The following is a 57,671-nucleotide window of genomic DNA, read 5'->3' on the forward strand; positions in this document are numbered from 1 at the left end:
GTATTGGCCAGCAGGTAGCCGGCTAGCCCGTATAGCGCCAGGGCGGTGGCCGCATGACCGCTCGGAAACGAAAAGCTATTGACAGAGTAATAGGCGACCGTTGCCAGGGGGCGGATGCGGTGAAAGACCTGTTTTCCGTAGTAGACCGACAGGGCCATACCGGCCATGACCAACACAATGGCGATGGCTTGCCGGTAGCGGCGGCGGTAGAGGGCAATGAGCGCCATCGCGCCGGTCAGGGCGATGCTGGCGTAGGAGGAGGCCGCGTAAGTAAGTCCGTAGAGCAACTGACTGAAGAAGGGGGTGCGGTAGCGGAATAAAAACTGCGTGACGTGTCGGTCGATCTGCACCATCGGCTCTCCGTTCACCAGGTTTTCGGCCATTTCCGAAAAGAGCATGCCGTTGACGATCAGCAGACCACACAAGCCCGTCAGCGTCAGGCCCGTGAACGGTCCCCACGTCAGGCGGCGGAGTAAAAATGCATAGAGGCCGGGAAAGTGGGTACGTAACCACCGGGCGGGCCGCGATGAGGTGAGCCACCGGGCCAGGGCCTCGGCCGATTGGAAGAACGGCGCCATGCGTCAGAATTTGTAGCTGTAGCCGAGGCGGATGACCTGCGTTTCGTAATAGTCGGTGCTGCGGTAGGAGAAGCCCGCGCCCTGAATGTCGCGCCGGATCACCAGCGTATTGAACAGGTCGGTGGCATTCAGAAACACTTCGCCTTTGCCTTGCTGGAGCGACTTTTTCACGCCGACGTCGACTGAAAAACGGGCCCCGATTTTCCCCTGAGGAATCAGATCCGGAGCCAGGTACACCGCCGTCACTTGCGCCCCCCAGGCGTTAGGCAGGCGCAGCGTGTGGTTCCACTTCACGTTGCCGGACCACAGCCGTTGCAGGGGCGCGGAAAATACATTGGGGGCGGGGTACAGGTTCTGCACCGTAAAGGCGTTGATCTGGTTGCGGTAGACGTTCCCGTTGAGCGTGAACGAGTACCAGGGCGTGACGTCCTGCGCCAGCACCACCTCGGTCCCGGTGTTGTAGCTCCGCCCGGCATTCTGGAAAATGGCGTAGATCAGCCTGCTGTCGCCCACCGTACTGGCGATGCGGGTGATGGTGCCCTGCGCCATCCGGTGGTACAGCGCCGCGTAGAGCGAGCCCCCGTCCCAGTTGGTCTTGTAGCCCGCCTCCAGCGTGTTGGTAAACTGCGGCCGCAGGGCGGGGTTGCCCACTTTGATGATCTCCGCGTCGTCGTACTTGGGGAAAATGCGGATGTCCACTTCGTTGGGACGGTCCACCCGCCGGTTGTAGAACAGCGACAGGCGGTTGTTTTCGTCGAACTTGTAGGCCAGGCGCACCGTCGGGAAGGGCTGAATGTAGTGGTAGCCGTTGCTGCGGTAGGTGGGATGGTCGGGGTTGACTTCGTAGCGCAGGCCGACGTATTCCATCCGCAGGCCCAGTTCCGCCTCCAGGGTCGGGGTTTCGAACACATAGGTGCCGTACAGGGCAGGAATCGTCTCTTTGTAGGTGGCCCAGCCGCCCGCGGCCGAGTCCAGCGGTGAGTGAAGGCCCGGAAAAAACTGCATGTCGGTCGGAATCACCCGCCGCCGGAATTTGGCGCCGGTTTCCAGGCGGCCGTAGGTCAGGGGCCGCACGTAGTCGAGGGTGACGTCGGCCACGTGCTCGTCGGACAGCAGCTTGAAGGCGTCGTGTCCGGTATAGTCGGGCAGTATGTTGTCGAAGAAATACTTTTCGTTTTCCCGGTGGTAGGTGTAGTTCAGCCCCACACTGAGCGTATGCCCGGCCTCCGGAAACCGGTACACGTTGGCGGCGGTGGCCATTACGGTGGTCTTCAGTTCGTCTTCCAGAAACTGCCAGAGGCGGTAGCGTTCCGACAAATCGCCGTTGAAGAAGGGCTCGTCGCCCCGGTCCAGAATTTTTTCGCTGCTCACTAATCCCGACACGGTCAGCGTATGGTGCTGTCGCCATTGCCAGTCGACGCCCGCTTTGGTGGTCAGGAAACCGGTGTTGCGGTTGCGCTTGGTTTGCTGCTGAATCACGGTGCCGTCGTCGTAGGTGCGGGTCACAAACTCGTTTTTGTTCAGAGTCTGCGTATAGAGGTAGTCGCCCTGCACGAAGGCGTTGACCTTGTCGGTCCGGTAGTTCAGCGCCAGCGACGGGTTGATTTTCGGCGTAGCCTGGTACTGCGGCCGGATGGTCGGCAGGTTGCCACGCCGCACCCACAGCGCGCCGAGGCCCGTCGTGAGGGTGGCCGTGCCGTTCCAGCCCTTTTGTTGCTCCTTTTTCGAGATGATGTTGATGATGCCGGCATTGCCGTTGGCATCGTAGCGCGCAGAGGGGTTGTTGATGATTTCGATCGTTTCGATGGCCGAGGCGGGCAGGTTGTCCAGTCCGGTCTGGCTGTTGAAGCCCGTCAAGGCGGTTTGTTTGCCGTCGATCAGGACCATGACCTGGTTGCTCCCCCGCAGCAGCACCTGTCCGTCCTGCACGGTAACGCCCGGCAAATTTTGCATGGCCTGCAACACCGACCCGCCGCGCTGGCTCAGGTTCTGCGCGACCGTATAGGTTTTCTTTTCCAACTGCTCGCTGATGGCCTCCTGCCGTCCGGTGACCGTCACTTCCTGGAGGGTCGCCACCTGTTCCTGCAATTCGATGGTCGCGACAGTCAGAAAGTCGGAAGCGCTGCCCACGTAAAGCGGTACCTGGCGCGTCTGGTAACCCAGCAGCGAAACCTGCAGTACGTACGAGGCGGGAGGGAGGGGCGCAAGCGTGAAGCGCCCGGCGTCGTTGGTCACCGTGCCCGTCACAAAGGCCGAGTCCGGTCCGGTGACGACCACCACGTTCACGTAAGGCAGCCCCGTTTGCGCGGCGGCGTCTTTCACTTGTCCGGAAACGGTGACGGAAGTCGACTGCGCGCCGACGGAACAGGGGAGAAGCCCCCCGAAAAAACAAAGCAGAAAAAGAAAATAAGAATCACGCATGGGTATGGAATTGAAAACGGTATGTCGGCGTCAGGCTACGTCCAGGATGCGTTCGGAGCCGTCCGGTTGCCGGAAATGAACTTCGTAGTGGTGGGTGTGCCACCCGAATACTTCTTCGATGAGGTGCGGCGGTGCCATCCCCTGATGCGCCCGCACGTTTTGTTGGACTTCCGGGGGCAGGGTGGCCCGTGCGACGGTTCGTTCCAGGGCCAGGCCTTCCTGTTTTTCCAGCTCCAGGGTCCATTGCGTGGCCTGCCACTGCACCCGGGTTTCCAGCCCGCCTTCCACAGCACGAACCGCCAGGTGTAGGTGCGCTTCCTGCGCTAGCTGGCGACCAGACGCCTGTAGCATAAAAACGCCGGATACCACCATGGCCGCATACCCGATCCGTCGGAACCAAGTATCCCGGACGCGGGGCAATACCCATTGCATTCCCCAGGAGGCCCCCAGCGCTGCCAGGGCTACGGCTCCACCCAGGCGGAGGGCGTTTCCGGTCAGCAGACCCAGGTGGGCGTAGAGGCCCACCTTCACCAGATGCAGAAGCAATTCGTTGGCCGCCCGCGTGGCGACGATCTCTTCTTTCTCCATACCGTACCGCAGGTAGAAGCGGTTGAACAGCACCCCGACCGCCCCGGTCAGGCCCGACACAAACCCGGCACCAAGGCCGATCAGGCTGAGTCCCCAGGCGGGAAGCGGCGCGCCGCTCGTTTCTGAGTTGGGTTTGCGAAACAGCTGAGGAAGGTTGCTGACCAAAAAAAGCCCCATGAGCAGCTCCAGGTACTGCGGGTTGACGTAGCCCAGTAGCCACGCCCCGGCCGCCACGGCTGGCACCGCCGCGGGCACAAACCAACGGACCACGTCCCAGCGAATCGCCCGGAAAAAGGTCACGAGCCGGGAGACGGAACTGACCGCCGTCCCAAGCGACAAAGCCGCCGGCACCTGGGCGGTGGGCAGAAATCCGCCCAACAGCGGAATCAACAGCAGCCCGGCCCCGCCCCCGGAAATCGCGCTCAGCGAGAAGGCGACCAAAGCTGCCGCAAACAAAATACCCGTTGAAGAAATCATCGTCGTATGAAAAAAAGGCCGCCAGGAAGAACCTCACCGGCAGAAGTAGCCTCCTGGCCGCACCTTCTACGCTCTAATATAGATTAGTCTTGGTCCTGATCGTCTTCTTCCTGAAGCTGCGACACAACGGTGCCGTCGGGCCGGAAGGTGACTTCCAGGGTGGTTTCGCCGTGTTCCAGTTCGGTTTCGAAGATGCGCGTGCCGTCGGCTTGCTCTACCGCTTCGGCTTCTTCGACCTCATACTCCCCGAATTGAGTGGCGAGCGTACGCCGTATGGCATCGGGCAATGCTTCTGGGTCGAGTTCCATTTCCGTCTCCAGCCACTGGCCCTCGGGCGAGAAATTGGCGGAGTACGCTTCCCCGTGCTGCTTGAACTCCGCTTCCCATTCCTGGGGATTTTCCTGTTCCCACCGCACGGAGGTAGCTTCGGGGAATTTGGTTTCAAACGCCTGCTTGACGGCATCGGGAACACGGGTCGAGGCCGCGGAGGTGCAACTGAGCAGCGGCAGGCTGAGCAACGCGGCCCAGGAAAGCAATCGGAAGGTGTGCATGGTGAGTTGGGTCTAGGAGGGTACAAAAAACAGCGTGCCCCTTGCTGCGAGGAACGCCTCGGCATACACAAACCTAGAAGACGACTTTAAAGAAAACTTTAAGAAACAAACCAGGGAGGGGAGGCTCCGCCCGCCGGCGGGCGAGTCGACTCAATAATGCGGATTCAGAAACTGCTTGCGGTAATGAAAAGGCGTTTCCTGCGTCACGCGCTTGAACTGGCGGTTGAAGTTGGAGAGCGTCGGAAAGCCACACTCGTAGGCGATTTGCGTAATGCTGAGGTGTTCCTGCGCCAGGAGCTTGCAGGCGTACCCGATCCGGATCTCGCTGACAAACGCCGAAAACGTTTTGTTGGCGTGCGCTTTGAAATACCGGCAGAAGGCCGAGTCGCTCATGCTGGCCAGCGCCGCGGCCTCGCTGAGGCGAACTTCCCCCTTGAAATGGTCCATCACGTAGGTGTGCACCCGGTTCATCCGGTCGGCGTCGGTCGGGTTGTAAGCATGCGAGTAGCCCAGGCTGGCCACCGGCCGCCATTCGGACGAAGTCGCCAGGACGTGCAGCGCCTGCAAAAGCGCCAGCACCCGGTCGAAGCCTTCCAGCGTGAGCATCCGTTGCATGGCCGCCGTCAGGTAGGTGCGGGTGGCGCCCACCACTTCCACGCCCCGGTGGGCCTGGTGAAAAAGCTGCCGCAGCGCGTGCATTTCCTGTTTTTCGAGAAACGCTTCTCCCAGAAAATGCTCCCCGAAGTAGATGACTAGGCCGTGCGTTCCCGGCGAATCTTCCTGGAAATAGAGGTCGTCACTGCGCCAGAGGTGCGGCAGGTTGGGACCGGTGAAAAGCACTTCGCCCTCCTCGAAATGGGCGATCGAGTCACCGATGAAGCGCGTGCCGGACCCCTTCAGCACCAGAAACAGCTGGTATTCGGGGTGAAAGTGCCAGTTGGGGTCGAAATACGGATCGCGCAGCTCCCGGATCACAAACGCCTGATCGGCCGAAATGGGGATTTTCTGGATGGCGGCTTTCATGCCACTAGGCTAAAATTTCTGAAATCAGCGATAATATACATCGTACAGGTCAAAATACAGTCAAAAATCGGCAACATCCAAGAAGAATTCCTACCGGGAAAGCGACAACTTACCCGAGATTCGCTTACTTGTTTTTACGACCTATGTACTTCCACCATTTCCTTCGCCCGGCCTTTGGCGTCAGGTGCCTTTTTTTTCTGCTGTTGGGGGGCGCGATGCTCACCTGCCAGGCGCCCAAACAGGCCTCCCACGGCAGTGATGGGCCGCGGCCCTTGTCGCTTCTGTTTCTGGGCCACCACAGCGAGCACCATCACGCCGAAGCGTACATGCCCATGCTGGCTTCTTCGCTCATCAAGCAGGGCATTCAACTGACCTATACGGCAGATCCTGACGACCTGAACGACGAAAATCTGGCCCGGTACGACGGCCTGATCGTCTACGCCAACCACGACTCCATCACCACTTCGCAGGAAAAAGCTTTGCTCGACTTTGTGGCCGGAGGCAAAGGCTTTATTCCCATCCACTGCGCCAGCTTCTGTTTCCGCAATTCTCCATCGTATGTCGCGTTGGTCGGTGCGCAGTTTCAGCGGCACGACACGGGCACGTTTGTCGCCGACATCGTGGAGGCGGCCCATCCGGCCCTGCAAGGGGTAGAGGAATTTGAAACGTGGGACGAAACCTACGTACACCACATGTTCAGCGACGACCGTACGGTGCTGATGGAGCGGGTGGAGGGCGACCACCACGAGCCGTGGACGTGGGTAAAAACGCACGGCAAAGGGCGCGTCTTTTATACCGCCTACGGCCACGACGAACGCACCTGGGGGCACCCCATGTTTCAACAACTCATCCTGTCGGGGATTGTGTGGGCCGTTGGAGACGAGGCCCGCGCCCGCTGGCAACCCTACGCTGACTCCCTGCCGACCCTGACGTATTCGCCTGCCGAAAACATCCCCAACTACGAAAAGCGCGATCCGGCGCCGCAGTTGCAAGCCCCGCTTTCGCCCGAAGCTTCGAAGAAGTTGACGCAGGTGCCGCCCGGATTTTCGCTGGAACTGTTTGCCGCCGAGCCCGACATCGTCAACCCCATCGCCATGGCCTGGGACGCCCGCGGCCGGTTGTGGGTGATCGAGACGGTCGACTACCCGAACGACAAGCGGGACGGCGACGTCGGCGACGACCGGATCAAGATTTGTGAGGACACCGACGGCGACGGCCGGGCCGACCGCTTCACGGTGTTTGCCGAGGGCCTGAACGTGCCCACCAGTCTGGTCTTTGCCCACGGCGGCGTGGTGGTGGCGCAGGCCCCGCACTTTTTGTTTCTGCAGGATACCGACGGCGACGATCGCGCCGACGTGCGGGAGGTCCTTATGGACGGATGGGGCACGTTCGACACGCACGCCGGTCCTTCGAACCTGCGCTATGGTTTCGACAATCAGATCTGGGGAACCGTGGGCTACGCCGGGTTTGAAGGCACCGTGGCGGGAAAGGCGCGACAGTTCCGGCAAGGGGTCTACCGCTTTGCGCTGTCCGGCGAAACGCCGCAGGTATCGTCCTTCGAACTGGTGACCCGCACCAGCAACAACACGTGGGGGCTGGGTTTCAACGAGAACTTCGAAGTATTTGCCTCCACGGCCAACAACACCCACAGCGTTTACGTCGGCATCCCGGATCGTTATTACGGGGAGGATCAGGCCCTGAGCACACCGACCACCCGCGAATCGGGACGACGGCCGGAGCGCGCCCCGATCCTGGGCAGCCGGAAAATCGACGGGCACTACGCCATGCACCCCCTGACGCAGCTCGTGAGGCAGGTCGACGTGTTCGGTGGCTTTACGGCGGCGGCCGGACACAGCTTTTACACCGCCCGTACCTTTCCATCCGACTACTGGAACCAATCGGCGTTTGTCTGCGAACCCACCGGCCACGTGCTGCACCGGGCTCGCATCGAACCGGACGGCGCCGGGTTTCAGGAACAAGACGGCTGGAACATGCTGGCCAGCGCCGACGAATGGTTCGCGCCGGTAGCGGCCGAAGTCGGTCCCGACGGACAACTGTGGGTGCTGGACTGGTACAACTTCATCATCCAGCATAACCCGACCCCCACGCCCGAACGCGGCGGCTTTCAGGCCGAAAACGGCAAGGGCAATGCGTACGTCAACCCGTTGCGCGACCAGACGCACGGGCGCATCTGGCGGTTGGTCTACGAGGCGGGAACGCCCTCCGACATGCCGCAGCTACATCAGGACGATGCCGACGGACTGGTAGCGGCCCTGGAAAATGAGAACTTGTTCTGGCGCCTGACGGCCCAGCGTCTGCTGGTGGAGCGGGGCAAAACCGACGTAGTCGCCAACTTGTCCGCGCTGGTAGAAAAGGCTTCGCCGGATGCGCTGGGCCTGGCCCCCGCGGCCATCCACGCGCTCTGGACCCTCCACGGACTGGGGGCGCTTCAGGGTGACCAATCCGACGCCCTGCAAGTTGCGGTCAAAGCCCTGCGGCATCCTTCGGCCGGCGTTCGCAAAGCCGCCCTGCAGGTGCTGCCGCTAACGGAAGCCGCCACGCAAGCGGTGCTGGACGCGCGCCTGACCGACGATCCCGATCCGATTGTCCGGCGGGAAGCCGCGCTGGCCTTGTCCCGGCGCAGTGAGTCGCCGCAGGTCGCCGCCACGCTGCGCCAACTGCCCGATTCTGCCGCGACCGACGACTACTGGCTCAAGCAGGCGTACGCCCTTGCCCACCGGGGTGGGGCGGGCACTGAAGTAACGGCCGACGCCTCGGTGGGCACTGCCCCGCAGGCCGACGCACAGGTGATCCGCATCAAGGTGCTGAAGGGTGAGATGAAATACGACCTTCAGCACTTTGAAGTGGAAGCCGGGAAGCCGGTGGAGCTGGTGTTCGAGAATCCGGATTTTATGCAGCACAACCTGCTGGTGCTCCAGCCCGGCTCTCTGCAAAAAGTCGGTGAGGCCGCAGACAAGCTGGCCGCCGATCCGAACGGCGCCGCGCAGAACTACGTCCCTCAGCTTCCCGAAGTGCTGCACGCCACGCCGCTGGTCGATCCGCAGCAAACCGTCACCTTGCGGTTCACCGCGCCGGCAAAAACGGGTACGTACCCGTACGTCTGCACCTTCCCCGGCCACTGGCGCATCATGCAGGGCGACATGCAGGTCGTCACGACGCTTTCTTCCCACCCTTAACGAAAAAATCAATGGCCATTACTTTTGGCGTAAGCACCTGGCTCTGGACCTCGCCCTTTGCTACAGAAACCGTGTCCCTGTTTTCCAAGATCAAGGCCATGGGCTACGATGCCGTGGAAATTCCGGTGGAAGATCCCACTCTGATCGACGCCGCCCGGGTGAAAGAAGCCCTTGAAGCACACGGGCTGAAGGCACTGGTGTGTGGCGCTTTCGGTCCGACCCGCGACCTGACCCACGACGATCCGGCCGTACACGAAACCTGTTTGCGGTACCTCGACGACTGCTTTGCGCTGTGCCAGACCTGGGGTGCACCTTTCCTAGCCGGACCCGCTTATTCGGCGGTGGGCAAAGCGCGGATGGTCCCTGCCGAACAGAAAAAGCGGGAGTGGGACCGGGCCGTCACCAACCTGCAACGGGCCTGCGCGCGTGCTGCGCAACACGGCGTGTCGCTGGCGCTGGAGCCGCTCAACCGTTTTGAGTCCGACCTGATCAACACGGCCGACGACGTCATGCGGCTGGTCGGCGACATCAACCACCCCGCCGCGGGAGTAGCCCTCGACGGCTTTCACATGAACATCGAAGAGCCCGACATCGAACAGGCCATCCGGCGGGCGGGCGACCGGCTGCTGCACGTGCAGGTCTCCGAAAATTACCGGGGTACGCCCGGCACCGGGCAAACGCGGTGGGACGCGTACCAGCGTGGCCTGCGGGCCGTGGGGTACCAGGGCGTAATTTCCATCGAGAGCTTTACGCCCAAGGTGCAGGAACTGGCCGGAGCCGTCTGCATCTGGCGGAACCTGGTGCCGGACCAGGACGACTTTGCGGCCGACGGACTTACTTTCTTGAAACAAACCTTTTCCTTTGTATGAACCAATCCATCAACATCGCCATTGTGGGGCTCGGCTTTGGGGCCGAATTCATCCCCATCTACCAGCAGCATCCCCACGCCCACATGTACGCCATCTGCCAGCGTAACGCCGAGAAGCTCCACGCCATCGGCGATGCGTTCGGCATCGAAAAGCGCTACACGGATTTTAACCAGCTGCTGGAAGATCCCGACGTGGATGCCGTCCACATCAACACGCCCATCCAGAATCACGCCGCGCAGTCGCTGGCGGCCCTGCGGGCGGGGAAACACGTGGCCTGTACCGTGCCCATGGCCACGACCGTCGAAGAGTGCCGGCAGATTGTGGAAGCCGTGGCCGAAACGGGCCTGACCTACATGATGATGGAGACGGTGATCTACAGCCGGGAATTTCTCTTTGTCAAAGAACTGTACCAGAAAGGAGAACTGGGAAGGATTCAGTTTTTGCGTGCCTCCCACCAGCAGGAAATGGCCGGCTGGCCGGGCTACTGGGAAGGCTTGCCGCCGATGCACTACGCGACCCACTGCGTGGGACCGGTGCTGGCGCTGCCAGGTGCGCAGGCGGAGTACGTCTCCTGCTTTGGTTCGGGGCGCATCGACGAACACCTGATTCCCAAGTACGGCTCTCCTTTTGCCATCGAGTCCTGCCACATCAAGTTCAAAGACTCCGACCTGGCGGCCGAAGTGACGCGCTCCCTGTTCAACACGGCCCGGCAGTACCGCGAGAGCTTCGACGTCTACGGCTCGAAGAAGTCGTTCGAGTGGACGCTGATCGAAGGGGAGGAAAACGTGATCCACACCGGCGAACAGCCGTCCCGCGTGCACGCCCCCGACTATGCCCACCTGTTGCCCAAAGAGATCCAGTCGTTTACCCAGCATGGCGTCTACAACGCCGACGAAAACCAGCACCTTTCGTTCATCCAGGGGGCCGGGCACGGCGGCTCGCATCCGCACCTTGTCCACGAGTTTGTGGCGGCGCTCCGGGAAAAACGGGAACCTTACCCGAACGCGCGCCAATCCGCGAACATCACGTGCGTGGGCATTCTGGCCCACGAGTCGGCCTTGAAGGGGGGCGAGCGAATTCCGCTGCCGGAGTTTACCCTCCAGGAAACGCCGGCGGTCGACGCGCGTCCGTCCTGAGCTGAGGAGTACAACTAGTAAAACCAAGGTGCATGCTGCGGATGTTCACGCAGCATGCACCTTTTGCGTTTACTGCACCGCGCGTGCGGCGCTGGCAAGTACGCCTGAGAGGAGCGGGTCCGCAATGGCCGCACCGAATCGATTATTTGAGCATCCCAACCTGCCTGAACGCATTTTTTACCTTCTTTCTTGACGAACTCGGCAGGGGTAAACACCCGGCTCCGGGACACGGGAAATACGCGTTGTTTTAAAGATTTAGCCGCCTAATCGGCGCTCTTTATTTCAATCGCTTTCAGCCCGAATGCACGACAAGGTGCGCTTAAGTTTCCCATAAAAATATATCGGGAGATGCAATCGGTTGCATAATCAAGAAAAACCTTCTACTTTTCGTGCCGATTGATGTTCAACCTGAAATGATGAAAAAGGCCTGGTCGCTGAAACTCACCTCGTTCTGGCGCTGACCTTCCTTTATGATTCTAATTTTTCCTGGTACTACCGCGCGGGTCCGCAGCGTCCGCAGGAACCACTGAACTTGCTTCGCCATCCGTAGAGCGGTGCGGCAGTCAGCCATCATCCGGCCTGGTATAGGCTCCGGAGTTCTCCTGCAGCGCCCAGGGTCGCGACACTTCGCACGACACGCTTCTTTCACCTTCCGGAGCGCGCTGTGCAGAGGATCGTCACCCCGGCCTGATCCGCGATGCACGCGTTAGCGGTCCTGATGTTGAATTGCTCACGGAGTTCGGGCATCGGGACGAGCCAACGCATCCCACTGAACCTTACCTATCAGTTCAAACAACATACAAACTCAAACCAATGAAAACAGTCTCTACACTACGTTTCATTATGGCGAGCTGGCGGTGGTCCAAACACTGCCGAAGTGCCCTAATGCTGACTTTGCTCTCCACCACGCTGGCCTATGCCCAGGTGAGTGTACGCGGTAAAATCACCGACAAAACCGGCGAAGGCATTCCCGGGGTCAACGTGCTGGAACAAGGCACCACCAATGGAACCATCACCGACGTAGAAGGCGTCTTCAACCTGAGCGTCCAGAACAATGCTACGCTGGTGTTGAGCGCCGTCGGGTACTTGTCGCAGGAAGTTCCTCTGTCCGGCCGCACGACCCTCGACGTCACGCTCGAAGAAGACGTAAAAGCCCTGGAAGAAGTCGTGGTGGTCGGCTACGGCACGCAGCGCCGCGAAGCGGTCACGGGTTCGGTGGCCTCCATCGACGGAAGTGCGTTGCGCGAGATTCCGACCGGCAACATCACGAATGCCTTGCAGGGACGCCTGCCGGGGGTGCAGTTCACGCAGACTTCTACCCGGCCCGGCGCAACGATGCAGATTCGCATCCGCGGTACGCGCTCGCTGACGGCCAGCAACGATCCGCTGGTGGTTTTGGACGGTATTCCGTTCGCCGGTTCGATCAGCGACATCGACCCGAACAGCATCAAGAGCATCGACATCCTGAAAGACGCTTCGGCTACGGCCATTTACGGCTCGCGTGGCGCCAACGGCGTTATTCTGGTGACCACCCAGCGGGGCCAGAAGGGCCAGCCCGCCCGCATCTCCTACAACGCTTTTTACGGCGTCAAGAACGTGTTTGGCAAGTACCCCATGATGGACGGACCGCAGTTTGCCCGCATGCGTGCGGAAGCCATCCGGACGGCCACGGAATTGGGGCGCGGCGCTACGTATCCTAATTCGTCGGACGAATTCGACAACATCAACACCGACTGGCAGGACCTGCTGTACCGGACGGGAACAACCATGAGCCATGACGTAAGCCTTTCCAAAGGCTCGGAAGGTGGCAATTACCAGGTGGGGCTTGGTTACTTCAAAGACCAGAGTCCGCTGCCGACTAACCAATACAGCCGGATTTCGATGCGCGCGGCCGTAGACCAGGACGCGGGCCGGTACTTCCGCTTCGGACTGACGTCGAACAACAACTACGGCCTGACGGAAGGCAACCAGGTCGGGGTGGGCGATGCCCTGGCGTCTTCTCCGTTGTCCAGCCCTTACGACGCGGACGGCAACCTGAAACGTGCCACCTTTGCTTCGCAGGACGTCTACAGAGTCTGGACGCGCGACCTGATCGAACAGGTGCAGGACAAGTGGCTGAGCGAAACCAAAACGTTTGGTTCGTACAACAACCTTTACGGCGAATTCAAAATTCCCGGCGTGGAAGGACTGAAATACCGCCTCAACCTGGGGTTGAACTTCCGCGCCACCGAAGGAGGAAGCTTTACGGGCATTGGCGTGACCAGCCCGACCAACCCGGATGCGCCTTCGTCTGCGTCGATCAACCACTCGCGGACCACGAGCTGGGTGGCGGAGAACATCCTGTCGTACGACCGCATTTTTGCCGATAAGCACGAAGTAAACGCCATTGCGTTGTTCTCTTCCCAGCAAGAGAAGTACAACAGTTCGGCCATTACGGTGCTGGACTTCCCGGCCGACCATTTTCAGTACTACAACCTGGGCTACGGCGAAGGCGAAGTGACCATCAATCCTAACGACCAGGCCTATTCGGTGTGGGGACTGGTGTCGTGGATGGGACGGATCATGTACGGGTACGACAACCGCTACCTGTTGAGCGCCACGCTGCGGTCCGACGGCTCTTCGCGCCTGGCACCCGGGCACAAGTGGCACACGTATCCGGCCGTGTCGGTCGGCTGGAACATCGCCGAAGAAGCGTTCATGCAGAACCTGCCGGTCCTCGACCAGCTGAAGCTGCGGGTGGGCTACGGCGAAACCTCCAACCAGGCCATTGCGCCGTACACTACCCTCGGCCGCCTGGGTACGCGCTTCTACAACTTCGGTGACAACGGCGACGACAGCTACGCCACCGGGTACATCATTTCCGAGCTTCCCAACAGCGAACTGGGGTGGGAGTACACCCAAACCTGGAACGTGGGACTGGACTTCGGGTTGTTTGCCGGCCGGTTGAACGGTACGGTCGAGTACTACCGGCAGCACACCAAAGACCTGCTGCTGGGCGTGGATTTGCCCCCCACGGCGGGCGTAAACAGCTACACTGCCAACGTGGGTGAAACCGAAAACAAAGGGGTAGAATTGTCGCTGAACGGCGTCATCCTCAACAACGTGAACGGGTTTACGTGGGAAGCCGGTGTCAACTTCTACGCCAACCGCAACAAGCTGCTGAGCCTGGCTTCCGGTCAGGAAGAGAACGAAGGGAACTGGTGGTTTGTGGGCTCGCCGATCAACGTCGTCTACGACTACAAACGCGTCGGGCTGTGGCAGGAAGGCGATCCGCACCTGGATGTGCTGGAGCCCGGCGGCAACGTGGGGATGATCAAGGTGGAATACACTGGCGAATACGACGAGAACGGCGTTCCGGTGCGGCCCATCGGCGCCGACGACCGTCAGGTTCAGAAGTTCGACCCCAACTTCGTGGGTGGTTTTAACACCCGCCTGGCCTACAAAGGCTTCGACCTGACCCTGATCGGGGCCTTCCAGAACGGCGGCACGCTCATTTCTTCCCTCTACGGCAGTTCGAGCTACCTCAACCTGCTGAGCGGGCGTCACAACAACGTCAACGTCAATTACTGGACGCCGGAAAACCGCGATGCCGACTACCCCCGCCCCGGCGGTGCTACCTCGGGCGACAACCCGAAATACGCCAGCACACTCGCTTATTTCGATGCCTCCTACCTGAAAGTTCGCACCATCACCCTGGGGTACAATTTCAGCCGCGCCAGCTGGATGAACAACGTGGGCATCGATCAGTTGCGCCTCTACGTAACGGCCCAGAATCCGTTCGTGATGTTCTCGCCCTACAACCGTGAGTCGGGCATGGACCCCGAAACCAACTCGTTCGGCAACCAGAACCAGGCGGTCACCACTGCCATTCAGAGCCGCCTGCCCGTGGTTGCCGTCAACGCGCCATCGACCCGCAACTACCTGATTGGACTTAAGCTGACGTTCTAACCTACTCTAGTCATGAAAAACTTTCGATATTTATCCCTTATTGCCCTTGTCGCTCTGCTTCTTCCTACCGGGTGTAACGACCTGCTGGAAGAGACCACCCGCGAACGCTTCGAACCCGGTTTCTTCGCTACCGAAGAAGGGGTGGTGGGCGGCCTGACGGGTCTGTACGCCAACCTGCGCCGCATTTACGGCCAGCCGTATTATTACAACGCCACCGAAACCGGCACGGACGAGTACACCTACGGCTCGCAGGCCGACGGAAACTTTCAGGCTGCGGATTTGTCCGGCCTAGGCATCCCCGACGCGTCGAACAGCCGTTTCGATGTGTTGTGGAATGCATCCTACGCCGCAATCAACTCGGCCAGCGGCATCATCACCAACGGTACGGCCGCCGGCATGCAGCCCTCGCTGATTGCCGAAGCGCGCTTTTTCCGTGCCTTCGGGTACTTCCTGATGGTGCAGACCTTCGGGGGAGTGCCCCTGGACCTAGGCGGCGGCGTGCTGGAGTTCAACACCACGCCCAACCTCCGCTCCGAGCGCAACACCGTGCCCGAAGTGTACACCATCGGCGTGTTCCCTGATCTGGTCCAGGCGGTCGACGAGCTGCCCGACGATCCTCGGGTGATCGGCGGTGTAACCAAAAACGTGGCCCGTCTCATTCTGGCGAAAGCGTACCTGACGTACGGGTGGTGGCTGGAAAATCCCAACAACCTGCCGACCTATCCGGAAACTTCGCGCACCGATCCCGACGGACACGACGCCCAATGGTACTTCCAACAGGCGTACGACGTGGCCACCGCCGCCATCGAAAACCCGGGACCTTATGCGTTGCAGCCTACCTTCTACGACGTGAACGTGGCGCAGAACGACCGCAACAATGAGATCATGCTGTGGGCCGATCATACGGAATACAGCCAGCGCTACAGCGAGAGTAACGTCACCGGCTGGGACGGCGGCGATGCCCAGAACCAGGCGGTGTGGATGGTGACCTGGTACTTCCATACCATCAAAGCCAGTTCGGCGCAGGATGCGTGGAGTCCGGTAGATGCCATGTTCAGAACGGTGCAGGCGGGTCAGTCCTACAGCCGCATGTGGTCGCGCATGGCGCCTTCCATCGGCGTGTTCACCAACACGTTTGCCGACAAAACCACCGATTCGCGGTTCAACGGCACTTTCACCACCACCTACCGCGGCACCTGGTTCTACAACCCCAGCCGTCCGGAAACCACGCTCTACGGCGCGAACTTTATGCCGGTCGGTCCCAACGAACCGATCCTGACTTTCCTGCCCACCGATCCGGGCGGAATCGACTACACCAACACCACGTTCAACAGCGGAACGCAGGCGGGGTACCTGCCCGGTCGGGCCGACTACGTGGTGCCGCTGAACAAGATTTCCCGGGCCATCTTTCCGGGCCTCTGGAAACTGGGCGTCTACCGCCAGGGCAACGATTACAACGACGACAAAGTCGCCAGCTCGCGTCCTTACAACATCCTGAAGTTCTCTGAATTCTACTTCGTCGCGGCCGAGGCGGCCGTGAAGGGCGCGACCGGCCCGCGCTCTGCGCGCGATCTGATCAACGTGATTCGTGCCCGCGCCGGCATGTGGCGTTTCGACGTGGCGGCCAACCAGGCGCGTGTGGAGGACAACAGCGCCGCGATGGTGGCGGCGACCCCGGCTACGGTCGACATCAACTACATTCTGGACGAGCGTTCCCGCGAGTACTTCGGGGAAGGCTACCGCTGGTTCGACCTGGCGCGCACCCAGAAGTGGGAAGAATACGCTGGTACGTACCAGATCTCTCCGAAGGCAGGCGAAGAGCCGGTGACCGTCGAGCGCGAGATCGAACCGTACCTGTACCTGCGTCCCATTCCCATCGGGCAACTGGACCGCATGGACGGCGATGATGCTTACAAGAGCAACTACCAGAACCCCGGGTACAATTAAGCACTAGCAACAACCACCTTCTCGGAATAGAGAAGCAATCATCGGAAAGAGGTAGTCCGAAGGGTGACGCCCTCCCGGACAACCTCTTTCTTTTTTTACGTCGCCTGGCACTGTCGGCGCGGCAATCCAGTACAAGAACGTTCACTTATTTTTAACGCCCCGAGGGGGGCCGGCCAGGCCGCCTTTCCGGAAGGCGACCGCTCCTGATTCGAGAATGCAGATGACAACCCACGTTCCCATGCCCTTTCGTTCCACCGCAGCCGTGCTGCTGCTGATCTTGACCTGGGTGACGCGCGTCCAGGCCCAGCCCGACGACCGCCGCTTTGAGCACATCGCGACGCTGGCCACCGAAGCGCCTTTTTCGGAAACTTCCTATTTGACCACCCAGAAAAAACGGGGTGCCTTTGCACTGGTAGAAAACGGCTCCCCTGGTAGCATCCTGGTCAGTGCGTCCGATCACCCCGGCGTGTTGCGCACCGCCGGACTGTTTCAACAGGACCTAAGTCGGGTGGCCGGTCAGGAAGTCGAACTGGTCAAAGGCGAAACGCACACGGCCCCGCGGCTTATCATCGTCGGCACCGTAGGGAAGAGCACGCTGATCGATCAACTGGCGAAGGCGGGCAAGCTCGACGTCACGGCCCTGCAGGGCAAGTGGGAGCAGTTCCTGATCACGCCCGTGAAAAAGCCGATGCCGGGAGTCGACCAGGCGCTGGTCATTGTCGGTAGCGACAAGCGTGGGACGATCTTCGGCATGTTCGACCTCTCCGAGCACATGGGCGTTTCGCCCTGGCACTGGTGGGCCGATGCGCCCGTCAAATCGCGGCAAAACATCTATGTAAAAGCCGGAAAACACACCCTCGGCGAACCCAAGGTCAAGTACCGAGGCATTTTTCTGAACGACGAAGATCCGGCCCTGGGCGGCTGGGCCCGCGAAAAGTTCGGGGGGCTCAACCACCAGTTCTACGGAAAAGTGTTTGAGCTGATCCTGCGTCTGAAGGGCAACTACCTGTGGCCCGCTATGTGGGGCAAGTCCCTCTGGGACGACGATTCGCTGAGTGCGCCGCTGGCCGACGAAATGGGCGTGGTGCTGGCCACCTCGCACCACGAACCCCTCATGCGCTCGCACGTGGAATGGAACCGCTACGGCAAAGGGGCCTGGAATTACGAAACCAACGCGGACGTGCTGCGCCAGTTCTGGCGGGAAGGCATGGAACGCACGCAGGGGCAGGAGAAGGTCGTGACGCTCGCCATGCGTGGCGACGGCGACGAAGCGATGAGCGAAGGCACCAACATCGAACTCCTGGAACGCATTGTGGAGGATCAGCGGACCATCATCGAAGACGTAACCGGTAAGCCCGCCCGCGAAACGCCGCAGGTCTGGGCGCTTTACAAAGAGGTGCAGGATTATTACGACAAAGGCATGCGCGTGCCCGATGACGTTACCCTGTTGCTCTGCGACGACAACTGGGGACAGGTGCGGATTCTGCCGGCGGTGGATGCCGCCCCCCGCGCGGGCGGCTACGGCATGTACTACCATTTTGATTTTGTCGGCGGCCCCCGAAGCTACAAGTGGCTCAATACCGTGCAGCTCGAACGGGTGTGGGAGCAGATGCGCCTCACCTACGAATACGGCGTGAAGGAGATCTGGCTCGTGAACGTGGGCGACCTGAAACCGATGGACCTTCCCATTGATTTCTTTCTGGACTACGCCTGGAACCCCGATGCCATTACGGCCCGCGACCTGCCCGCCTATTATACCCAGTGGGCCGACCAGCAGTTTGGCGGCACCCATGCCAAAGAAATCGGGCAGATTCTGGCGCTTTACACGAAGTACAACGCCCGGCGAAAGCCGGAGCTGCTGGAACCTACTACGTACAGCCTGACCCAGTTCAACGAAGCCGAACGCGTGGTGGAGGAGTACAAGGAGCTTCTTGCCAGGGCACAGCGCATCGCCCAACAACTGCCTGCGGAAGCGCAAGATGCCTTTTATCAGTTGGTAACGTATCCGGTGGCGGCGTGTGCGAACCTGAACGAGATGTACGTGGCGGCGGGCAAAAACCGGCTGTACCGCATGCAGAACCGGGCCTCCACGAATTTCTATGCCGACAAGGTGAAGGAACTGTTCTTCAAGGATGCCGAACTTACCCGGCAGCACAACACCTTTGCCAGTGGCAAGTGGAACCACATCATGGAACAGACCCACATGGGGCACGTCAGCTGGAGCGATCCGGCCGTCAATAAGATGCCGGAAGTGTCTTACATCCAGACCAGTCCTACGGCCGGGCTGGGCTACCAGCTGGAGAGCCCCCTGCGTCCTGCCGGAGGAGGCCGCTTTGCGATGTTCAGCCGGAGCTTTACGCCGTTCGATCCGCTCAACGACCAACGCTACTACGTGGAGGTATACAACACCGGCACTGTGCCCCTTTCGTATACGGTAACGCCGAAACATGACTGGATCAACGTGTCTTCCCGCCAGGGCACGGTTCCGTACGAAGAAAAAATCTACGTGAGTGTCGACTGGAGTCGGGTGCCAGCCGGGCAAACCGAGGGCGAAATTGTGCTTGCCGGAGCAGGGCGTGAGGTGACCCTGACGGTTCCTGTCCGGCCGGCGGTGCCGCCGCAGGCCGCGGGGTTCGTGGAAAATTACGGGATTGTCAGCATCGAGGCCGCCAATTTCCAACGCAAACACGAAGCAAGTCCCGTCATGTGGGAAGTGATTCCCAACCTGGGCCTGACCGGGTCGGCCGTTACCACCCGGCCGGTCACTGCGCCCAAGCAAGCGGCCGGCAAAGACGGCTCTTACCTGGAGTATCAGGTGGTGTTGCTCGACTCGGGCACGTTTCAGCTGGACGCGTGGTTTTCGCCTACCCTGAATTTCCAAAAAGACGAAGGGTTGCTCTACGCCTTCTCGATCGACGGCGAAGCGCCGCAGGTGATGAACCTGCACGAACACGCCCAGGCGGCCGACTGGACCTATCCCGACTGGTGGAACAGTGCCGTGACCAACAACCTGATGAAGCAGACGGCCCTGCGCAAGCACCTGTCGGCCGGTGCGCATACCCTTCGCTACTACCGGGTAGACCCGGGGCTGGTCTTGCAAAAAATCGTCCTGACGAAAGAAGGCACCTCTGCCGAAAGCTACCTGGGTCCTCCGCAGTCCACGCTTCTGCCGCAGCGGGTGGGCAGGTAGCGGTCGATGAGCCGGTCGTACCGCAGCGCGGTGGCGCAGCATGAAACACCGATGGGGGCACAACGCCCCCGTCGGTGTTTTTTTTGTAGCAAAAGCTCTGTTTCGGTGTCGTGCTGTGTGCTCAAAGGCGTGGCTTTCAGGCAGACAGGCCCAACGGTCGGGAAACCAACGGCGATCAATTTCCTTCGGTTACGGCTCCTATGGGGTAGATTTTTCATCCCGCCTGCACTATAAAGATGCATTGCTGTTTTCCTGCCAGCCCGGTGTTTCGGTACGGCTCATTCCTTCACCGAAACGCAGGTGGGAAGACGGCATTCCCCGCTTCGTGTTCCACTGCATCACCTACAAAATCCCCCTTTATGAAACACCCACTACTGCGAAAAATTAGCCTGACCACGGCGCTCGTTTGCCTGGTTACCACGTTCCTTTCGGCACAAGATCAGGTAGTCATCACCGAGTTTCTGGCCAGCAACAAGGCCACCCTGGCCGACGAAGACGGTGACTACAGCGACTGGGTGGAATTGCACAACGCCGGTGAGGCGGTCGTCAACCTGGAAGGCTGGTTTCTGACCGACAAGGCCGATGAACTGATGCAGTGGGAGCTGCCGGCCGTCATGCTGCCGGCAGGAGGGTACCTGGTGGTTTTTGCCTCCGATAAGGATCGGCGCGACCCTTCCGCCGCGCTGCATACCAACTTCAAACTGTCGGCTTCCGGCGAGTTTCTGGGCCTCGTAAAACCCGACGGCGTTACCATTGCGCACGCGTACGCCCCGGAGTTTCCCAACCAGGAAGAAGACATTTCCTACGGCCTGTACGAAGGGCAACTGGTGTATTTCGACCAGCCGACGCCCGGTTCCGAAAACGGACCGGGGGGGCTGGTGCAGGTCCCGCAGTTTAGTCACACCCGTGGCTTTTACGAGGACGCCTTCCAACTGGCGCTTTCGGGGGCCGCCGAGGGCGATCAAATCTACTATACGACCGACGGGACCCGCCCCACGGCGCAGACCGGCACCCTGTACACCGCGCCCGTCCGCATTGAAACGACGACGCCCTTCAGCGCGGTAGCCACCAATGCGGCCGGACAGTCCAGTGCCGTGGTCACGCAAACGTACCTGTTCCTTGATGCGATTCTGCAACAGCCGCAGAACCCGACAGGCTACCCGGCGGAGTGGAGTCCGCTGAAGTTTGGGTCGGGGAACGCGCCGGCCGATTACGAAATGGACCCGGAAGTGGTAAACGCCGCGCCCTACGCCGACCTGTTCGACGAAGCACTGACCTCCATTCCCACCCTGTCGATTGTGACCAACGTGGGCTATTTGTTTTCTCACCAGAACAATGCCGATACGGGTGGGATTTACATCTACACCGGCAATTCCGGGGCAGGCAACGCCGGAGAGGACTGGGAACGCCCGGCTTCCATCGAATACTTCGACCCCAACACACAACAGGAATTTCAGGTCAACTGCGGCTTGCGGCTGCACGGGGGCAACAGTCGCGTGCCGGAAAACAGCCAGAAGCACTCGTTTCGGGTCTCGTTCCGAAGCCAGTACGGGCCTTCTAAACTCCACTACCCGCTGTTTGAAGAACCTACGGCTACGACCGAGTTCAACGCCCTGGTGCTTCGGGCGGGCTACAACTACTCCTGGACGAAAAACAGCGCAACGCAGCGGGAAAACGCCCAGTACCTCCAGGACCCGTTTGCGAAGGTGACGCAACGTGCGCTGGGCCACATGGCGCCCCACGACAAGTTTGTCCATCTGTATCTGAACGGGCTGTACTGGGGGCTGTACAACATCTCCGAGAAGCTGACCAACGATTTCATGGAAACTTACCTGAACGGCGAAGAGGACGACTTTGACGTGATCAAAGACCACAGCCAGATTCAGGACGGTGAATGGACGGCCTGGTCCCATCTTCTCGACCAGGCGAAAAAAGGCTTCGCAACCAACGAAAATTACCAGAAGGTACAGGGCAAAAATCCCGACGGCACTCCCAATCCGGCGCTGGAAAACTTACTGGATGTGGAGAACCTGATCGACTACATGCAGTTCAACATGTACATCGGCAACGAAGATTGGGACCACAACAACTGGTATGCCGCCCGCAACCGCCTCAGCAACGACGTCGGGTTTCGTTTTTACTCCTGGGATGCCGAGACGGCCATGACGGACGTCGCGTATAACAACGTGGACGAAAACAACGAGGACAATCCGAGCGGATTGTTCCGTCGGTTGCTGGAAAATGAAGAGTTCCGTCTTCTTTTTGCCGACCACCTCCAGCGCAACTTCTTCGGCGACGGGCCGCTGACGCCCGAAGCGGCTGCTGCGCGCTACCGGGCGCTGGCCGACGAGATCGACCTGGCCATCGTTGCCGAATCGGCGCGTTGGGGCGATTACCGGAAAGACGTACACCCCTCCGACGGGGACCGCTTCCTGTACACCCGCAACGAGCATTGGCTGCCGCGCCAGGAAGAACTGTTGGCCGACTACTTCCCGCAGCGCACCGCCGTGGTGGTGCAGCAGTTCAAGGACGCCGGCCTTTTTCCGGACATCGAGGCCCCGGCGTTTAGCCACGAGGGCGGTTCCCAGGCGCAGGCCATCGCGCTGGAGATGAGCACCAACTACGGCGACATTTACTATACTACCGACGGCAGCGATCCACGCCAGCAAATTACCTCGGCCGTTTCGGCGGGGGCGCACCAGTACACCGGGGCGGTAGCGGTGGCGTCGGCCGTTACGATAAAAGCCCGGGCCAAGTCCGGCGAGACCTGGTCGCCGCTCACGGAATCGACCTACGACTTCCCCACCGGCATCACCGCCGCCGACGCCGCGCGCCTGGCCAGCGGCAGCTTTCCCAATCCGTTTTCCGGAACCACGACCTTCTACTTTACGCTGCCTCAACGTGCGCCGGTGCGCATCGACATCTACACCCTCGACGGCCGGAAGGTAGACACCGTGCAGGCGGGCGTCCGTTCCTCGGGTTACAACGAAGTGCACTGGCAACCGACCCAAGCGGGGAGAGGACTCTTCCTCTACCGAATCCAGACCCCGGAACAGGTGTTTGTGGGCAAGGTAGTGCGGGAATAAACCCACCCGTCCGATATCAAAGGCGAGCCGTTCGGGACGCGCGGGTTGGAGCCAGAGGGAGAAAAGATCAAGATTTGGCGGCTGCCCCGCATCTTGGCAGATGGGGTGTTCTACCAGGCCGTGTGGGTGACCGCACGTGTGTCGTCCGGGCGGAGTACGCGTGCGCTTCTTGCGTGAACGCAGGCCACGATACTGCACAGCGGACGCATTTGGAAGGCTGCCCCACATGGTCAGGCCTTGAAACAATGCCTATCCTTTGATAAGGGACGTACTTACAAGAAGGCCGGATTTAGCATTCGGCCTTTTTTGTTTTTTAACAAAAAATTCTAAGTTCGTTGGAATAGTTCTCTTTTAGAACTTGACCCACCACCATGAAACAAGATGTTCAATTCCCTGAACAACCCTCTGCCTTATGGGACCAATTCCGGGCTGGCGATCCGCAAGCCTTGTCGGTCCTTTTCCTCGAACATTACGAAGCACTTTTTAACTACGGCCTGAAGCTGACCTCCGAAGAGGCGTTGGTGGAAGACGGCATCCAGGAAGTTTTTGGGGAGCTCTGGCAAAGTCGCGGCCGGCTTTCGGCTCAGGTAAGTTCCGTCCGCTTTTATCTGCTGACCAGCTTGCGCCATCGCCTCGTGCGTCATTTGCAGGTCCTGACCCGCAAAACCAACCCTTACGTCTTAGCGCAGCACTACGAACAGGATTACAGTCCTTCTACCGAAGAACAGCTGTTGCAGGAAACGACCGCGCAGCAGCAGAGCCGCCTGTTGCGAGGATCGATCGATGCGCTGCCCCGCCGCCAGCGAGAGGCCATGTTTTTGCGCTATTTTGAGGAGATGAGTTACCCGGAAATTGCCGAACTGATGCACTGCAACGTACAGTCCGTTCGGAACCTGATTCACCAGGCCCTGACGCGCCTGCGTCACGATCCTGCCCTGCAACGCCTGATTTCGACCCTGGCCGTGCTGCTCAGTGCGGCCTGTGCTGCCTGGAGCGGAGTGCTTGGCTAACGTGCCGAGGCATCGCTGGACCTGCTGGGTAACTTTTTTCAAAAAAAAATCTGCAAAACAAGTATAGCACGACAAGTTCTGTTTTTTCATAAGTAGAGCGGGACAGATACCGCCTTTGTTTGCTACGCATGAACTACCAGCACTACACGACGCAGGATTTTATGATGGACGACCGCTTTCAGCAGTGGGTCCAACATCCGACTCCCGCGAGCGATGCGTACTGGGAAGCCTGGCTGGCCAACCACCCGGAAAAGACCGAAGAGGTGGAGGAGGCACGTCGCATGCTACGGCAGCTTCATACGGAATACCGTACGGTGTCCGTCGAAAAAAAACAGCAGCAACTTGCGCGTCTGCATCGGCGGCTGGCACACAGCACCGAGGCGCCGCGCGTCCCTGCGGGCAAGCGCCGTCACCTGTGGCGCAGGATGGTGGCAGTGGCGGCGATGTTTCTGCTTCTGGTCGGGGGCAGCTGGTATTACTTTCAGCTTCAACCCCTGGTCTATACCGCTTCCGACAGCACCCAGGTCATCACCCTGCCCGACGGTTCGCAGGTAACCCTCAATGCGCACGCCAGTCTGCGTGTGCCCCGGCGGTGGTCGGCTGCCGGGCGGCACGTGTGGCTGACCGGACAAGGCTTTTTTGAGGTCGAAAAACAACAAACAACCGAGGGTCCTGTCAAGTTTACCGTCCACACCTCCGACCTCGACATTCAGGTGCTGGGGACGCGCTTCGACGTCAACCAGCAGCAGACCCACACGCAGGTCGTCCTGGAAGAAGGCAGCGTGCAACTCCGCCTGCATGCTACCGCCGACTCGCTGATTCGGATGCAACCCGGCGATTACGTACAGTACTCGCGAACGAGCCGACAGTTGGTAGAAAAAACGGTTAATCCCAAGCAGTATACGGCCTGGCTTGCCCACAAGCTCGTTTTCGACCAGATGCCGTTGCACGAGCTGGCCGGCGTGATCCAGCAGACGTATGGGCGGCCGGTCATTATCCGGGACTCCACCGCCGGACGACGCAACATCAGCGGAACGCTGCCCTCCGACGACCTGGAGGTACTTCTTGAGATTTTGCAGGAAGGCTTCGGCGTATCGATTGTGGAGAAGGAAGATACCTTGATTTTACAGTAGAGCACAGTTAACCATCTAGTTTATGACCAACTTGTACAGGACCTACCCACGGGGTTGGGTCTGGGGGATCGTGTTGTGCCTTTGCGGCGGTCCGCCCGTCTCCGCGCAGCACCTCGCGACGCTCACGACGCCGCCCACCACCCTCAGCCAGGTACAGCAGATCTCGCTGGAAAATGCCCTTCGCAGTCTGGAAAAGCGCTATCAGATTTCGATTGTCTATGAAACCGAGCTGGTGAAAGACCACCTCGTGAAGGTAGAACAGGGCGTGCAAACCTACCTCTCGGCCGAAGAAGACCTGCAGCAACTGCTGCGCGCCTTGCCGTTGCAGTTCAAAAAGGTAAAGCCCAACGTGTATCTGCTGCTGACCAAGCCCAACACCTCCGGCAATTCGGGCCTACTGGCCCCGCATCCTCCCGGATTTGTTACGCCAGACCAAACGCGGGTGGCGGCCGCACAACCCCGCCTGCATACCCGCTTGAGTACCCGGGCGGCGGTGGACGTATCCGGACACGTAGCAGATGAAGCCGGCGAGGGGATTCCCGGCGTGAACGTCCTGGAAAAAGGGACGCAAAACGGCACCATTACCGATGTAGACGGGCGTTTCTCGCTTACTATTCAGGCGGGGGCCGTGTTGGTGTTCAGTGCTGTGGGGTACGAAACCCAGGAGGTGACGGTGGCCAACCAGAGCACGCTAGACGTCACGTTAAAAGATAACGTGCAGGCGCTTTCGGAAGTGGTGGTGGTGGGCTATGGCACGCAGAAGAAAGAGAGCCTGACGGCGGCCGTAGCGCAGATCACGAACGAAGAAATCCAAACCACAACGCACAACAGCCTGGCGCAGAAGCTTCAGGGGAAGGTCGCGGGTTTGCAAATCCGCCAGAATTCAGGGCAGCCCGGCGACTTCAACAACTCCATCAACATCCGCGGGTTTGGGGAGCCTATCTACGTGATCGACGGCATTCGCCGCGAAGGGGGTGGAGAGTTTCAGCGGATCAATCCGGAAGACATCGAGAGCATTTCCATCCTGAAAGATGCCTCCGCTGCGATCTACGGCCTCGGCGCGGCGAACGGAGTAATTCTGGTGACAACCAAAAAGGGCAAGACTGAGAAACCCTCGTTCAACTACAGCACGGTGTACGGTGCCGTAACGCCCACCGACATGCCAGAAATGGCCAGCGCCGCTCAGTACGTACAGATGTACAACGATGCGCAGATTTTCAAAGTAGGGGGGCAGCCCTACTACACGCAAGAAGAACTTCAGAACTACATTAACCGTGCACCGGGCTACGAGGGCACAGACTGGTATGGGCTGACGATGAAGCGTTACGCTACCCAGATGCAACATAACCTGTCGGCTTCGGGGGGGAACGAACGGACCAATTATTTTGTGAGCTTCGGGCACGTGCGCGAAGGCGGCTTGCTGAAAAGCGAGGACATGGGGTACAAGCGCTACAACCTGCGGGCCAACCTGACCACCCAACTGACCAACCACCTGGAGGCGCAGCTGCTCCTCGCCGGGCGGTACGACGAAAAGTGGGAACCCGGCGAAAACTTCTTTAACATTTTTAAGGGGACGCGCACTACTCTTCCCACCGAGGCGGCCTACGCCAACAACAACCCGCTGTATCCGACCACCGTGCTTTCTACTCAGAATCCGGTCGCCCTGGCCGAGCGGGACCGGACCGGCTTTAACGAAAACACCACGCGCAACTTTCAGTCTTCGTTTGCCCTGACGTACGCGGTTCCCTTCCTGCCGGGTCTTTCGCTGAAAGGAGTCGCGGCCTACGACGCCAACAATTACCAGTCGAAAGGACTCCACAAACCCTACAACCTTTACCTCTACGACGCAACCGAAGATGCGTACGACCTTGTCCCGCAACGGGTCGGCACCGGCAACCTCAGCAACTACAACAGCAACAACAACCAACTGACCCTGCAGGGGTATGTGACCTACGAGCGCCAGTTTCGGCAAGCCCACCACGTAAACGCCGTGGTTGTGGTCGAACAGCAGCAGTGGAACGACCGGTGGTCAAACCTGACGCGCTATTACAGCGGCTTTTACACCAAAGACCAGATTCGGTTTGCGGACCGCCAGCGCATGGAAAACGACGGCCTGGAAAACCAGACCGCCAGCCTCTCGTACATCGGTCGCCTGAACTACGATTTCAAGGGCAAGTACCTGGCAGAGTTCGCGTTTCGTCACATGGGAACCTACGCCTACGCACCTAGCAACCGCTGGGGCTTCTTTCCGGTAGCTACGGCAGGCTGGCGCATGTCGGAGGAAAATTTCATGCAGAACCTGCCCCTTATTTCCAACCTGAAACTGCGCGGCTCCTTCGGCCTGGTGGGGCAGCCCTGGGGAGCGCCCTACCAGTACATTCCCGGGTTCGTGATCGGTAGCGGCGGCTCGTACGAATTTGAAGAAGGAGCGCTGACCACCGGCGTGAGCGCGCCGCTGATCGTCAATGAGAAGCTCAGCTGGGTGACGGCCCGGCAAACGGATATTGGCATCGACCTGGGCCTGTGGCAAAATAAACTGACCCTGGAAGCCGACGCCTATCAGCGTGTGTTGCAGGGCATTCCGGCCGGGCGCGATGTTTCGCTGCCCAACACGTTTGGCAGCACGTTGCCGGAAGAGAACCTGAACAGCAACCAGACACAGGGGTTTGAGTTTACGCTCTCGCACCGGAACGCCGTTCGGGGGTTTGTGTACAACATTTCCGGCAACTTCAACTTCGCGCGGACCCGCAACCTGCACGTAGAGCGCGGCGCGTTCACCAACAGCTGGGACCGGTACCGCAACGGGGCCGAAAACCGGTGGAACGATCTGGCATGGGGATACACCTACCTGGGCCAGTTCCAGAGCGAGGAAGAGCTCCTCTACGCGCCGATGCAGAACGGCGACCAGGGCAACATCCGCCGGGAGCTGCCCGGCGATTTCCGCTACCTGGACCTGAACAACGACGGCGTGATCGACGGGCAGGACGAAGCGCCTATCTTCTACGACCGCACGCCTAAAATGCACTACGGCCTGAACCTGAATGCCTCCTGGAAGGGGCTGGACCTCAACATCCTCTTTCAGGGCGCGGCCAAGTATACCCTCCGGTTCACGGAAGTATACGCAGAGATGTTTGCCTTCCGGGGCAACACGCCCGCCTACTTTTTCGACCGGTGGCGGAAAGCCGATCCTTATAATCCGGACAGCGAATGGATTGCCGGTACCTGGCCGGCCTCGCGCACCGTCGAAAGTGTCGGCAGAATGTACGCAGAAAGCTCCGTGTGGCGTAGAGACGCCACCTACGTGCGGCTCAAAAGTGTAGAACTGGGCTACACCCTGCCCTTCCCGTTTCTGAAGAAACTAGGCATCCAGACCTTGCGCGTCTACGCCAGTGGATTCAACCTCTACACCTTTGCGGACCCCTTCGTCAAGCCGTTCGATCCTGAAAAACTGGAGGGCCTCGGCGACCCCAACGCCCCCGGGTTCAACTCGGCAGGCTTCACCTATCCTGTGACCAAGACTTACAATTTCGGCGTAAACGTCAGCTTCTAACCCGAACTGAAATGCAATCACGACGACTCTACCTCCTCCTGATTTTTGCCCTGTTATCGACCCGTTGTGCCGATGTGCTGGACTTGCAGCCCCTGGACCGCATTACGGCCGACGATTTGTTTGGCGATCCGGAAGGAACCAAGCTTTACATGGCCAACCTCTATTACCAGTTGCCGATCGAGGACTTTACCTTCTTTCCTAAAAACGGGTTTAACTACAACGTCGGCGATCCCAACAACGGAGGCTTTGTGTCGGCCATGCTGACCGACGAAGCGGTGCACAGCGAGCGGGCCGACTTTCTGGCCAACGAAGATTTGCGCTGGTGGGACACCCAGGACGGCAAAGACCAGGGCTACCGGGTGATCCGCGACGTCAACCTGCTGTTTGAGGTAATTCCCACCCTCGACATCACGGACGAAGAGCGCGATGCTTACCTGGGCGAAGCCTCCTTTCTGCGGGCGTTTTGCTACTTCGCGCTGGTGAAACGCTACGGCGGCGTTCCCCTCATCACCACACAACAAACCTTCGAGGGCGACGTCGAGGCGCTGAAAGTGCCGCGCAGCACCGAACAGGCGACCTGGGATTTTGTACTGGCCGAGTGTGACGTGGCCATTGCCAAGCTTGGCGAAGACCTCAATCCCCGGCGGGCCACCAAGTGGACGGCCTATGCACTGAAGTCGCGGGTAGCGCTGCATGCGGCTTCTATCGCCAAATTCGGGAGCCGGGCGCCGCTGTCGGGCACGGCCGTTGAACAGGGCCTGATTGGCCTGAACGAAAGCCTGGCGGCGGGTTATTACCAAGCCTCGCTCGACGCATCGCGGGCGCTGATGGAATCCGGCAGGTTTTCGCTCTACGGCGCCACGCCCGCCACCCCCGACGAAGCCGGGGAAAACTACCGGCTGATGTTTGAAGACCCGAACCGCGTCGTTGGAACGGAAGCGATTTTTATCAAGGGACGGACGCTGGTGGGCAACGACTACGGGCATAACTACGACATCTGGTTTCAGCCGGCGCAAGTCGCCAACGGTTGGCCCCACCCGGGTCGGATGAACCCAACACTCGATCTGGTCGATGCGTACGAACGGTACGATACACCCGGCCAGAGTGCCCCCATCGTCACTACCGAAGACGGCAACACGGCCGACTATGGCGGTTTCGATGCGTCCAGAACCTATCTTACGTTCGACGATCCGCAGGCCATTTTCGAAGGCAAAGACGCCCGCCTGAAAGCAACGGTGGTGCTGCCCGGCTCGACGTGGAAAGGGTTGGACATCATCATCCAGGCCGGTTACGTTGCGCCAGACGGAACGGCCCGCCTCCTCTCCCGGGCCAAGACCGACGTCAATGGCGTTACGTACTACACGTACGGCGGCGCCACGCCCAACCTCTACTCGGGCTTCGATCCCTACGGGGGCAACAACACCAAGACGGGGTTCTCCTTCAAAAAATTCATGACCACCAATCCGATTGTGCCGGGGTGGAACCAAAGCACCACCGACTGGCTCGAATTCCGCTATGCCGAAATCCTGCTGAACTATGCCGAAGCCGTGGTAGAAAGTGGGCTGGGCGATGCGGCAATCGCACGCGACGCCCTAAACGCTGTGCGCCGACGGGCCGGTCATACCACCGCCATCGAGCTAACCTCAGCCAACGTGATGCGGGAGCGCACCGTGGAGCTCGCCTTCGAAAACAAGCGTTTGTGGGACTTGATGCGGCGCCGGGAGTACCATCTCGAGTTCAACAACCGCATGAAACACGCCCTGTTGCCCGTGCTGGACCTGCGGACCGAGACGCCCAAATACATGTTTGTCAGAGCTCAGGTCGCCAACTACGTACCGCAGACTTTCCAGAATAAGGATTATTACCGCCCCATCCAGGGCATCGGCGGCAACGGACTGGTCCAAAATCCGCAGTACTAACCTCGACCTGACCACCTATTATCGATACGAACATGAAAATCTTCTCCGTTCTGCTGCTCTTTGCGGGGCTGGCCCTTTTCACTTCCTGCGAACTCAACCAACTGGATAACTACGATCCGCCAACGGCGGGTCTGTACGGTCGGTTTATCGACGAAGCCACGGGCGAACCGGTAGAGCAGGACATCATTCGCGGTACGGTAATCGAACTCATCGAACACGGGTACGATCCGGTAACGCCTCAGTACCTCATCGTGAAAAACGACGGGAGCTACGCCAACACGCGTCTGTTTGCCAATACCTATACCGTACAACCCGTCCGGGGCAACTTCAAGGTGGTAGAGGCCCAGGAGGTCAAGATCGAGGGCCAGACCGAATTAAACTTTTTGGTAACGCCCTACATCCGCGTGAAGGAGGCCACGATTACACGCGAAGGCGACCTGGTCACGGCCACCTTCAAGCTGGAGCAGACGAGCGTAAGCAACGTGCTGAAAGTGGGACTGTACGCCCACCCCGACCCGCACGTGGGCGAGCCCATGCACCTGGAGAAAGAGGAGCAGAATGTCAGCACCGCGGTCGATCCCAATCAGGTGTTTACGCTCGAGATGGACTTGTCGACCACGCCGCTCGAAAGCGGCACCACGTACTTTTTCAGGATCGGTGCGCTGATCGATGTGCCCGAGGCGAAATACAATTACGCTCCGGCCGTCGCGGTCGACTACTAAACCGGCCCCGCGTTCTGATCACATTCCGCAACCGTGCAGCCTCCCGGCAGGAGCCTGTCATTACGAACCTTATGCAAGCATGCGAGACTTCAAACTTTACACAGTATTCTATTTGGTGGTGGCTTTGGCGGGGTGCGGGAACGAGCCCGTACCCGCGCCTACGCCCGACCCATTGCCTGTCGACTCGGTACATACGGACGATACCCTTGCCGACCCGAACGTAAAATACCCTGCGTATACCGGCCTGGTGATGGCGGGCTATCAGGGCTGGTTTGCCGCCCGGGGCGATGCCTCGAACCGCGGGTGGTACCACTATGAAAAAGGGGGCTGCGGATTTCAGCCGGGCTGCTCTACCATCGACATGTGGCCCGACATGAGCGAGTATACTGTAAAGTACGAGACCCCGTTTGCCTACGCAGACGGCTCAAGCGCCTACCTGTACAGCCCCTACGACGAAGCTTCGGTCGACCTGCACTTCAAATGGATGCAGGAGTACGGTCTGGATGGGGTGCACATGCAGCGGTTTGTGGGGGAGATCAAACCCACCAATGCACGCGGCAAGCGCCATTTTAACAAAGTGCTCGACAATGCGCTGAAGGCCGCCCGGACGTATGAACGCGCCATCAGCGTCATGTACGACCTGAGCGGTAGCTCCAGCGCCGACGTCGCCTACCTGGAAGAAGACTGGAACGAGCTGGTCTCTACCTTCAACCTCCTGGATAGCAAGGTGCATCCTACCTACCTGCGGCACAATGGCAAACCGCTGGTGACCATCTGGGGAGTAGGATTTAACGACAACCGGGCTTATAGCATTGCCGACGTCAGCGCCCTGGTCGACAAACTCCTGGCCACCCGGCAGGTCTCCATCATGCTCGGCGTGCCTTACTACTGGCGCACCTTTGGGGCCGATACGGAAAACAACCCGGCGCTACACGACCTGATTCGCAAGGTGGACCTCATCATGCCCTGGGCCGTAGGACGTTACGACAGCCATGGCTACAACCCGAACAACGTGGCAGCAGACCAGAAGTGGTGCGAGCAGCACGGCGTTGACTACGTACCGCTGGTATTTCCGGGTTTTAGCTGGGCCAACATGCACAACGATCCCAGCCTCTACAACGCGATTCCGCGGCTCGAAGGAGATTTCCTGTGGAAGCAGATCGCCGGGGCCAAGACCGAAGGCGCCAAGTCGTTGTACGTAGCGATGTTCGACGAGATTGATGAGGGAACCGCCATTTACAAAGTGAGCAACGAAAGCAACACGCCGCTCAACGGCGACGGGGGGCTGAAATTTGTGGGCGTCGAAGACGGACTGCCCACCGATCATTACCTCTGGTTGGTGGGGCAGGGCGCGCGCTGGTTCCACGGCGAATCCGGCTACGGCATCCGAAGACCCAGCCGGTAATCTTCGAACACGAAAGTCCCGGCACGATCCTTATGATTTGGTTGTGGAAGTCTGCCGTCCGCCGGTGGATGAACGGCCCCCGTTTGGCCTTGGCCCTGGTCAATACCTCTAAAACCGATGTGTACATCACTTGTTTGAACCTGCCCATGTCTATGAATTCGCTGTTACCGCTGCTGCTGGTGCTTCTGTTGCCGGCCTGTACGGGGGTGACACCACGCGTCGCCGAACTGCCCGTCGAGCGCACGGCTCCTACCGCCTACGTCAACCCGTTTATTGGCACCGGCGGGCATGGGCATACCTTTCCGGGCGCAACTCGCCCCTACGGCATGGTGCAACTGAGCCCCGATACCCGGACGTTGGGGTGGGACGCCTGCGGGGGCTATCACCATTCCGACAGCTCGATGCTGGGGTTTAGCCATACCCACCTGAGTGGGACGGGCATCGGCGACTACGGCGATGTGCTCTTCATGCCCTCTACCGGCGCGGTGAAAGTAACACCAGGTACTCCGGAGAATCCCGACGCTGGCTATCGCTCGCGGTTCAGCCATCAGGAGGAAGAGGCCTCGCCCGGCTACTACCGTGTGCGGCTGGCAGACTACGACATCCGGGCCGAACTGACCGCCACGGTGCGCGCTGGGTTTCATCGCTATACGTTTCCTGCGGAGGCGGAGCGTCACCTGATCATCGACCTGGCGCACACGATCCACGGGCATCAGAATCCGGTGAACGAGTTTCGGGTGATCAGCGATCGGGAGATCATCGGCTACAAGCAAACCCAGGGATGGGCGCAAGAACATCATGTATATTTCTACGCCCGGTTCAATACGCCGTTCTCCTATCAGCTCTTTGTGCAAGGAGAAAAAGTAAAAGACTCGGGACATGTGCGCAGCACAAACGCGCAGGCGGTTCTGACCTTTGCGGCGGCAGAGGAGCCCTTGCTGGTGCAGGTCGGGCTTTCGGCGGTCGATTCCGCGGGCGCGCGTCGAAACCTGGAATCTGAGCTTACCGACTGGGATTTTGAGGCTACCCGCGCGGCGGCGGCTACGGCCTGGGAAACGCAGTTGAGCAAGGTGGACGTGGAAGGCGGCTCTGCGGACCAGCGCACCATCTTCTACACCGCGCTGTACCACACCGCCATCAGTCCCAACGTATTTTCCGATGTGGATGGGCGGTACCGTGGCATGGACCAGCAGATTCACCAGACGGACGGCAAGCCGATGTACACCGTCTTTTCCCTGTGGGACACGTTCCGCGCGTTTCATCCGCTGCAAACCATCCTGTCACCGGCTCAGGACGAACTTTTCATCAACTCGCTGTTGGCGAAATACGAGGAGGGTGGAGTGCTGCCCAAGTGGGAGCTGGCCGCCAACTACACCGGCACCATGACAGGCGACCACGCCATTCCGGTAATATACGATGCGTACCAGAAAGGAATCCGGGGATTCGATGTGGAAACCGCCTACCGGGCGATGGTGCAGGCGGCCCTCTACGATACGTCCGGCATCCGCTTCCCCTCCGAAGCGGTGAAGGAGAAGATCAAGCCGCGGGCCAAGCATTACAACGAAATCTGGGGGTACATTCCGGCCGATCGGGAGAACGAATCGATCTCGAAAGCTTTGGAGTTTGCCTACAACGACTGGTGCATCGCTCAGATGGCCAAGGCGTTGGGGAAAACGGACGACTACGCCCGGTTCGCGGAGCGGTCCACGCGCTACCAGCGTTATTTTGACCGGGAGACCGGTTTTATGCGGGGCAAAAATGCCGACGGCCGCTGGCGTACGCCGTTCAGCCCGCGCTTTTCCAGGCACCGCCGCGACGACTACACCGAAGGCAACGCTTGGCAGTGGACCTGGTTTGTGCCGCACGACGTGCCGGGACTCATCACGTTGATGGGCGGGGCTTCGGCGTTCCAGACCAAGCTCGATTCTCTTTTTACCATCAGCTCCGAAATTGAAGGAGAAGAAAGCTCCGCCGATATCTCGGGCCTGATCGGGCAGTATGCACACGGCAACGAGCCCAGCCACCACATTGCTCACCTCTACAACTTTGTCGGGGCCTCTTGGAAAACCCAGCAGCTGACCGACAGCATCCTGACCTCGCTCTACTTCAACGATCCCAACGGGCTGTCGGGCAACGAGGACTGTGGGCAGATGTCGGCCTGGTACCTGCTCAACGCCATGGGGTTCTACTCATTTTGTCCGGGAACGGGCCAGTATTCCATTGGGCGCCCGCTGTTCGACGAAGTGCGGCTGCACCTGGAAAACGGGAAGACCTTTACCATCACCACGCAGGGCAATCGCCCCGCCCATAAATTCATCCAATCGGCGACGCTGAACGGACAACCTCTGCCGACGCCTTTCTTCACCCACGACGCCCTTCGGAACGGCGGAACGCTTGAGTTGACCATGGGGGCTACTCCGGCGCAACGGTGGAATGAGGCGGAGTTGTCACCGGTCCCCACTGCAGATTGAAAACATAACGCCATGCGAATCACATTTCTTATCGTCACCCTTTGCGGGCTTCTGCCGGCGGTCTGCCCCGCCCAGACCCGACACGGAAAAGCAGGAACGTACGCCAGCTACCAGGGGCGGGTCATGGCCGGTTACCAGGGCTGGTTTCGGGCGCCCGGAGATGGCTCCGGAAACCAGTGGGGGCATTACGGACGCGACGGAAAGTTCGATCCTGAACACAACACCATCGATTTCTGGCCCGACGTGTCGGAGTACACCACGACCTACGCAACCGACTTCAAGGAGGCCGACGGCACACCTGCCCGGGTGTTCAGTTCGCTCGACGAAAGCACGACCGATCTGCATTTCAAATGGATGGCGGACTACGGCATTGACGGCGTCTTTATGCAGCGCTTTTTTGGCGTGACGCGCCAGCACGCGCAACCCGATAAGCCCGAAGATATCATTCTGCAGCATGCCCTGGAAGCGGCCGGGAAACACGACCGTGCGCTGGCCGTGATGTACGACCTGTCAGGGCTCCGGCAGCGTGGAGAAGACTGCTCGTCCGTGATGGAAGACTGGAAAATGCTGGTAGACCGCCTGCATGTGACCCGGTACGGCAAGCGTCAGCAGTACCTGTTTCACCGCGGCAAACCCCTGGTGGTGATTTGGGGCGTCGGGTTTCCGGACCGCCCCTACAACCTGCGCGACATAGGCGTGAATCGCCTCATCGATTTCCTGAAAAACGATCCGGTCTATGGCGGCTGTTCGGTCATGCTGGGCGTGCCTACCTATTTCCGAACCCTGAACAAAGACTGTGTGCCCGATCCTTACTTGCACGAACTGATTGCCTCGGTCGACATCGTGATGCCGTGGATGGTCCAGCGTTTTACGCCCCTGTTGCACAACGACAAAGGACGCTATGCCGATCAGGTGCGCGAGGACATCGCCTGGTGCAAAGCACGGGGTGTAGACTACGTACCCGTGGTATATCCGGGCTTTAGCTGGCAGAACCTGGCGCTCTCCAGTCCCGGCCTGGCCGCCCATACGGCCTACGGCGCAATTCCCCGGCTGCGGGGCTCTTTCTTCTGGGACCAGATCCACGCCGCCCTCACGGCCGGTGCGCCGATGCTCTACGTCGCCATGTTCGACGAAGTAGACGAGGGAACGGCCATCTTCAAAGTGTCGGATCGCCCACCGAATTCGGAGAAGGCGCACTTCATGGGTAACGACGGCATGCCCAGCGACCACTACCTCTACCTGACGGGACAAGCCGCCCGAATGCTGCGCCGGGAAGTTCCCCTGACGGAGGCCATGCCCGAGCGGAGCCCACCGCGTCAGGCGCCCTGAAGCGGCCTTTGGGCGGCCCTCTGATTTGATTCCATTTACCATTCCTCAGCTCCTGAACGCATGAAAATCACCGTTAGTACACTCGGCGTGTTGCTGCTTCTCTCCGCCAGCCTGGTTGCACAAGACAGTGTCGCTACGCGGCCGGCCAACCCGTTTATCCGGCATCTGTTTACCGCCGATCCTTCGGCGCACGTTTGGGAAGACGGCCGCCTGTACGTGTACTCCTCCCACGACCTGGCGCCCCCCCGGGGAGCAGACAAAATGGATCAGTACCACGTGTTTTCTACCGACAACATGGTGGACTGGGTGGACCACGGAGAAATCCTTCGCTCGGCCGACGTGCCGTGGGGCCGGGCAGAAGGGGGCTTTATGTGGGCGCCCGATTGTGCCTATAAAAACGGCCTCTACTACTTCTACTTTCCGCATCCGAGTGGAACCGCTTGGAATTCTACCTGGAAAATCGGGGTGGCTACCAGCAGTCAGCCCGCCAGCGGTTTTACCGTACAGGGCTACCTCCCCGGTCTGGAATCGCACATTGATCCGTGTGTATTCACCGACGACGACGGGCAAGCGTACTTTTATTACGGAGGGGGTGGCGTCTGCCAGGGCGGGAAACTCCGCGACAACATGATGGAAATCGACGGGGCCATGCAACCGATGGAGGGGCTGGTCGATTTCCACGAAGCGACCTGGGTACACAAGCGAAACGGCCTCTATTACCTTTCTTATGCTGACAACCACGATACCGGGACGGAACACAACCGCCTGCGCTATGCCACGAGCAGCCGCCCCCTGGGTCCCTGGACCTACCAGGGCATTTACATGGACCCGACCGACAGCTACACCAACCACGGGTCCATTGTGGAATACAAAGGCCAGTGGTATGCGTTTTACCACACCAGTGCCCTGTCGGGCAACGATTGGCTGCGCTCGATCTGTGTAGATACGCTGGCGTACCACCCGGACGGCACCTTACAGAAAGTCATCCCGACAAAAGGGCACGGCACGCCTTACGGCGGTGTGCCCTGGCCGATACCGGGCCGGATAGAGTCCGAAGATTACGACGAAGGAGGGCAGGCCATTGCGTACAGCGACAGCGACTCGACCAACCACGGCGGGCAGTACCGACCTGACGAGTTTGTGGATGTGGAAACCTGCGGGGAGGGAGGCTACAATGTGGGCTGGCTAAGTGGCGGCGAGTGGCTCGAGTATACAGTCGACGTGGCCGCTACGGCTACTTACAGGCTGGAACTGCGGGTGGCTTCAGAAGAGGGAAGCTCGCTGCAAGTGGCCTTCAACGGGGAGAATGCCTCCGGCAAAATAGAGATTCCCATTACGGGCGGCTGGCAAACGTATACCACGCTGCAGCAGGAAGTGACCTTGCAAAAAGGCAGGCAGTACATGCTGCTGAAGATGGGCGAGGGCGCTTTCAACCTCAATTACCTTCACCTGGAAGAAGCGACGGTCACCTCGGCTCCGGCCCTTCTTCCCGATACATTGCTCCTCTACCCGAATCCTGCGGTGGGTGGGTCCGTCACCTTACACACGGAAGGGCTGGGCCGAGGCTGCCGACTACGCCTCTACGACGCATCCCATCGGTTGATTTTGGCAGACGAGGTGGTGGTTCCACGCATGGAGCTTCCGCTGCACGCCCTGTCTGCCGGCGTATACCAGGTGCACATCAGCCTTCCGGGCGGGAAAACGATCTACAAAAAGCTGATAGTACCCTAGCCGCTTTAGGTCCTTGGGCCGCTACAGGCGCATTCCACCAAGTAAACTACCACAACTTCATAACGCGATAAAACCATGAAAAAACAATTCCTTTTTTGCCTTCTGCTGCTTTTCCCGGCCAGTCTGTACGCCCAGATCACGATCAACGGGACCAGCTATGCCACCCTCTCCGAAGCCATTGGTGCATCGGTCAGCGGCGACGTCATCGAAATTGCCGGCACCGTCTCGTTAGAGGAGCAGGTGGGACTGGCCCATGCCAGCGGCATCCGCACGTTCCGGGGTACGACACCCGGCGCCCGCATTACCCTGGCCGATGGGGCGCGCTTTGTACTGGAAGCCGCCGGCGAAACCGTATTCGAAAATCTGACGCTGGTCGGGGCCGAGCTGGAGAACGAAGACTGGGGCGCTATGTTTACCCTTTTCAACGGACCGACCCTGATCCTGCGCAGCGATACGCTGCGAGGTGCTAAATCCCTGGCACACGCCGGCGCCATCCGTGTTACCAGCGGTGCAACGTTAGAAGCCTACAACACGGTGTTTATGGAGAACGAATCCAGCCAGAACGGCGGTGTGGCCTTCATCGAAACCAACAACACGACCACCATCTTTGAAGGATGCGTGTTTATGAATAATAAATGCGGCGTTTTCAATCCGGATGCGAAGGGGGGCGCGCTGTTCTACGCGCAGGGCGCAAACGAAGGCGAGCAGATCCTTGAGAACTGCGCCTTCATTCAGAACGAAAGCGAAAACCACGGTGGGGCGATTGGACTGGAGACGGTCTCGCCGCAAGTGATCAACTGTACCTTTTCAGAAAACTCGGCGTTCGACAACGGAGGCGCCATCTGGATGTGGAACGGGGCAGGAGAGTCGACCACCACGCTGGTCAACTGCACATTTGTGGGCAACACTGCCGCCAACGGGGGGGCGCTTTTCCTGAATCAGGCCGAATCACAGTACAACGTGATGAATTCCGTCTTCGTAGACAACGGCGACGCTCCTATTGCGACCGGCACTGCCCCCGCTACCATCTCAGTGCGCAACTCCTACTATGCCCCCCTGATGGAAGGGTTGACGGAGGCCACCGGCGCCACCACCAACCTGCACACCGGGGACGTACACCTGGCCGACATCGATCCGGCAGCGGGGGTGGTCTGGTACGACATTACGTCGGAGCAAAGCGTGCTGGTGGGGCTTGGAAGTGCTGCCTTGCTGAAGCCGTACAGCAAGAAAGACCAGATTGGGCGCGACAGGGACCTGAACGCCCCTTCGATTACGGCGGGTGCCATTGAGTATACCGATACACCTACGGCCCTTTCGGATCGCTACCAGTCGATCCAACACAGAATTTATCCGAATCCGACGACCGATTGCCTTGTTCTGAACGCCACGGAGCCGGGGGAGGTTGCGATCTACAGCCTAACGGGAAGGCTGATGGCCCGACAAGAGATGGTAAGGGGAGAAAATAGAATCGCGACATCTCACCTGACTCAAAGCGTCTATATCATCAAAAGTACCAGCCGTGAAGGCATTGGCTATGCGCGCTTTGTGAAGCAGTAGCGCTGCCTAAACAAGTTCTTCAGACAAACGCAGCGTGGATTGTTGAGTGACCAAAGGCCTGCCCCAACTTAATGGGAGCAGGCCTTTGGCGTATAAGCGGCTGCACGTACACGGCTGCAGCCAAGTACTACCGCTTGCTCTAGCAATTGGCATATGCATGACAGCAAAAGCATGGGTTGAACCAAAGAGTTAGGTAGCATGTGATCTTCGTTCGCGCTACAGGAGGGGATATGGGCGGTAACCAGTGATTGGTACCGAGCCTGGCAAAATCCGAGAAAAGAGTGGGAAATAGCTTACTCTTGTTCGCGTAATTCCGGCAAGCCTTAAGTAAGGTTTATGAAGAATAGCTCGATTCTACTTCTAATTTCTACCCTATCTTCACGATTGCAAACGTCGGTCATCTCTATAGTATACCGCGTATACCCTTCCTGTAACCCTATCCTAGATCTAATGGCCTACCGTTACTTCATTTGTTTTTGGGTTCTGTTTCTTATTAGTCTTTCGCTTTCAGCACAACCTGTCATTTGGGGTACCACAACTAGTGAAGCACTGGATAGGAGTAATGCGGATGGTATTCTTTTCAGGATTGATCCGCAAGGCGCTCCTCAAACCCTGTATAGTTTTCGTGGGGTCTCTGATGGAAAGACGCCGAGGCAGCTTATCAAAGGCAGCGATGGCCTCCTGTACGGCACATGTTCCGCAGGGGGGAATAACTTTGGCGGAACGTTGTTCAGCATAAGTCCGGATGGCACAGCATTCCAGGTGCTGCGTCACCTGAATTTTTCAACCGACGGCGTTTACCCCCAAGCGGGGCTCACCGAAGACAGCCATGGCTTTTTTTATGGCACCTGCTATGGAGGAGGCAGCCAACAGGCAGGAACGGTGTTTACCCTGAATGCGGACGGGAGCCAGTTCCGAGTGCTTCGGCATCTGGACGAAAATCTCGACGGCGCCCGCCCCTTTGCCGGATTACTAAAGGGTAGCAATGGGTTCTTCTACGGAACATGTTCCGGTGGCGGTAGTAAACTTGGTGGTACACTATTTAAGATAAATGAGGATGGGCAAGGATTTCAAGTAATACATCATTTGCAGTCGTCTACGGACGGAAGTGGTCCGCAAGCGGGTCTGATCGAAGGCAGGGACGGTTATCTTTACGGTACCTGTTCGAAGGGAGGGAAACACAACGGGGGGACTATTTTTAAACTCCGTACCGATGGGCAAGAATTTCAAGTGTTGCGTCACTTACAAGCCACACTGGATGGAATTCAACCTGAAGCCGAACTCATCGAGGGCCAAAATGGCTTGCTCTACGGTACCTGTTCCAAGGGGGGCAACCATGGCAATGGAACCGTATTCAGCATAAGTTCCAATGGTGATAGCTTTCAAGTATTGCACCATTTAAATCTTGTCACCGATGGTGGTTTTCCAGAAACAGCATTACAAGAAGGTAGCGATGGGTTTCTCTATGGCACCTGCTCTATAGGAGGGGATCAAGATAGAGGTACGTTGTTCAGCCTAAGTACCGAGGGCGATTTTACCAAGTTCTTAGACTTTGGAGAAGCGGGAAGTCACCCTGGCCCAATTTTGATCGGTGACCTACCAACCCCCATCGCCAAGCAGGTAATACCTCCGGTATTTTTGAAAGTTCACCCCAATCCCACCAGAGGAGGGCTAACGATAGAAGCCAAGACGAACATTCAGCAAATTCGTCTGCGCAATCCGCTGGGGCAAGTGCTGAGAGAATGGCATTATAACGATCCAAGTTATATACGAACGGTAGACCTCACCTCACAGTCTTCTGGACTGTATTTCCTGGAAGTGGATGTAGGCGGGCAGCATTGTGCTCTTCGTGTGGGTAAGCCTTAACACTATTTATTATTGAAGTCTATACATGTATAGCTGAAGTGCTTAATACTTCTTCCGCAATTGCGCTTCGATTCTTTTCTTAACGTGTATTCCGTCTGTATAATTCGGTCTGCCGATACTACCGCACAAAAGAGAAAGATTACGTTCCCTAACGGCTGTCGACTTATATATTCCATCAGCATGCGGCCGGTTAGTTAGAGGTCCTGTTGCCCTCTAGGATGTTCATTGTGCAATTTTTGTACTAGCGGCAACACCCTTTATTTTGTTCGCTTCAAGTATTGTTGGCTAACTAGTTGTGAAAGCCAATTAGACTTTATACATTACGCTATGTTTGAACATAGGTACAAGGTTCTGGATTAGCGTTAATCACATTGGAGTACAAGATAGATCATCAGAGTCCGGTTCCACTGCATTTACAAGTGGAAGAATTGTTGCGGAAGCTCATAGAGCAGCCAGAGTATAAAAATGGCGCATTTTTGCCCAAAGAGATTGAGCTCTCCAAGCTATTGGGGATCTCTCGCAACACGATCAGACAAGCGGCTAACAAGCTGGAATATGAGGGATTGATCCACCGGAAAAAGGGAGTGGGTACCAAAGTCGCCTCTAAAGAGATCAGCACCAGCCTGAGCGAATGGCACAGTTTTACACAGGAAATGAATTCGAAAGGCATTCCCTTCAAGAATCTGGAGATTGCCGTAAGTTGGGTGAAGGTCGAGAAAAAGATTGCCAATTTTTTAAACATTGATCCCGATACCAAGGTCTTAAAGCTATCCCGACTGAAAGGGACGGAAGAGCCGATGGTCTATTTCGAAAGCTTCTTTCAACCACGCATCGGCCTGACGGGAGAAGAAGACTTTAGCAGACCTTTGTACGAGATTCTAGAGTTGGATTACCATTCCGTTCCGGCGATCTCCCGAGAAGAGATTCGGGCCGGACTAGCGGGGCCTTTTGCCAACCTACTTACGATTAAGAAAGAAGACCCCATTCTGATTCGGGAGCGATTTGTGTCAGATCCGGGTCGTCGCCCTTTGGAGTACAATGTAGGGTACTACCGAAACGATATGTTTGCTTACACCATCGAAATCACCCGTTAGTATCATGAGAAGTATCGGTGTGGACATAGGAGGAAGTCATGTCTCCTCATGTATGTATGAACATTTGGACAAAACACTCTTGCCGGAAACGCATGTGACGCTCCCGGTTCATCCTCAGGCTTCCCGAGAAACGATTCTGGCTACCTGGGCCGCCGCCATCCGTCAAACGAGCGCGTCTTTGCACCTTCCTTTTCAAGGCGTAGGCATCGCCATGCCCGGCCCCTTTGATTATTACCACGGCATCGGACTGTTTCAGGGGGTTTGCAAGTACGAATCCCTCTACCAGGCGAACATCCGGGAAGAGCTGTCCGGAAGGCTCAACCTGCCTGGGCAGCGCGTTCGCTTTATCAATGATGCTACTGCATTTTCAATCGCCGAGGCCCGGGTCGGAAAGACCCGTCATTACGCACGTCACGTGGCGCTCACCTTGGGTACCGGCCTGGGAGCTTCCTTTCTGATCGATGGCACCCCCATTATTCAGGGCGAGCAAGTCCCACCAGGAGGGTACCTATACGACAAGAGGCACGGCGACGCGCTGGCCGATGATGTCTTTTCTTCCAGAGGACTGGTACAAAAATACTTCGAGCTTTCGGGCCACCGCGTAGAGGGGGTGTTGGCCATTTGCCAGCGTATCCCTACCGATCAGCCGGCGATACAGACATTTGAGTGGTTCGGTCGCGAATTAGGCCGGTTTTTAACCCCTTTTCTCACCAGATTCAGGGCTGATGTGTTGATTATTGGCGGCAACATCGCGAAAGCCCATCCCTATTTTTTAGCTACGCTGACCGCTCACTTGCCGGAGGTAGCGATTCATATTTCGACGTTCGGAGAAGACTCCGCCATGCTGGGCGCTGCGCTGCTGTTGGACGATACCTATTATGAAGCCTTAGCAACACCGTATTACGCCGCGTTGAAAACGATATAACACCTCAGGGAATGCTGACCATCGAACCCACCTCTCATCCGATACGCAAAACCTTGCCTGTGTTGATGTGCTACATCGCCATGGGTTTTGTCGACATCGTCGGCGTCTCCACGGGGTATGCCCAACGTGATTTCAACCTCTCGCCCGAACTGGCGCAACTGATCCCTTCCATGGTGTTTGTGTGGTTTTTTGTGTTGTCGGTTCCGGTCGCGGTTTTTCAGCATCACCTGGGCAAACGAAAGGCTCTAATCCTGGGGGTGATGGCCACGGCCGTGGGGATGTTTCTGCCGTTTCTGCACTACTCGTATACCACGCTACTCTTTTCGTTTCTGCTGCTGGGCGTCGGCAATACAATCATCCAGGTCGCTTCGAATCCGCTTTTGAAAGAGGTGGTTGCCACGCACAGGTTTTCCAGTTACATGAGTTTATCGCAGTTTGTCAAAGCGATCAGTTCGTTGCTGGGTCCAGTGATTGTCACCCTGATGGTGGCGCAATTTGGAAACTGGAAACTGGTGTTTTTCGTCTACGGCGTGGTATCGGTGGCGTTGGGCATGTGGCTGCTCCTTACCCCCATACCAGAGACGCAAACTGAGGTAAGCGCTTCGTTCAGATCCAGTCTCCTCCTGCTGAAAAACCCGTTGGTGCTTTTCATGACCCTTTCCATCTTTCTGATCGTGGGGCTGGATGTGGGCATGAACACGAATATCCAAAACTTACTGGTCGAGAAGTTTGGCCTCTCGCTGGAGAAAGCCTCTTTAGGAATCAGCGTGTATTTCTTTGCGTTGATGATCAGCCGCTTCGCAGGGGCGATGCTGCTCGTCAAGCTAGACAATGCAAGGTTTCTGAACTGGTCTGCGGTGCTGACTGCCCTGAGTGTCCTCTTCTTGATGTGTGCCCCCACCTCCGGCTTGGCCATGGCCAGCATCGTACTGATGGGCATTTTTTCGGGAAACCTGTTTCCGCTGGTGTTCTCGCTCACGCTCAACCGAATGCCTGCCCGAGCCAATGAAATTTCCGGCTTAATGACCATGGCGGTGGTCGGAGGCGCGGTCATCCCACCGGTGATGGGCCTTATCAACCAAGCGTTTGGCGTTTCAGCAAGCTTTGTCGTGCTGCTGATCTGTGCGCTCTATGTTTTCAGTACCACGTATTTGTTTAAAAAAACAACCTAAAGAACCCCATGCAACGCATCACAATCCTTTTGGTGGCGCTACTCGGTTTGTCAGCCTGGAAAGGCCCAGCCTGGAAAGGCCCAGCCTGGAAAGGCCCAGCCTGGAACGGCCCGCAGCAGGAAGCAACCGAAGAACCCCATTCCGTACTCGATTATGTAGACCCCAACATCGGTACAGCGCACAGCCGCTGGTTTTTCTACACCCCGGCAGCGGTACCCTTCGGCATGGCCAAATTAGGACCTTCGACCAATGGGAGTGAGGGCAACGAGCAGGGATGGGAGGCCGTAGGCTACGATGCCCGCCATACAAGTATCGAAGGGTTTGCCAATCTGCATGAGTTTCAGGTAGGAGGCTTTCTGTTCATGGCTACGACCGGCAAGCTGCAAACGGTGCCCGGGCCGCGAGCGCATCCGGAAGAAGGCTACCGCTCCAGGTTCAACAAAGAAGACGTGCAGGCCGCTCCGGGATTTTATCAGGTAGTCCTCAAGGATTACGGCATCACCGCTGCGCTGACGGCCACCAAAAGGGTCGGCTTTCAGCAGTACACGTTTCCCGCGACGGATAGTGCCTACATCCTCCTGGATGTGGGCAACCAGTTGGGGGAGAGCGGAAAAGTCAAAGATGCCTACGTGTCGTACCGGGAGGACAATACGATTGAAGGCTGGGTGATCACCTATCCCGAATACGTGAAGAAATACCAACCCGGCGGGGAGGTACGCATGTATTTCTCCGGCCTTGTGGACAAGAAACCCACGGCAGTAGGCACGTTTTCGGGTGCCACTCAGTACGAAGGCCAGACCCGTAGAACCGGACCAGGGGCCGGTCTGTACCTGAGGTTTGAGACCCAGCCGGAGGAAGCCGTTCTCCTGAAAGTAGGCTTCTCGTACACGTCGGTAGAAAATGCCCGAAAGAACCTGGAAGCCGAAGCCCAGGACCTGAGTTTCCAGCAGGCCAAACAGCGGGCGCAACAAACCTGGACGAACGAACTCTCGAAGATCCGCGTCAGCGGCTCCACCCCCGAGAACAAGACTAAATTCTATACGGGCCTTTTCCATGCTTTGCTGGGCAGAGGGCTGGCCAGTGATGTGAACGGTCAGTTTCCCCAAAACGATGGCACCATCGGCCACATCCCTTTGGACGAGACGGGCACGCCTACGTATAATTTTTACAACACGGACTCGGTCTGGGGCGCTTTCTGGAACCTGACCCAACTCTGGGCGTTGGTCTGGCCCGACTACTACAACGACTTTGTGCAAACCCAACTGGCCGTTTACAAGAATGCCGGCTGGCTGGGCGATGGCATTGCCAATTCTAAATTTGTATCCGGGGTGGGGACCAATTTTGTAGGACTCATCATGGCTTCGGCTTACCAATGCGGAATCAGAGATTACGACGTGGAGCTGGCGTTTGAGGCGGCCTATAAGAACGAAGTCACTTTTGCCCACCGCATCGAAGGCGCGGGCAAAACCGACCTGAAGGGGTTTGTGGAAAACGGGTACGTGGCCTACCTCCCGGGATGGAATACCAGCACGTCGGGTTCGGGATTCTCCGTGTCGCACACCCTGGAATACTGTTACAGCAGTTATGCGGTCGCACAGTTTGCCAAAGCCCTGGGAAAGAAAAAGGAGTACCAGACGCTGATGCAGTTATCCGAAAACTGGAAAAATCTCTATGACAAAACTGCCGACTTTGTAAAACCCAAACTGCCTTCCGGCCAGTTTATCGAAGAATTCGATCCGTACGCACCCTGGATCGGCTTTCAGGAGGGCAATGCCTGGCAATACACCTTTTATGTGCCTCACGATCCGAAAGGACTCATTGCTCACATGGGAGAAGAGAAATTTGTGCATCGGCTGGACTCCGTTTTTACCGTGTCCGAAAAAACGGAGTTCGGGGGCAAAGACATCGATGCCTTTGCGGGATTAACGTACCTCTACAACCAGGGGAACCAGCCTAACTTGCACATTCCCTGGTTGTTTAACTTCACCGATCATCCCTGGCTCACGCAGAAATGGGTGCGAGAAATTTGCAACCAATTTTATGGCACAGAAGAGATCCATGGGTACGGCTACGGTCAGGACGAAGACCAAGGGCAGCTGGGGGCATGGTACGTGATGGCCGCGATCGGCCTGTTTGATGTCAAAGGGCTGGTCGAAACAGCGCCTTCTTTTCAGTTCTCAAGTCCTCTGTTTGACCGCATTGAGATTGCGACGGGCGGCAGAGAGCCGTTGGTCATCGAGACCAGCGGTAACGCACCGGACCACCCGTATATCCAGGCGATCCAGCTCAACGGTGCCTCGTACACCGATCGGCAAATTCCCTTAAAGACTCTGAAAAAAGGCGCTCATCTAAAATTTCACCTGGGCGCTCAGCCTAATCGTGCTCTTTACTAATGCGAGGGGCAGCACCCCTCACCACCACCCCTTTGTTTCAAACCACAAACTACCATGGGAAAATAATTTTTAGTGTCTTTTAATATGTTCAAACATTTGAACTTAATTTAAATCAACCTATGCATACACTAAGACTCGTATTTCTACTCATGTTGACCGCTGCCTCACTCCGCGTGTCAGCACAAGGCCGTACCCTTTCCGGCCAGGTCACCAGCGACGACGGCCCCTTGCCGGGAGCCACTGTGCTGGAGAAAGGAACTGCCAACGGGACCATCACCGATCTGGAGGGGCACTTTCAATTAAGCCTCCTGTACGACAGCAGTCAGTTTGTGATCGTGTCGTACGTAGGCTTTGACGAGCAAGTCATCGACATCACGAACCAGCAGTCCAACCTGGAGGTCCACCTGCAGTACAACCTCACGGAATTGCAGGACGTGGTCGTTGTGGGATACGGCACTCAGAAAAAAGAAAACCTAACGGGGGCGGTCGGCCAGATCGACTCAAAAGCCATCCAGGGCAAGCCTGTGGTCAATGCGTACCAGGCCCTACAGGGCGAAACGCCTGGACTCGTGGTGCAACAAGGCACGTCAGAGCCGGGCACCAATCCACAGATCAACATCAGGGGGTTGAGCACCATCAACGGAACTACGCCCCTCATTGTCGTGGACGGGGTCATCAGTTCGCTAAACAACATCAACCCCAACAACATCGCCAGCGTGAGTGTCCTCAAGGACGCCGCGTCTGCTTCTATTTACGGCTCCCGTGCTGCCAATGGCGTGATTCTGGTGACCACCAAATCGGGCGAAGCGGGCAAACCCAAGTTTACCTACAGTACGATGGTCGGCCTCCAGCAACCCACCAACTTCCCGAAAGTGGCTGACTCGTGGGAGTATGCAACCCTGCGGAACGAGGCCCTGGTCAATTCGGGCATGGCCCCGGCATTTACGCAGCAACAGATTCTGGACTACAAGGAACATGGCCCCAATGTGTCTCACTACCGATCCTTGTTTCAGGAGTACGCCCCGCAGAGCAGCCATGACCTTTCGTTGAGCGGAGCCGATAAGGGACTCAACTACTTTATGTCGCTGGGGTATTTATCTCAAAACAGTTTGTTCAAAGGACCGGATTACGGATACAAACGCTACAATTTCCGGATCAACCTGGACAAAGAAATCAGCGATCGGTTGAAAGTAGGCGGCCGTATCTCGGCCGTTCGCAACGACATAAAAGACCATGCCTGGTTTACCGAATGGCTGATCGAACCCACCGTCAGGACGCCTCCCCTTTATAACATCGTAGATGAGAGCGGCAACTATACGCTCGTCAGTGGCAGCAACGGCAATAGCCTGGCGCGCCTGGAAACCGGCGGGGGACGCCAGAGCCAGAACGACGAAGTGCTAGGCAACGTGAGCCTGGAATACGAAGTCGTGCCCAACCTGAAACTTAAAGGCGTGTTGGGGGGAAACATTACCAGCAACCAGACCCATGAGTTCAGGAAGTCCATTCAGTATGCGTATCCCGGTGGGGGCGATAACCAGAATTCGGTGTCCGAGCAGTACAGCCGGTCGCTCTACTTGAATCCCTACGTAACGGCCAATTACGTAAAGACGATTGCTGGAAAACACCGCATAGACGCACTCGTAGGTGCTTCTACCGAACGGTATCAAACCCGCTTTTTCGGCGTCACCGGCCTGGACGTGCCCGGCAACGAATTCGGGGTCATCAACAACGCCTCCGAGATCTTGCGGAGCGGCACCACCGGCTCGGCCAACGCGTGGGCAATCAATTCCTTCTTCGGCAGGGCAGGGTATGCGTTTGCCGATAAATACCTGCTGGAAGCGAACCTGCGTTACGACGGCTCTTCACGCTTTTCTAAGGAAAATCGGTGGGGCATTTTTCCCTCAGTATCGGCGGGCTGGGTGATCAGCCAGGAATCGTTTTTCAATGCCCTGGCGAGCGTCGTCTCCTTTGCTAAAATCAGAGCCTCGTGGGGACAACTGGGCAACCAGGATATCAACGACCTGTACGGCTACCAAAGCCTGGTCGGCGTATCCAGCAACGTCTATGCCTTTGGCAACGTGGGGGTGCCGGGCGCCTACTACTCCGTATCGAACGCCAACCGGACCTGGGAAACCTCTACCATGAAGAACCTGGGCCTTGACCTCTCTTTTTTCAGAAACCAGCTAGAGTTCACGTTCGATGTGTTTGACAACCTTACCGAAAACATCCTCCTGCAACTTCCGGTACCGGCTACCTATGGGCTGGGGCAACCCTATCAAAACGCAGGGTCCGTCAGGAACCAGGGGTGGGAAGCGTCGGTCCGGGTCCAGCAGAGCACCGGCAGTGTGCAGCATGCCCTCAGCCTCAACGTTTCCGACAACCTGAACGAAGTCGTGAACCTACAGGGGCGGGAATTCATTTCCGGCTTTGATGTGCAGAACATCCTGCGAGAAGGGTATCCCCTGTACTCGTACTACGCGCTCCGTTCGGACGGCTTTTTCAATTCAGCTGACGAAATCGCGGCCCATGCGACGCCCTTGTTTGCAACAAGCGTAAAACCCGGCGATATCAAATACATTGACCGAAACAGCGACGGCCAGATTGATTACGAAAACGACCGGTTCATCATAGGCAATCCGTTTCCCCGCTACACGTTCGGGGCCACCTACCGGGCCGACTGGAAAGGGCTGGATTTCTCAATTTTTGTGCAAGGGGTAGGCAAACGGCAGCAGTGGGTTCGGGGTGAGGTGGTAGAAGCGTTTCACAACAACAACGAAGGCCCCGTATTTAAGCAGCACCTGGATCGATGGACGCCGGTAAATACCGACGCAACCTACCCCCGCCTGACCGTGGGATCGGAATCGGTGAATAATGCGGCCCGGTCCGATTTCTGGATTTACGATGCACACTACCTGCGCCTAAAAAACGTGCAGATCGGCTACACTGTGGCATCCGGGCTGCTTTCCAAAATTCACGTAAGCAACGCCAGGATTTACCTTACCGGACTCAATTTACTCACATGGAGCCCCTTCAACATCGGCCTGGATCCGGAGGTGAGCGCCAGCCTGAATGGCGGCGGGGCCGCCTCCAGCGGTCGGGTGTACCCGGTCAGCAGAGTGTATTCCACCGGCCTTGAGATCACCTTTTAATCACAAGCGACATGAAAAAAATCACCACTTATTTTCTATGGGCCACCGGAATATTCCTGGCAGGTTGTTCAAAGCTGGACTTGGCCCCGTTGGACGCGCGCAGTGAGCTGACCTATTGGCAGACCGAGGAAGACGCCCGAATCTTTCTAAACGCGATCTATGCCGATTTGATGAGTGCAGAATCCTATTTGTTTCTGAACGCTCTTTCGGACGACGCCTACACGAAGGGCATGGAAAACTACCGAAACATCGCCAATGGCAACTACGATGCCTCGAACGGCGTGGTCACCGACCAGTGGCGGGTGCGGTACGAAGGGATCAGACGAACGAACATCTTTTTGAGCCACATCAACGACGTTACTCAATTGTCTGAAGCAGATCGCCTGGCGTATGGCGCACAGGCACGATTCATCCGGGCGTGGCATTACTTCTTTCTGTCGGAGTTATTCGGAGACGTCCCCCTGGTCACCGATGAGATCAGCATTGAAGAATCGCTGGTGCTGGAGAGAATGCCGCAACGCGAGGTGATCCGCTTTGTCTATGACGAGCTGGCGCTGGCCATCAGCCATCTTCCCGAAAGCTACCCTGCCGAGCAGCGCGGGCGCATCACGCGCGACGCCGCGACCGCAGTGGCCTCACGCATACATCTGTACCAGGGCGAGTATGAGGTGGCTTCTTCGCTGGCGACCCAGGTTTTGGGCCGCTATTCCCTGTACCCGGACTACGGTACACTTTTTAAGATGCCCCATGAGGCGAACGACGAGGTGCTGTTGAGCCTGCAGTACGTGCCCGTGGATCGGGAGCACAACCTCCAATACTCGCTGATCCCGCCAAGCCAGGGAGGATATGCTAATTTTTCGCCGCTTCAGGAGCTGGTCGACAGTTACCCGACCCTCAATGGCCTGCCCATCGACGATCCCGCCTCGGGATATGACCCGAATGCCCCGTATCAAAACCGCGACCCCCGGCTGTCGGCGACTGTTATCCACGACAACTATCTGTGGACTACCTTCGACGGGACGCAGGTGACCCTCCGCACGGTGCCCGGTGCCGAACCCGACGGGCTCAACTTTTCTTCCAACGCAACACCGACCGGCTACTACGTCGCTAAGTATTATGACCCCGAAGCCCGAAACCTGGTCAACTCCGGGTTGGACCTCATTCTGGTACGTTACGCCGAAGTGCTGCTCAACTATGCCGAAGCGAAGATCGAGCTGGGAACCTTCACCGAACAAGACTGGAACCTGACGATCGGGGCCATTCGTGAACGCGCCGGCCTGACCGCGCAGGCACTGGATTTCCCCGGCACCGATCAGGCCACCCTCCGGCGTATCGTCCGAAACGAACGAAGGGTAGAACTGGCATTCGAAGCGGGACACCGCTTCTTTGACATCCGCCGGTGGAACACTGCCGAAGAAGTGCTCAACGGCTGGGCACACGGGATGCAAACCAACGCTTCGTCTGAAGACGGCGGGTACCATCGGGTGGATTTCAGAACCTTCGATCCTGCGAAGCACTACCTGTGGCCCATTCCGCAAAGCGAAAGAGACCTCAACGACAACCTATCACAAAACCCCAACTGGTAATGAAACTTATAAAAAGACCTTTTGTCGTCTGGCTGGCCCTGCTCGTTGTCTGCGCCACCGCCTGTCAGCAAGACCCGTATACTTTGGAAACCGACATTGTACAACTTGGGTCGCTGGAGGCCCCCAGCAGCAACAGTGCCATCTTGATCAATCCTGAAAAGGACAGCAGCGTGACCTTCAGCTGGTCCTCAGCCCAGGCGGCCGACGGGGGGCTGGTGCTCTACAGGGTGCTGTTTGATGTCGAGGGAGGCGATTTTAGTCATCCGATCTATGCGCTTCCTGCCGACAACAAAGGCGGCAGGAACGCCCTTACCCTGAGTCCGGTCTACCTGAACATCATCGCTTCCAAAGCGGGCATCAAACAGCTCGAAACCGGAAAAGTGAGCTGGACCGTCGAGGCGTCCAGTGGCTACCACCTCACGCGCTATACCGAGTCGATGGATCTGGTCCTGACCCGTCCGGAAGGGCTCGCCGAATTTCCGCGCTTCATGTACATTTTTGGCGAGGCTACCGAAGCCGAACAACTTACCGAGGGCGTGGCCTTCAAAGAAATCAGCCCGGAGCTGCCCACCGACGAAATCAAGCCCGGCGTGTTTGAATCCATTACCCTGCTCAAGGCCGGAGACTACTTCATTGCCGATGCCAATCACCCCGATTCGACGGTCCACTATTACTACCTGAACGAAGAGGGCAAACTCAGAAGCGGCCAACAGCCTACTGCATTTACGTTGCCCGAAGGGGTCTATCGGGTGCGGATGAACCTTTCGTTGGCCACCGTCACCTTCGAAGCCATGTCTGCCATCGAGTTGTACATCCTGGCGAACCAGACCACCAAAGCCACCTTGACCTACGTAGGCGACCATACGTTTCGATCCACCGAAGGCTACTTCGATTTCCTGACGACGGGTGCGCCGGAGGCTCCCGATTGGCTGGGCTGGGAAGAAGAACGATACCGGTTCAGAGTGACGATCGGAGGGCAGGAATCGTACCTGGGCAGCTACCACAATGCAGACATGAACGGGTCGCTGGTAGAAGGTCAGCAGGTGTATAACGTACGACCCGACGGGCAGGAGCCTGCCAGTTACTATTTTACCTACTTTTTGGGCCCGGACGCAGAGTACTGGCAAGGTGCCTGGAAATTTGCGGACTCCTACAACGGTGCGCCTTTTACGGTTAGCGTGGTGTTTGATCCCAAAGCCGACCATTACTATCACGAATTTAAACGGAACTAAGGCGATGATCAAGGCTAACTTGCTGAGCGTGGGACTTACCGCGCTCCTGTACCTGTGCGGATGCAAAGAACCGGTGGACGATCAGATCAGTGTAGCGGTGAACCCAGACTCGACTCCCGTTACGGGCCCGACGCACAAAGAGAAAGCCAGGGAAGTTTACGATTTTATCCAGGCGCACTACCGGATCGGGAACCTCTACAAGGAAAATGTACCCGAACAAGCCGGAGACAACAACTATTGTTACCTCTGGCCTTACGTCGGCATGCTGACGGCCGGCAATGTGTTGTATGCACTGTACGACAATCGCGCGCTACTCGATAAAGAATTCGAGGGACTGGAGGCGTTCTACGACGATCGCGACTCGTTACCCGCCTACCAGGCCTACCCCGTAGCGGAGACCTCGTCGGACCATTTTTACGACGACAACGGGATTGTTGCCATGGAGCTGATCGAGGCGTACCGGTTGACAAAGTCGCAGAAATTTCTGGACAGGGCGATGGCCATCACCCGCTTCATCATGTCAGGAGAAGATGACCGGATGGGAGGGGGGCTCTACTGGTTAGAATCCGTGGCGCAGCACTGCACCGCCGGCCCCAATTGCATGAAGGCGGCCAACACCAGCGCCTATGCCAGTTACGTCACCAGCGAATTGTACAAAGAGACCCGCGAGGGCAAGTACCTTTCGTTTTCGAAACGGGTCTACCACTGGCTCTACACTACCTTGCGCGACCCCTCTGACAACCTTTACTGGAACGACATCAACATCGGCACCGGTCAGGTGAATCCTACCAAATGGACTTACAATGCGGCGATGATGATCATGGCGGGCGTCAATTTGTACGAGATTACGCAGGAAGCGAAGTACCTGGAACACGCCATTGCTACCGCGCGGTCTGCTCATGCTAAATTTACCCGGGTCACTCGCGATCGTCTGTTTTACCAGACGAACGACCCCTGGTTTAATGTAGAATTGATGAGTGCCTTCATCAAACTAGCTGCCTACGACGCCACCGCCAAACAGTACGTAGACGTATTTATTCACAATGCTGATTACGCCTGGGAACATGCCCGCACCTCCGACGGACATTTTTACGAGGATTGGTCGGGAAATGCGCCAGGGCGGTACTACTGGCTGTTGCATCAGGCCTGCCTGATTGAAGCGTACGGCCGGGCGGCGATCTTTAAGGGAGAGAACTAAAAAACGAAATGATACAAGAATCGATGTCTAAACTCATCCCGGTAGCGCTACGGGAAACTTCACAACACGAGCTACCCGTTTCGAAAGCAACCTCTCCCGCTACGTACGACATATACCCTACGCATCCGCTCGGAGACGGTCTGATTTTCGAGGGCTACGATACACTGGCCGCGGCCCTGGCTTCGTACCACTGCATCCGGATCGAGGGTTACGTGGGCATCCGCTTCGACCAGGTAAAAGATCGCCTGACAGCCGCTTTTACCAAGCAGGGGGTGGTGCCCACCTGGGTTCAGGTAGAAAGGGCGCTGAAGCCGGAAGTGTGCATTGATGCCCTCATCGCGCCCTACCTGGGTGGTGATGATCCGATCTTCGGCAGGGTTGCCCACGCCTTGGCACTGCAGGACTTTTTTGAGCAGGACCAACTAGACTCCCTGGCGGCTGATCGCGCCGACGGACCCGTGATCTATTACGGGATCGGCGCTTCGTTAGTGCCGGTGGAGGGTAAGCTTGTTTTTTTTGAAATCAGCAAAAACGAAATCCAGTTTCGGTCCAGAGCGGGTGCGGTACGGAACCTGGGCGCTTCGCAGGCGGATGATCCCAAAACGATGTACAAGCGTTTTTACTTTGTCGACTGGATCGTCCTGAACAAGCACAAGAACGCGCTCAAAAATGATATAGACTTCCTGGTGGACGGCCAGCGCACCGAAGAAATCACGTGGATGCGAGGCGATGCCTGGCGCGAAAGCATTAAACGTATCGTCACTTCTCCCATCCGAGTACGGCCCTGGTTTGAACCCGGTGCCTGGGGAGGTCAATGGATTAAAAACAACATCGAAGGTCTGGAAGAGGACGTAGTGAACTATGCCTGGTCTTTTGAACTGATTGTGCCGGAGAACGGCATCCTTCTGGAAAGCGCAGGGCTGATGCTGGAGCATTCGTTTGATTTCCTCATGTTTCATGCAGGTGATGCGATATTAGGGAAGGATTTTAGCACGTACCGGTATGAATTTCCGATTCGGTTTGATTTCCTAGACACCTTCGATGGGGGGAACCTTTCGGTGCAATGCCATCCACACCAGGCGTACATCCACCAGCACTTCGGGGAAAAGATTACCCAGGAAGAAACGTATTACATTCTTGACTGCAAGGACGAAGCTGAGGTATATCTTGGGTTTCAGGAAGGCATTACGCCGGCTGTGTTCAAAGAGGCATTGGAAACCAGCCAGCGGGAAAAACAGGAACTCGACATCAAGCAGTTTATCCAGACGTTTAAGTCACACAAGCACGATTTGTTTCTGATTCCCCCCGGGACGATCCACAGTTCCGGGAAAGACAACCTGGTCTTGGAGATAAGTGCTACGCCTTACATCTACACCTTCAAAATGTACGACTGGTTACGGCTCGACCTGGAGGGCAATCCCCGACCGCTCAACATTGAAAGGGGCATGGAGAATCTGGTCTTTGAGCGATCGGGCACCCGTGTGGCGTCGGAGCTAATCGCCAAGCCCCACCTTGTCGAACGTACTCCGGAGTGGGAATTGCAACATCTGGCTACGCATCCGGCACATCTGTATGACGTGCATCGGTTTTATCTGAAAACAGAAGTACAGGTACGCACCCACAACCAAGCACACGTCCTGAGCCTGGTGGAAGGCCAGAAAATCGCCGTAGTGACTAAGAATGGTACTACCACCTTTTCGTATGCAGAAACCTTTATCATTCCAGCGGCTACGGAAGTGTATACTCTTAAAAACTTATCCAAGGATCCTGTTCTTGTCGTCAAGGCATTTAGTAAGTAACGTGCACGCGGGGTTTAATCAGAGCTTAAACCCCGCGTGCACGTGCTTTTACTACGGTTTGACCAGCTTTTGCGTAGGCTGCCCTTCCGACTGCAGGTAGTAGACCCCGGTAGGTAAGAACGCTACTGGCAAGACGGCTTGGTCGGTCATGCGCCATTCGCCTACGACTACACCCAGGGTGTTGTACAAGCGGACGGTATGGGTCCCTTCCCAGGCGATGTTCAGGTGGGTGGCAACGGGGTTGGGGTAGACCTGCCAGGAGGCAACGTTTGCCGCCGGACGGGTCGTGCCCGCCTTCCGGCTACTCTGGCAGTTGGACGCCGTAACGCCATAGCCGGAAGGCGCACTGCTTTGGGTGGAGAGGTAGAGCTTGTCCAGGTTGGTATTGGGTTCGCGGTACCCGATGTCGAGGGTGTTCACGCCCGCTGCCAGGGCAAAGGCCCCGCCGTCTTTCGGGTACCAGGTATAGCCGGTACCCGTAGGCGACTGCTCCCAGAGCATCCATTCCCCGCCGTTGATGCGCACCCAAAACGAATTACGGTTGGTGGTCATGGCCCGGATGCGCCCGAACAGGTAGTACTGACCTGCCTGGTCCAGGATGAACTGAAAGCGGAGGCGATCGGCCACCTGATCGGAAGGTGTGTACAAAGCGCTCCCTTGCCGGGTCATTATGCTGCCGTTCGACGCCAGCGAGCTGGCTACTTCCGTCCACTGGGTGCCCCCCTGCGCGCACTCGGCTTCCAGCCACACGTCTTCGGAGGCGACGGGTGGCGGCGGCGGTGGGGTACTGCAATTGAGGGCGATACCACCCAGGCCGGTGGGGGCTTCCGTTTCCGAAGTCACGACCAGCTTGTCGAGGTAGGTGCGGGGCTCGCGGTATTCCACATCGATTGTATTCGTGCCGGCCGGTAAAGCAACCGCGCCTTGTTTGATTTCGGTCCAGAAGAAGGCGCTGCTCACAGGCACCCCCCACTGCATCCAGTTCTCGTTGTTGATGCGTACCCAAAACGAATTATGGCTGGAACTGATGGCCTTCACCCGCCCGAAGATGTGGTAGGTGCCCGTCGTCTCAATTTCTACCGTGAACCGTACCCGGTTGGCTGCCTGGCCACTCGGCGCACTGCCGTATCGATTCAGCATCGTAACATACTGGCTTTCAGATGCATCGACGGCGTTGCCAGGCTGCCAATGGTTGCCGACTTGGGCACACTCGGCTTCCAGCCAATACTGCTTGGTGACCGGCGGCGGGGGCGGTGGGGTACTGCAGTTGAGGGCCGTTTCTCCCAGCCCAGCGGGGGGCGTAGCCGAAGGGGTGATCACCAGCTTGTCCAGATAAGTACTGGGTTCGCGGTATTCCACATCGATCGTATTCGTGCCAGCCGGTAAGGCAATCGCGCCTTGTTTGATTTCGGTCCAGAA

Annotated in this window: 33 protein-coding genes (2 of these 33 cut by a window edge); 27 read left to right on the top strand and 6 right to left on the bottom strand. The window is 57.9% G+C overall.

Annotated features, from left to right (window positions below):
* The 5 genes from BLR44_RS25845 to BLR44_RS25865 all read right to left on the bottom strand — a co-directional run.
* A protein-coding gene (locus BLR44_RS25845; RefSeq protein WP_089687878.1) for a phosphatase PAP2 family protein crosses the window boundary here: on the bottom strand, positions 1–578 show its 5' portion. Its footprint begins 196 nt before the window's first position; only the first 578 of its 774 coding nucleotides appear in the window; its start codon is at positions 576–578; the stop codon falls past the left edge of the window.
* A gap of 3 nt (positions 579–581) precedes the next feature.
* Positions 582–2,999, bottom strand: a complete 2,418-nt coding sequence (locus tag BLR44_RS25850; RefSeq protein WP_089687881.1) for a TonB-dependent receptor — start codon at positions 2,997–2,999, stop codon at positions 582–584.
* A 30-nt stretch (positions 3,000–3,029) separates the two neighbouring features.
* A complete protein-coding gene (locus BLR44_RS25855; protein ID WP_089687884.1) occupies positions 3,030–4,064 on the bottom strand; it encodes a sulfite exporter TauE/SafE family protein in 1,035 nt (344 codons plus the stop codon).
* 83 nt (positions 4,065–4,147) lie between these two features.
* Complete coding sequence (locus tag BLR44_RS25860; protein WP_089687887.1) at positions 4,148–4,615, bottom strand: PepSY-like domain-containing protein; 468 nt, start codon at positions 4,613–4,615, stop codon at positions 4,148–4,150.
* Between the two features lie 150 nt (positions 4,616–4,765).
* The gene (locus BLR44_RS25865; RefSeq protein WP_089687890.1) at positions 4,766–5,638 is read right to left on the bottom strand and encodes an AraC family transcriptional regulator; all 873 of its coding nucleotides are present in this window, start codon (positions 5,636–5,638) and stop codon (positions 4,766–4,768) included.
* A 143-nt stretch (positions 5,639–5,781) separates the two neighbouring features.
* Between BLR44_RS25865 and BLR44_RS25870 the strand changes: the two genes are divergently transcribed.
* The 27 genes from BLR44_RS25870 to BLR44_RS26005 all read left to right on the top strand — a co-directional run bounded on the left by BLR44_RS25870 (position 5,782) and on the right by BLR44_RS26005 (position 56,252).
* A complete protein-coding gene (locus tag BLR44_RS25870; protein ID WP_089687893.1) occupies positions 5,782–8,835 on the top strand; it encodes a PVC-type heme-binding CxxCH protein in 3,054 nt (1,017 codons plus the stop codon).
* Positions 8,836–8,846: 11 nt separating this feature from the next.
* Complete coding sequence (locus tag BLR44_RS25875) at positions 8,847–9,704, top strand: sugar phosphate isomerase/epimerase family protein (protein ID WP_089687894.1); 858 nt, start codon at positions 8,847–8,849, stop codon at positions 9,702–9,704.
* Positions 9,701–10,840 carry a Gfo/Idh/MocA family oxidoreductase gene (locus tag BLR44_RS25880; protein ID WP_089687899.1) on the top strand — a complete coding sequence of 380 codons (1,140 nt, stop codon included), beginning with the start codon at positions 9,701–9,703 and terminating at the stop codon, positions 10,838–10,840. The genes BLR44_RS25875 and BLR44_RS25880 overlap by 4 nt, the downstream gene beginning before the upstream one ends.
* A gap of 885 nt (positions 10,841–11,725) precedes the next feature.
* Complete coding sequence (locus BLR44_RS25890; RefSeq protein WP_245706176.1) at positions 11,726–14,788, top strand: SusC/RagA family TonB-linked outer membrane protein; 3,063 nt, start codon at positions 11,726–11,728, stop codon at positions 14,786–14,788.
* Between the two features lie 12 nt (positions 14,789–14,800).
* A complete protein-coding gene (locus tag BLR44_RS25895; protein ID WP_089687908.1) occupies positions 14,801–16,735 on the top strand; it encodes a RagB/SusD family nutrient uptake outer membrane protein in 1,935 nt (644 codons plus the stop codon).
* Positions 16,736–16,973: 238 nt separating this feature from the next.
* Positions 16,974–19,925 carry a glycosyl hydrolase 115 family protein gene (locus tag BLR44_RS25900; protein WP_089687911.1) on the top strand — a complete coding sequence of 984 codons (2,952 nt, stop codon included), beginning with the start codon at positions 16,974–16,976 and terminating at the stop codon, positions 19,923–19,925.
* A gap of 359 nt (positions 19,926–20,284) precedes the next feature.
* Positions 20,285–23,011, top strand: a complete 2,727-nt coding sequence (locus BLR44_RS25905) for a chitobiase/beta-hexosaminidase C-terminal domain-containing protein (protein ID WP_176956214.1) — start codon at positions 20,285–20,287, stop codon at positions 23,009–23,011.
* Between the two features lie 371 nt (positions 23,012–23,382).
* A complete protein-coding gene (locus BLR44_RS25910; protein ID WP_089687917.1) occupies positions 23,383–24,021 on the top strand; it encodes an RNA polymerase sigma factor in 639 nt (212 codons plus the stop codon).
* A gap of 128 nt (positions 24,022–24,149) precedes the next feature.
* Positions 24,150–25,154, top strand: coding sequence for a FecR family protein (locus BLR44_RS25915; protein ID WP_089687919.1), 1,005 nt, complete (start codon positions 24,150–24,152; stop codon positions 25,152–25,154).
* A gap of 22 nt (positions 25,155–25,176) precedes the next feature.
* Positions 25,177–28,704 carry a SusC/RagA family TonB-linked outer membrane protein gene (locus tag BLR44_RS25920; protein ID WP_089687922.1) on the top strand — a complete coding sequence of 1,176 codons (3,528 nt, stop codon included), beginning with the start codon at positions 25,177–25,179 and terminating at the stop codon, positions 28,702–28,704.
* A gap of 11 nt (positions 28,705–28,715) precedes the next feature.
* A complete protein-coding gene (locus BLR44_RS25925) occupies positions 28,716–30,623 on the top strand; it encodes a RagB/SusD family nutrient uptake outer membrane protein (protein ID WP_089687925.1) in 1,908 nt (635 codons plus the stop codon).
* Positions 30,624–30,655: 32 nt separating this feature from the next.
* Positions 30,656–31,345: a DUF3823 domain-containing protein gene (locus tag BLR44_RS25930; protein ID WP_218127194.1), complete on the top strand. Its 690-nt coding sequence runs from the start codon at positions 30,656–30,658 to the stop codon at positions 31,343–31,345.
* Between the two features lie 79 nt (positions 31,346–31,424).
* On the top strand, positions 31,425–32,750 hold the full coding sequence (locus BLR44_RS25935; RefSeq protein ID WP_089687928.1) for a glycoside hydrolase family 99 protein: 1,326 nt from the start codon (positions 31,425–31,427) through the stop codon (positions 32,748–32,750).
* 152 nt (positions 32,751–32,902) lie between these two features.
* Positions 32,903–35,221 (top strand): GH92 family glycosyl hydrolase, encoded by a 2,319-nt coding sequence (locus BLR44_RS25940; protein ID WP_089687999.1) that lies wholly within the window; start codon positions 32,903–32,905, stop codon positions 35,219–35,221.
* Between the two features lie 12 nt (positions 35,222–35,233).
* Positions 35,234–36,550 (top strand): glycoside hydrolase family 99 protein, encoded by a 1,317-nt coding sequence (locus BLR44_RS25945; RefSeq protein ID WP_089687930.1) that lies wholly within the window; start codon positions 35,234–35,236, stop codon positions 36,548–36,550.
* Positions 36,551–36,610: 60 nt separating this feature from the next.
* Positions 36,611–38,281 (top strand): family 43 glycosylhydrolase, encoded by a 1,671-nt coding sequence (locus BLR44_RS25950; protein WP_089687932.1) that lies wholly within the window; start codon positions 36,611–36,613, stop codon positions 38,279–38,281.
* A gap of 75 nt (positions 38,282–38,356) precedes the next feature.
* On the top strand, positions 38,357–39,838 hold the full coding sequence (locus BLR44_RS25955; protein WP_089687935.1) for a T9SS type A sorting domain-containing protein: 1,482 nt from the start codon (positions 38,357–38,359) through the stop codon (positions 39,836–39,838).
* A gap of 450 nt (positions 39,839–40,288) precedes the next feature.
* Positions 40,289–41,704 (top strand): choice-of-anchor tandem repeat GloVer-containing protein, encoded by a 1,416-nt coding sequence (locus tag BLR44_RS25960; protein ID WP_089687938.1) that lies wholly within the window; start codon positions 40,289–40,291, stop codon positions 41,702–41,704.
* A gap of 419 nt (positions 41,705–42,123) precedes the next feature.
* The gene (locus BLR44_RS25965) at positions 42,124–42,798 is read left to right on the top strand and encodes a GntR family transcriptional regulator (RefSeq protein ID WP_245706177.1); all 675 of its coding nucleotides are present in this window, start codon (positions 42,124–42,126) and stop codon (positions 42,796–42,798) included.
* A 4-nt stretch (positions 42,799–42,802) separates the two neighbouring features.
* The gene (locus tag BLR44_RS25970; RefSeq protein WP_089687943.1) at positions 42,803–43,723 is read left to right on the top strand and encodes an ROK family protein; all 921 of its coding nucleotides are present in this window, start codon (positions 42,803–42,805) and stop codon (positions 43,721–43,723) included.
* Between the two features lie 11 nt (positions 43,724–43,734).
* Positions 43,735–44,895: an MFS transporter gene (locus tag BLR44_RS25975; RefSeq protein WP_089687946.1), complete on the top strand. Its 1,161-nt coding sequence runs from the start codon at positions 43,735–43,737 to the stop codon at positions 44,893–44,895.
* 8 nt (positions 44,896–44,903) lie between these two features.
* Complete coding sequence (locus BLR44_RS25980) at positions 44,904–47,288, top strand: GH92 family glycosyl hydrolase (protein ID WP_089687949.1); 2,385 nt, start codon at positions 44,904–44,906, stop codon at positions 47,286–47,288.
* 119 nt (positions 47,289–47,407) lie between these two features.
* Positions 47,408–50,437, top strand: coding sequence for a SusC/RagA family TonB-linked outer membrane protein (locus BLR44_RS25985; RefSeq protein ID WP_218127195.1), 3,030 nt, complete (start codon positions 47,408–47,410; stop codon positions 50,435–50,437).
* 11 nt (positions 50,438–50,448) lie between these two features.
* A complete protein-coding gene (locus BLR44_RS25990) occupies positions 50,449–52,023 on the top strand; it encodes a RagB/SusD family nutrient uptake outer membrane protein (protein WP_089687956.1) in 1,575 nt (524 codons plus the stop codon).
* Positions 52,023–53,255: a SusE domain-containing protein gene (locus BLR44_RS25995; protein WP_089687959.1), complete on the top strand. Its 1,233-nt coding sequence runs from the start codon at positions 52,023–52,025 to the stop codon at positions 53,253–53,255. Before BLR44_RS25990 ends, BLR44_RS25995 begins: the two co-directional genes overlap by 1 nt.
* A 4-nt stretch (positions 53,256–53,259) precedes the next feature.
* Positions 53,260–54,453, top strand: a complete 1,194-nt coding sequence (locus tag BLR44_RS26000) for a glycoside hydrolase family 76 protein (RefSeq protein ID WP_089687962.1) — start codon at positions 53,260–53,262, stop codon at positions 54,451–54,453.
* Positions 54,454–54,476: 23 nt separating this feature from the next.
* On the top strand, positions 54,477–56,252 hold the full coding sequence (locus BLR44_RS26005; RefSeq protein ID WP_089687964.1) for a class I mannose-6-phosphate isomerase: 1,776 nt from the start codon (positions 54,477–54,479) through the stop codon (positions 56,250–56,252).
* A 51-nt stretch (positions 56,253–56,303) separates the two neighbouring features.
* On the opposite strand, the gene BLR44_RS26010 is transcribed toward BLR44_RS26005, so the two are convergent.
* A protein-coding gene (locus BLR44_RS26010) for an RICIN domain-containing protein (protein ID WP_089687966.1) crosses the window boundary here: on the bottom strand, positions 56,304–57,671 show its 3' portion. It continues 3,678 nt past the right edge of the window; the window shows 1,368 of its 5,046 coding nt (coding positions 3,679–5,046); the start codon falls outside the window, past its right edge; it ends in the stop codon at positions 56,304–56,306.

This window comes from Catalinimonas alkaloidigena, from assembly GCF_900100765.1.
GTDB lineage: Bacteria > Bacteroidota > Bacteroidia > Cytophagales > Flexibacteraceae > Mooreia > Mooreia alkaloidigena.

Coding starts and splice junctions, on each gene's coding strand:
- BLR44_RS25910 (WP_089687917.1), top strand. CDS start 23,383: ATGAAACAAGATGTTCAATTCCCTGAACAACCCTCTGCCTTATGGGAC.
- BLR44_RS25980 (WP_089687949.1), top strand. CDS start 44,904: ATGCAACGCATCACAATCCTTTTGGTGGCGCTACTCGGTTTGTCAGCC.
- BLR44_RS25950 (WP_089687932.1), top strand. CDS start 36,611: ATGAAAATCACCGTTAGTACACTCGGCGTGTTGCTGCTTCTCTCCGCC.
- BLR44_RS25960 (WP_089687938.1), top strand. CDS start 40,289: ATGGCCTACCGTTACTTCATTTGTTTTTGGGTTCTGTTTCTTATTAGT.
- BLR44_RS25915 (WP_089687919.1), top strand. CDS start 24,150: ATGAACTACCAGCACTACACGACGCAGGATTTTATGATGGACGACCGC.
- BLR44_RS25875 (WP_089687894.1), top strand. CDS start 8,847: ATGGCCATTACTTTTGGCGTAAGCACCTGGCTCTGGACCTCGCCCTTT.
- BLR44_RS25890 (WP_245706176.1), top strand. CDS start 11,726: ATGCTGACTTTGCTCTCCACCACGCTGGCCTATGCCCAGGTGAGTGTA.
- BLR44_RS25920 (WP_089687922.1), top strand. CDS start 25,177: ATGACCAACTTGTACAGGACCTACCCACGGGGTTGGGTCTGGGGGATC.
- BLR44_RS26005 (WP_089687964.1), top strand. CDS start 54,477: ATGTCTAAACTCATCCCGGTAGCGCTACGGGAAACTTCACAACACGAG.
- BLR44_RS26000 (WP_089687962.1), top strand. CDS start 53,260: ATGATCAAGGCTAACTTGCTGAGCGTGGGACTTACCGCGCTCCTGTAC.
- BLR44_RS25905 (WP_176956214.1), top strand. CDS start 20,285: ATGAAACACCCACTACTGCGAAAAATTAGCCTGACCACGGCGCTCGTT.
- BLR44_RS25945 (WP_089687930.1), top strand. CDS start 35,234: ATGCGAATCACATTTCTTATCGTCACCCTTTGCGGGCTTCTGCCGGCG.
- BLR44_RS25900 (WP_089687911.1), top strand. CDS start 16,974: ATGCCCTTTCGTTCCACCGCAGCCGTGCTGCTGCTGATCTTGACCTGG.
- BLR44_RS25935 (WP_089687928.1), top strand. CDS start 31,425: ATGCGAGACTTCAAACTTTACACAGTATTCTATTTGGTGGTGGCTTTG.
- BLR44_RS25990 (WP_089687956.1), top strand. CDS start 50,449: ATGAAAAAAATCACCACTTATTTTCTATGGGCCACCGGAATATTCCTG.
- BLR44_RS25855 (WP_089687884.1), bottom strand. CDS start 4,064: ATGATTTCTTCAACGGGTATTTTGTTTGCGGCAGCTTTGGTCGCCTTC.
- BLR44_RS25870 (WP_089687893.1), top strand. CDS start 5,782: ATGTACTTCCACCATTTCCTTCGCCCGGCCTTTGGCGTCAGGTGCCTT.
- BLR44_RS25970 (WP_089687943.1), top strand. CDS start 42,803: ATGAGAAGTATCGGTGTGGACATAGGAGGAAGTCATGTCTCCTCATGT.
- BLR44_RS25930 (WP_218127194.1), top strand. CDS start 30,656: ATGAAAATCTTCTCCGTTCTGCTGCTCTTTGCGGGGCTGGCCCTTTTC.
- BLR44_RS25895 (WP_089687908.1), top strand. CDS start 14,801: ATGAAAAACTTTCGATATTTATCCCTTATTGCCCTTGTCGCTCTGCTT.
- BLR44_RS25925 (WP_089687925.1), top strand. CDS start 28,716: ATGCAATCACGACGACTCTACCTCCTCCTGATTTTTGCCCTGTTATCG.
- BLR44_RS25850 (WP_089687881.1), bottom strand. CDS start 2,999: ATGCGTGATTCTTATTTTCTTTTTCTGCTTTGTTTTTTCGGGGGGCTT.
- BLR44_RS25955 (WP_089687935.1), top strand. CDS start 38,357: ATGAAAAAACAATTCCTTTTTTGCCTTCTGCTGCTTTTCCCGGCCAGT.
- BLR44_RS25880 (WP_089687899.1), top strand. CDS start 9,701: ATGAACCAATCCATCAACATCGCCATTGTGGGGCTCGGCTTTGGGGCC.
- BLR44_RS25860 (WP_089687887.1), bottom strand. CDS start 4,615: ATGCACACCTTCCGATTGCTTTCCTGGGCCGCGTTGCTCAGCCTGCCG.
- BLR44_RS25865 (WP_089687890.1), bottom strand. CDS start 5,638: ATGAAAGCCGCCATCCAGAAAATCCCCATTTCGGCCGATCAGGCGTTT.
- BLR44_RS25995 (WP_089687959.1), top strand. CDS start 52,023: ATGAAACTTATAAAAAGACCTTTTGTCGTCTGGCTGGCCCTGCTCGTT.
- BLR44_RS25940 (WP_089687999.1), top strand. CDS start 32,903: ATGAATTCGCTGTTACCGCTGCTGCTGGTGCTTCTGTTGCCGGCCTGT.
- BLR44_RS25985 (WP_218127195.1), top strand. CDS start 47,408: ATGCATACACTAAGACTCGTATTTCTACTCATGTTGACCGCTGCCTCA.
- BLR44_RS25975 (WP_089687946.1), top strand. CDS start 43,735: ATGCTGACCATCGAACCCACCTCTCATCCGATACGCAAAACCTTGCCT.